Origin of the sequence: Streptomyces sp. NPDC017202, from assembly GCF_044331705.1 — a bacterium.
In the GTDB taxonomy this organism is placed as follows: Bacteria; Actinomycetota; Actinomycetes; order Streptomycetales; family Streptomycetaceae; genus Streptomyces.
This window is the reverse complement of sequence record NZ_JBIRNP010000005.1, coordinates 285,400-341,179: the sequence shown is the minus strand read 5'-3', so window position 1 is coordinate 341,179 and position 55,780 is coordinate 285,400. Positions and strand designations below refer to the sequence as shown.

Annotated in this window: 51 protein-coding genes (2 of these 51 running past the window's edge); 28 read left to right on the top strand and 23 right to left on the bottom strand. The window is 73.5% G+C overall.

Annotated elements, in window-relative coordinates:
- The 3 genes in view from ACH4N1_RS14060 to ACH4N1_RS14050 are tightly spaced (at most 37 nt apart) and all read right to left on the bottom strand, a layout consistent with a single transcriptional unit that may run on beyond the window.
- Window positions 1-31 carry the 5' portion of a DUF1876 domain-containing protein gene (locus ACH4N1_RS14060; RefSeq protein ID WP_398097091.1) on the bottom strand. The gene continues 260 nt to the left of window position 1, outside the view, so only the first 31 of its 291 coding nucleotides appear in the window; it begins with the start codon at window positions 29-31; its stop codon lies beyond the left edge, outside the window.
- 33 nt (window positions 32-64) lie between these two features.
- Window positions 65-1,417 carry a nicotinate phosphoribosyltransferase gene (locus ACH4N1_RS14055; RefSeq protein ID WP_398097090.1) on the bottom strand — a complete coding sequence of 451 codons (1,353 nt, stop codon included), beginning with the start codon at window positions 1,415-1,417 and terminating at the stop codon, window positions 65-67.
- Window positions 1,418-1,454: 37 nt separating this feature from the next.
- Entirely contained in the window at window positions 1,455-1,931 is a 477-nt protein-coding gene (locus tag ACH4N1_RS14050) for a hypothetical protein (RefSeq protein WP_398097088.1), read from the bottom strand.
- Window positions 1,932-2,568: 637 nt separating this feature from the next.
- Between ACH4N1_RS14050 and ACH4N1_RS14045 the strand changes: the two genes are divergently transcribed.
- The 14 genes from ACH4N1_RS14045 (at window position 2,569) to ACH4N1_RS13980 (ending at window position 17,180) form a co-directional block, all read left to right on the top strand.
- Window positions 2,569-3,030 (top strand): hypothetical protein, encoded by a 462-nt coding sequence (locus ACH4N1_RS14045; protein WP_398097086.1) that lies wholly within the window; start codon window positions 2,569-2,571, stop codon window positions 3,028-3,030.
- 104 nt (window positions 3,031-3,134) lie between these two features.
- Window positions 3,135-4,610 (top strand): AAA family ATPase, encoded by a 1,476-nt coding sequence (locus ACH4N1_RS14040; RefSeq protein ID WP_398097130.1) that lies wholly within the window; start codon window positions 3,135-3,137, stop codon window positions 4,608-4,610.
- Window positions 4,611-4,695: 85 nt separating this feature from the next.
- Window positions 4,696-5,340: an alcohol dehydrogenase catalytic domain-containing protein gene (locus ACH4N1_RS14035; protein ID WP_398097084.1), complete on the top strand. Its 645-nt coding sequence runs from the start codon at window positions 4,696-4,698 to the stop codon at window positions 5,338-5,340.
- Window positions 5,237-7,027: an acetate--CoA ligase gene (gene acsA / locus ACH4N1_RS14030; protein ID WP_398097082.1), complete on the top strand. Its 1,791-nt coding sequence runs from the start codon at window positions 5,237-5,239 to the stop codon at window positions 7,025-7,027. Before ACH4N1_RS14035 ends, acsA begins: the two co-directional genes overlap by 104 nt.
- A 158-nt stretch (window positions 7,028-7,185) precedes the next feature.
- Window positions 7,186-8,121: a pyruvate dehydrogenase (acetyl-transferring) E1 component subunit alpha gene (gene pdhA, locus ACH4N1_RS14025; RefSeq protein WP_398097129.1), complete on the top strand. Its 936-nt coding sequence runs from the start codon at window positions 7,186-7,188 to the stop codon at window positions 8,119-8,121.
- 2 nt (window positions 8,122-8,123) lie between these two features.
- The gene (locus ACH4N1_RS14020) at window positions 8,124-9,686 is read left to right on the top strand and encodes an alpha-ketoacid dehydrogenase subunit beta (protein ID WP_398097080.1); all 1,563 of its coding nucleotides are present in this window, start codon (window positions 8,124-8,126) and stop codon (window positions 9,684-9,686) included.
- 23 nt (window positions 9,687-9,709) lie between these two features.
- Entirely contained in the window at window positions 9,710-10,645 is a 936-nt protein-coding gene (locus ACH4N1_RS14015; protein WP_398097078.1) for a hypothetical protein, read from the top strand.
- Between the two features lie 37 nt (window positions 10,646-10,682).
- The gene (locus ACH4N1_RS14010) at window positions 10,683-12,122 is read left to right on the top strand and encodes a V-type ATPase 116kDa subunit family protein (RefSeq protein ID WP_398097076.1); all 1,440 of its coding nucleotides are present in this window, start codon (window positions 10,683-10,685) and stop codon (window positions 12,120-12,122) included.
- Window positions 12,119-12,535, top strand: coding sequence for an ATP synthase subunit C (locus ACH4N1_RS14005; RefSeq protein WP_398097074.1), 417 nt, complete (start codon window positions 12,119-12,121; stop codon window positions 12,533-12,535). Before ACH4N1_RS14010 ends, ACH4N1_RS14005 begins: the two co-directional genes overlap by 4 nt.
- Window positions 12,532-12,771, top strand: coding sequence for a hypothetical protein (locus ACH4N1_RS14000; RefSeq protein ID WP_398097072.1), 240 nt, complete (start codon window positions 12,532-12,534; stop codon window positions 12,769-12,771). Before ACH4N1_RS14005 ends, ACH4N1_RS14000 begins: the two co-directional genes overlap by 4 nt.
- On the top strand, window positions 12,768-13,319 hold the full coding sequence (locus ACH4N1_RS13995; RefSeq protein ID WP_398097071.1) for a hypothetical protein: 552 nt from the start codon (window positions 12,768-12,770) through the stop codon (window positions 13,317-13,319). Before ACH4N1_RS14000 ends, ACH4N1_RS13995 begins: the two co-directional genes overlap by 4 nt.
- Window positions 13,316-15,076 carry a V-type ATP synthase subunit A gene (locus ACH4N1_RS13990; RefSeq protein WP_398097069.1) on the top strand — a complete coding sequence of 587 codons (1,761 nt, stop codon included), beginning with the start codon at window positions 13,316-13,318 and terminating at the stop codon, window positions 15,074-15,076. Before ACH4N1_RS13995 ends, ACH4N1_RS13990 begins: the two co-directional genes overlap by 4 nt.
- Window positions 15,073-16,560: a V-type ATP synthase subunit B gene (locus ACH4N1_RS13985; RefSeq protein ID WP_398097068.1), complete on the top strand. Its 1,488-nt coding sequence runs from the start codon at window positions 15,073-15,075 to the stop codon at window positions 16,558-16,560. Before ACH4N1_RS13990 ends, ACH4N1_RS13985 begins: the two co-directional genes overlap by 4 nt.
- Window positions 16,560-17,180, top strand: a complete 621-nt coding sequence (locus ACH4N1_RS13980) for a V-type ATP synthase subunit D (RefSeq protein ID WP_398097067.1) — start codon at window positions 16,560-16,562, stop codon at window positions 17,178-17,180. The genes ACH4N1_RS13985 and ACH4N1_RS13980 overlap by 1 nt, the downstream gene beginning before the upstream one ends.
- A gap of 4 nt (window positions 17,181-17,184) precedes the next feature.
- Here ACH4N1_RS13980 and ACH4N1_RS13975 read toward each other — a convergent pair whose 3' ends face one another.
- The 6 genes from ACH4N1_RS13975 to ACH4N1_RS13950 form a co-directional block, all read right to left on the bottom strand.
- Complete coding sequence (locus ACH4N1_RS13975; protein ID WP_398097066.1) at window positions 17,185-18,093, bottom strand: universal stress protein; 909 nt, start codon at window positions 18,091-18,093, stop codon at window positions 17,185-17,187.
- A gap of 112 nt (window positions 18,094-18,205) precedes the next feature.
- Window positions 18,206-18,892, bottom strand: coding sequence for a CBS domain-containing protein (locus ACH4N1_RS13970; protein ID WP_398097064.1), 687 nt, complete (start codon window positions 18,890-18,892; stop codon window positions 18,206-18,208).
- A 24-nt stretch (window positions 18,893-18,916) separates the two neighbouring features.
- A complete protein-coding gene (locus ACH4N1_RS13965; protein WP_398097127.1) occupies window positions 18,917-19,372 on the bottom strand; it encodes a cyclic nucleotide-binding domain-containing protein in 456 nt (151 codons plus the stop codon).
- Between the two features lie 264 nt (window positions 19,373-19,636).
- Window positions 19,637-20,560 (bottom strand): ABC transporter permease, encoded by a 924-nt coding sequence (locus ACH4N1_RS13960; RefSeq protein ID WP_398097062.1) that lies wholly within the window; start codon window positions 20,558-20,560, stop codon window positions 19,637-19,639.
- A 596-nt stretch (window positions 20,561-21,156) separates the two neighbouring features.
- Complete coding sequence (locus ACH4N1_RS13955) at window positions 21,157-21,465, bottom strand: hypothetical protein (RefSeq protein WP_398097061.1); 309 nt, start codon at window positions 21,463-21,465, stop codon at window positions 21,157-21,159.
- Window positions 21,453-21,746: a hypothetical protein gene (locus ACH4N1_RS13950; RefSeq protein ID WP_398097060.1), complete on the bottom strand. Its 294-nt coding sequence runs from the start codon at window positions 21,744-21,746 to the stop codon at window positions 21,453-21,455. Before ACH4N1_RS13950 ends, ACH4N1_RS13955 begins: the two co-directional genes overlap by 13 nt.
- A gap of 238 nt (window positions 21,747-21,984) precedes the next feature.
- Between ACH4N1_RS13950 and ACH4N1_RS13945 the strand changes: the two genes are divergently transcribed.
- Window positions 21,985-22,353, top strand: coding sequence for a hypothetical protein (locus ACH4N1_RS13945; RefSeq protein ID WP_398097058.1), 369 nt, complete (start codon window positions 21,985-21,987; stop codon window positions 22,351-22,353).
- Between the two features lie 180 nt (window positions 22,354-22,533).
- Here ACH4N1_RS13945 and ACH4N1_RS13940 read toward each other — a convergent pair whose 3' ends face one another.
- The gene (locus tag ACH4N1_RS13940) at window positions 22,534-24,705 is read right to left on the bottom strand and encodes a hypothetical protein (RefSeq protein ID WP_398097056.1); all 2,172 of its coding nucleotides are present in this window, start codon (window positions 24,703-24,705) and stop codon (window positions 22,534-22,536) included.
- A gap of 585 nt (window positions 24,706-25,290) precedes the next feature.
- Between ACH4N1_RS13940 and ACH4N1_RS13935 the strand changes: the two genes are divergently transcribed.
- Window positions 25,291-25,653: a hypothetical protein gene (locus ACH4N1_RS13935; RefSeq protein ID WP_398097055.1), complete on the top strand. Its 363-nt coding sequence runs from the start codon at window positions 25,291-25,293 to the stop codon at window positions 25,651-25,653.
- Between the two features lie 123 nt (window positions 25,654-25,776).
- Here the strand turns inward: ACH4N1_RS13935 and ACH4N1_RS13930 are convergent, their stop codons facing one another.
- The 3 genes from ACH4N1_RS13930 to ACH4N1_RS13920 all read right to left on the bottom strand — a co-directional run bounded on the left by ACH4N1_RS13930 (window position 25,777) and on the right by ACH4N1_RS13920 (window position 29,623).
- A complete protein-coding gene (locus ACH4N1_RS13930) occupies window positions 25,777-26,985 on the bottom strand; it encodes a DUF2235 domain-containing protein (RefSeq protein WP_398097054.1) in 1,209 nt (402 codons plus the stop codon).
- 577 nt (window positions 26,986-27,562) lie between these two features.
- Complete coding sequence (locus tag ACH4N1_RS13925; RefSeq protein ID WP_398097053.1) at window positions 27,563-28,552, bottom strand: aldo/keto reductase; 990 nt, start codon at window positions 28,550-28,552, stop codon at window positions 27,563-27,565.
- A 222-nt stretch (window positions 28,553-28,774) separates the two neighbouring features.
- Window positions 28,775-29,623 carry a LysR family transcriptional regulator gene (locus tag ACH4N1_RS13920; RefSeq protein WP_398097052.1) on the bottom strand — a complete coding sequence of 283 codons (849 nt, stop codon included), beginning with the start codon at window positions 29,621-29,623 and terminating at the stop codon, window positions 28,775-28,777.
- 104 nt (window positions 29,624-29,727) lie between these two features.
- Between ACH4N1_RS13920 and ACH4N1_RS13915 the strand changes: the two genes are divergently transcribed.
- From ACH4N1_RS13915 to ACH4N1_RS13900, 4 genes are all read left to right on the top strand, one after another.
- Window positions 29,728-30,471 (top strand): SDR family oxidoreductase, encoded by a 744-nt coding sequence (locus ACH4N1_RS13915; protein WP_398097050.1) that lies wholly within the window; start codon window positions 29,728-29,730, stop codon window positions 30,469-30,471.
- 123 nt (window positions 30,472-30,594) lie between these two features.
- Window positions 30,595-31,668, top strand: a complete 1,074-nt coding sequence (locus tag ACH4N1_RS13910) for a YihY/virulence factor BrkB family protein (protein WP_398097049.1) — start codon at window positions 30,595-30,597, stop codon at window positions 31,666-31,668.
- 387 nt (window positions 31,669-32,055) lie between these two features.
- Window positions 32,056-32,259 carry a cold-shock protein gene (locus ACH4N1_RS13905; RefSeq protein WP_033176667.1) on the top strand — a complete coding sequence of 68 codons (204 nt, stop codon included), beginning with the start codon at window positions 32,056-32,058 and terminating at the stop codon, window positions 32,257-32,259.
- A 276-nt stretch (window positions 32,260-32,535) separates the two neighbouring features.
- The gene (locus ACH4N1_RS13900) at window positions 32,536-32,736 is read left to right on the top strand and encodes a cold-shock protein (RefSeq protein WP_398097047.1); all 201 of its coding nucleotides are present in this window, start codon (window positions 32,536-32,538) and stop codon (window positions 32,734-32,736) included.
- Window positions 32,737-32,912: 176 nt separating this feature from the next.
- On the opposite strand, the gene ACH4N1_RS13895 is transcribed toward ACH4N1_RS13900, so the two are convergent.
- Window positions 32,913-34,229: an MFS transporter gene (locus ACH4N1_RS13895; protein WP_398097046.1), complete on the bottom strand. Its 1,317-nt coding sequence runs from the start codon at window positions 34,227-34,229 to the stop codon at window positions 32,913-32,915.
- Between the two features lie 132 nt (window positions 34,230-34,361).
- On the opposite strand from ACH4N1_RS13895, the gene ACH4N1_RS13890 reads away from it, so the two are divergent.
- The gene (locus ACH4N1_RS13890) at window positions 34,362-35,297 is read left to right on the top strand and encodes a LysR family transcriptional regulator (RefSeq protein ID WP_398097045.1); all 936 of its coding nucleotides are present in this window, start codon (window positions 34,362-34,364) and stop codon (window positions 35,295-35,297) included.
- A 37-nt stretch (window positions 35,298-35,334) separates the two neighbouring features.
- On the opposite strand, the gene ACH4N1_RS13885 is transcribed toward ACH4N1_RS13890, so the two are convergent.
- Both ACH4N1_RS13885 and ACH4N1_RS13880 read right to left on the bottom strand, forming a co-directional pair.
- Window positions 35,335-37,653 (bottom strand): FdhF/YdeP family oxidoreductase, encoded by a 2,319-nt coding sequence (locus ACH4N1_RS13885; RefSeq protein ID WP_398097044.1) that lies wholly within the window; start codon window positions 37,651-37,653, stop codon window positions 35,335-35,337.
- Between the two features lie 38 nt (window positions 37,654-37,691).
- Window positions 37,692-38,201 (bottom strand): SRPBCC family protein, encoded by a 510-nt coding sequence (locus tag ACH4N1_RS13880; RefSeq protein ID WP_398097042.1) that lies wholly within the window; start codon window positions 38,199-38,201, stop codon window positions 37,692-37,694.
- A gap of 296 nt (window positions 38,202-38,497) precedes the next feature.
- Between ACH4N1_RS13880 and ACH4N1_RS13875 the strand changes: the two genes are divergently transcribed.
- Complete coding sequence (locus ACH4N1_RS13875; RefSeq protein ID WP_398097041.1) at window positions 38,498-39,811, top strand: cation:proton antiporter; 1,314 nt, start codon at window positions 38,498-38,500, stop codon at window positions 39,809-39,811.
- A 145-nt stretch (window positions 39,812-39,956) separates the two neighbouring features.
- Here the strand turns inward: ACH4N1_RS13875 and ACH4N1_RS13870 are convergent, their stop codons facing one another.
- Window positions 39,957-40,850: a phosphorothioated DNA-binding restriction endonuclease gene (locus ACH4N1_RS13870; protein WP_398097039.1), complete on the bottom strand. Its 894-nt coding sequence runs from the start codon at window positions 40,848-40,850 to the stop codon at window positions 39,957-39,959.
- A gap of 394 nt (window positions 40,851-41,244) precedes the next feature.
- A complete protein-coding gene (locus tag ACH4N1_RS13865; protein WP_398097038.1) occupies window positions 41,245-42,474 on the bottom strand; it encodes a PP2C family protein-serine/threonine phosphatase in 1,230 nt (409 codons plus the stop codon).
- A gap of 239 nt (window positions 42,475-42,713) precedes the next feature.
- On the opposite strand from ACH4N1_RS13865, the gene ACH4N1_RS13860 reads away from it, so the two are divergent.
- Together ACH4N1_RS13860 and ACH4N1_RS13855 are read left to right on the top strand one after the other, a co-directional pair.
- Window positions 42,714-43,133 (top strand): hypothetical protein, encoded by a 420-nt coding sequence (locus tag ACH4N1_RS13860; RefSeq protein ID WP_398097037.1) that lies wholly within the window; start codon window positions 42,714-42,716, stop codon window positions 43,131-43,133.
- Window positions 43,134-43,256: 123 nt separating this feature from the next.
- Window positions 43,257-43,787: a hypothetical protein gene (locus ACH4N1_RS13855; RefSeq protein WP_398097036.1), complete on the top strand. Its 531-nt coding sequence runs from the start codon at window positions 43,257-43,259 to the stop codon at window positions 43,785-43,787.
- Between the two features lie 53 nt (window positions 43,788-43,840).
- Here the strand turns inward: ACH4N1_RS13855 and ACH4N1_RS13850 are convergent, their stop codons facing one another.
- Together ACH4N1_RS13850 and ACH4N1_RS13845 are read right to left on the bottom strand one after the other, a co-directional pair.
- Window positions 43,841-45,859 (bottom strand): non-reducing end alpha-L-arabinofuranosidase family hydrolase, encoded by a 2,019-nt coding sequence (locus ACH4N1_RS13850; protein ID WP_398097035.1) that lies wholly within the window; start codon window positions 45,857-45,859, stop codon window positions 43,841-43,843.
- Window positions 45,860-45,914: 55 nt separating this feature from the next.
- Window positions 45,915-47,567: a glycoside hydrolase 43 family protein gene (locus ACH4N1_RS13845; RefSeq protein WP_398097125.1), complete on the bottom strand. Its 1,653-nt coding sequence runs from the start codon at window positions 47,565-47,567 to the stop codon at window positions 45,915-45,917.
- A 498-nt stretch (window positions 47,568-48,065) separates the two neighbouring features.
- On the opposite strand from ACH4N1_RS13845, the gene ACH4N1_RS13840 reads away from it, so the two are divergent.
- Entirely contained in the window at window positions 48,066-49,712 is a 1,647-nt protein-coding gene (locus tag ACH4N1_RS13840; protein ID WP_398097034.1) for a glycoside hydrolase family 27 protein, read from the top strand.
- A gap of 576 nt (window positions 49,713-50,288) precedes the next feature.
- On the opposite strand, the gene ACH4N1_RS13835 is transcribed toward ACH4N1_RS13840, so the two are convergent.
- Window positions 50,289-51,842: a glycoside hydrolase family 43 protein gene (locus ACH4N1_RS13835; protein WP_398097033.1), complete on the bottom strand. Its 1,554-nt coding sequence runs from the start codon at window positions 51,840-51,842 to the stop codon at window positions 50,289-50,291.
- Between the two features lie 205 nt (window positions 51,843-52,047).
- Window positions 52,048-52,380 (bottom strand): helix-turn-helix transcriptional regulator, encoded by a 333-nt coding sequence (locus tag ACH4N1_RS13830; RefSeq protein WP_398097032.1) that lies wholly within the window; start codon window positions 52,378-52,380, stop codon window positions 52,048-52,050.
- A gap of 155 nt (window positions 52,381-52,535) precedes the next feature.
- Here ACH4N1_RS13830 and ACH4N1_RS13825 point away from each other — a divergent pair, with 155 nt between their 5' ends.
- On the top strand, window positions 52,536-53,567 hold the full coding sequence (locus ACH4N1_RS13825) for a TerC family protein (RefSeq protein WP_398097031.1): 1,032 nt from the start codon (window positions 52,536-52,538) through the stop codon (window positions 53,565-53,567).
- Window positions 53,568-53,878: 311 nt separating this feature from the next.
- Window positions 53,879-54,355 carry a RidA family protein gene (locus tag ACH4N1_RS13820; protein ID WP_398097030.1) on the top strand — a complete coding sequence of 159 codons (477 nt, stop codon included), beginning with the start codon at window positions 53,879-53,881 and terminating at the stop codon, window positions 54,353-54,355.
- A 190-nt stretch (window positions 54,356-54,545) separates the two neighbouring features.
- On the opposite strand, the gene ACH4N1_RS13815 is transcribed toward ACH4N1_RS13820, so the two are convergent.
- Window positions 54,546-55,271 (bottom strand): TetR/AcrR family transcriptional regulator, encoded by a 726-nt coding sequence (locus ACH4N1_RS13815; RefSeq protein ID WP_398097028.1) that lies wholly within the window; start codon window positions 55,269-55,271, stop codon window positions 54,546-54,548.
- 125 nt (window positions 55,272-55,396) lie between these two features.
- Between ACH4N1_RS13815 and ACH4N1_RS13810 the strand changes: the two genes are divergently transcribed.
- Window positions 55,397-55,780: the 5' portion of a saccharopine dehydrogenase family protein gene (locus tag ACH4N1_RS13810; RefSeq protein ID WP_398097027.1), read on the top strand. It continues 840 nt past the right edge of the window; 384 of the gene's 1,224 nt are visible here — the first part of the coding sequence; it begins with the start codon at window positions 55,397-55,399; its stop codon lies off the right edge, out of view.

Sequence of the window (55,780 nt, the reverse complement as noted above, 5' to 3'; positions counted from 1 at the left end):
GACGGACCGTCCATTCCGACGTGTGCGACATCGTTCTCCTCCTTGATCCGGATGGTGGGGCGCGTCATAGGGTGCGGGGCCGTGCGGAGACGGCCCGCATCCTGTCCTCGATGCGGCGCCGGACGTCGGCCGTGAGGTCGCCCAGCCGCTCCGAGACCGTCGCCCGGGGCGCGACCGGCGCTCGGATCCGGCGGGCGGCCGAGGGCAGTGCGTCCAGGTCCGCGGCGAGCCTCTCCCCGCTCTCGTCGAGCGTGGGCCGCCCGCCGGTGCGCCGCCCGTTCAGCATCACCGTCTCCAGCAGCGGCACGCCGTCGTCGGGGGGCCGCTCGTCGGCGAGGCCGATCACGTCGGCGCAGCCGGGACGGCGGAACACCTGCTTGCGGCCGGGGGCCGTCACCTTCGCCGACGAGAGCTTCATCACCGGTCGGCCGTCGAACTCGACCAGCTTGTAGGCGGAGTCCAGGTACGGCGCGTCGGCCGACACGCCGACGCGGGTGCCCACGGCGTACGTGTCGATCGGTGCCCCGGAGCGGACGAGGTCGTCCACGGCGTACTCGTCGAGACCGCCGCTGGCCGCGATCCGCACATCCGGCAGGCCCGCCTCGTCGAGGAGGGCGCGGGTCCGGACGGCCAGGTTCCCCAGGTCCCCGCTGTCCAGCCGGACCGCGGAGCCGGGGCCGCGGTCCAGGTCCCGCAGGACGCGTGCCGCGACACGGACGCCCTCCTCGGTGTCGTAGGTGTCCACCAGCAGGGTCACCGGACCGGGGTGGGCGCGGGCGAAGGCGCGGAAGGCGTCCTCCTCGGAGGCGAAGGCCTCCACGAAGGAGTGCGCCATGGTGCCGACGGCGGGTATGCCCCACGCGGTGGCCGCCGCCACGTTGCTGGTCCCCGCGAAGCCGACCATCGCGCCCAGGCGCGCGGCCTGGAAGCCCGCCTCGGGACCGTGGGTGCGCCGCAAGGAGAAGTCGACGACCGGACGGCCGGCCGCCGCGAGCGTGCAGCGCACGGCCTTCGAGGCGATCGTCGTCTGGTGGTTGAGCCGGTTGAGCACGTACGTCTCGACCAACTGCGCCTGCGGAAGAGGTGCGGTCACCTCCAGCAGCGGCTCGTCCGCGAGTACGATCCGCCCCTCCGGGATCGCCCGCACCCGGCCGGTGAACGTCAGCCCGAGCAGGGGTTCCAGGTCCTCCGGCGGCCGGTGCAGCGCCGAGGCGAAGGCGGCGACGTCCTCGGGGCCGACGTGGAAGCCGGCCAGGTAGTCGAGTGCCGACTCGAGGCCCGCCGCCACCAGGAAGCCGCGCCCGGGCGGCAGGGAGCGCGCGAAGAGGCTGAACGTCGCCGGGCCGGTCGTTCCCTCCCGCAGGTAGGACATGGCCATCGTGACTTCGTACAGATCGGTGGTCGTCGCATCCGACATCGCTGTCATCTCCCGGGCTCGGCCGGAGTCGTGTGCGTCACGGGTGGAAGCGCGCGGACCACCGGGGCTCCACGACGTCCCACTCGGCGTCCCACTGCGCGTACCTCCTCCGATCCAGGACCAGACGCACGCCCGCCCAGGCCGCGCCGGACCCGGCGGCCATGCCGAACGCCGCCATGCCGCCCACCAGCCAGCCACTGGTCGTCGCGTTGAGTTCGCTCGCGGGCGGACCGGTGGGGGTCCCGTCCCGGTTCACCCACACGCGCACGGCGGCGCCCTTGGGGGTTCCCGGCTCGACGAGGGCCGCTCCCGTCCGCACCACCCCGTGGGTGTCGGTCCAGCGGACCTGCGCCGACCGCCTCGCCCAGTCGTCACCCTTGACGTCCGACGTCAGGCGGGCGGTGACCTGGTGCCGTTCCGCCGCCTGGGCGCGCACGGTGTCCATCGAGGCCTCGTACGCCGTCATGCCCGTGCTCACCGCGGCCGCCGGCAGCCCGAGGACGAGAACGACCATGAGGACGCGGCGGCACCAGCACTCGAACCTGTCGGACGGGCGCCTCAGGGGGTTCGCGCCCCCGGACGTGTGATCGCCGTGCCCCGACGGCGGACCGGATGTGTCCGGTGAACCTCGTGCGTTCATGAGTCGGCCTCCCACAGCTCGTCGGCCGTCCCCACCACCCGCTCCCACCGTCGGACGGCGGTGGGGCTCGGGAACAGGGCCGGAGGTCCCTGCCGGACCGGTTTCCGGCCCAGTCCGTCCCCCCGGACCGCGGGCGTGCCGGTCAGGTCCGGGGTACGACCGTGCCGGGACCGGAACCGGGACCGGGACCGGGACTCGGCACGTGATGCGGGTCCACTCGGACCCGCCGCGGGCCCGGCGACACCGACCGCCGGGGGTCGGGCCGGACCGGCCGCCAGGGGAACCGCCATCGCACCCGTCTCCTCTCGCGGTGGGTGCCACGCTCCCGGCCTCCCGCGTCACCGCTCCACATGCGCCGGGAAGGGGATTGGGGTACTCCTCGAAGGAGGGGCGCCCCGCGCCGGTGCGTCGGCGGCATCCGGCGCCCCGCACGCCGCCGGAGTCGTCCCCCGCCGTACCGCCGCCGAACCCACCGTCGTATCCAGCTTCGTACGAGACGGAGACCGCCGCCATGCAGCCAGTCGTCACCGTGGGCCCCGACGGCTCACCCGGACGTCTCGCCGCCGCCCGCCGGGCCGCCGACGGGGCCGACGGCCGCGGACTCACGCCAGGCCCGCCGTACGCACGGCCCCTGCCGGCGCCCGGACCGGCCCGCGTGCCCCAGCGGGCCGGCCGGAACCGCCCGGCGCGGCGTTCCGCCCGCACCGCGCGGGCGGTGTTCCGGGCCCGCCGCCCCCACCGGGACACCGTCGGCAGCCCGGTGGCCGACGCCGCCCGGACCCCCCGGCTCCGGGTGGCATCCGATCCCGGTGCGATCGCGCCCGGCGTGCGGGGGCCGGAACCCGTCGGGAGCCGCGGCCCGGCCGGCATCGGCATGCCGGCCGCGGCCCGGGAGGAGCGGCCCGTGCCCCTCCGCGCCGTCGCCCCGGCCGCCGTCCCCCACGGGCCCTGTGCCGCCGTGGTCCCCCAATGACTGAGCCCGGACGTGGCGGGCGCGCGGCACGCCCGGTGACCGGGACCGACGGACCCGTGCCCCGGACCGGCGCACCCCAGGACGCCGAGCAGCCGCGCGCCGAGGTGTGCGAGACCCACACCGCGATCGTGTTCTTCGCCGGCGACCGCGCCTACAAGGTCAAGAAGCCGGTGGACCTGGGATTCCTGGACTACACCACGCGGGAGGCACGCCGGACCGCGTGCGAGCGCGAAGTCGCTCTCAACCGCCGTTTCGCCCCCGACGTCTACCTGGGCCTCGGCGAGTTCCGCGGCCCCGGCGCGGAGACCCCCGAGCCGCTCGTGGTGATGCGGCGCATGCCCGCCGACCGGCGCCTCTCCCGCCTGGTACGGGAAGGGGCCGCCCTCGACGAGGTCCTGCGGGCCGTCGCCCGGCACCTCGCCGCGTGGCACGCGGAGGCGCCCCGCGGTCCGGACGTGGCCGAGCAGGGCACCCGGGACGCCCTGTCGTCGCGCTGGGAGGCCAGCTTCGCGCAGGTCCACGCGCTGGCCGACGACGGCTCCGTGCCCGACGGGGTCACCGAGGCGGAACGACTGGTGCGGCGCTACCTCGCCGGCCGGGAACCGCTGTTCGCCTCCCGCATCGAACAGGGCCGGGTGGTCGACGGCCACGGCGACCTGCTCGCCGAGGACGTCTTCTGCCTCGACGACGGCCCACGCGTCCTGGACTGCCTGGAGTTCGACGACCGGCTCCGCCACGTCGACGGCCTGGACGACGCCGCGTTCCTCGCCATGGACCTGGAACAGCTCGGCGCCCCGGAGGCCGCCGCCTACTTCCTCGCGCAGTACGGCGAGTACTCCGGCGACCCCGCCCCCGCGTCCCTGTGGCACCACTACGTCGCCTACCGCGCGTTCGTCCGCGCCAAGGTGTCCCTGATCCAGGCCCGCCAGGGCGCGCCCGGCGCGCGGACGGCGGCACGCCGGCTGGTGTCGACGACGCTGCGCCACCTGCGCACCTCCGCCGTCTCCCTGACCCTCGTGGGCGGGCTGCCCGGCAGTGGCAAGTCGACCCTGTCCGGGGCGCTGGCCGACCGGCTGGGGGTCACCCTGCTCAGCAGCGACCGCGTCCGCAAGGAACTGGCGGGCATTCCGGCGGAGCGGTCCGCGGCGGCCGGCTACGGCGAGGGGCTCTACACACCCGAGTGGACCACCAGGACCTACGCCGCCCTCCTCGACCGGGCGGCCGCCCTGCTGTCCGCCGGCGAATCCGTCGTCCTGGACGCCACCTGGTCCGACACGGCCCGGCGCGAAGCGGCACGGCGCGTCGCCGAACGCACCAGCGCCGACCTCGTAGCCCTGCGCTGCCGGGCTCCGGACGAGGTGTCCGCGGCCCGCCTGAGCACGCGCGCCCCCGGCCCGTCCGACGCCGGCCCGGACATCGCCGCCGCCATGGCGGCCCGCGAACCCGCCTGGCCCGAGGCCGTCACCGTCGACACCGGGGGTCCGCTGGATTCCGCCGTCGCCCGGGCGACGGCGGCCGTACGCCCCTGGGGCACCGGACAGGCCCCGGTCTTCCGCCGTCCCTACATGGAGCCGGACTGACGGACCGACGGCACGTCCGACCGCGTGCGGGCCGTGTTGCCGGAGTGTCGCGCCGGGGCGACCGTGGAGGTGGGGGAGCGAGGAAGTGAGTACCGTGCGTGCGCTCGTCCACCACGGTCCGGGGCGCATCTCCTGGGACACCGTCCCGGACCCCACGAGGCAGGAGCCGACCGACGCCGTCGTGCGCGTCGACGCCACCAGCGTCCGCGGCGGTGACCCGCGCATCCTGCGGGGCGACCTACCCGAGGCGAAGCCGGGGACGGTCCTCGGCCACGAGGCCGTGGGCGAGGTCGTGGAGGCCGGGCGTGACGTCCACGGCCTGCTCCCCGGTCACCAGATGATCGTGTCGTCCGTCTCCGTCTCCGTGTGCGGCCGCTGCCCGGCGTGCCGGGACCGCAGGTACGGCCGGTGCCACGGAGGTGCCGCCCGGCCGGTCACCCACACCCCCGGCCTCGACCGGAGGGGAAACCCCCACGGGATCTTCTCGCGGGACGCCGGCACCGGAGCCCTCGAGGCCGTGCTGCGACGGGAGTGGCAGGGGCCGGGATCCGGAGCCCGCACGGGCCGGCCGGCCCCGGGACGCAGTGCCGGGAGGAGTGCCGGGAGGAGTGCCGGGAGGCGCACCGATGCACCGGGAAACCATCCGCAAGGACACCACATCGGCCGTCCCGCCCCTGCTCGCCGACTACGAGCGGGCCCGCTCGGACTTCACCTGGGCGCAGGCCCGTGACCGGCTGGCCGGACTGCCCGGCGGCGGCCTCAACATGGCCCACGAGGCGGTCGACCGGCACGCCGCGTCCGACCACGCGGACCGCATCGCCCTGCGCTGCGTCGCCCGGGACGACTCCGTCACCACCGTCACGTACGCGGAACTCGCCCGCCGCACCGCCCGCTTCGCGCACGTCCTGCGCTCCCTGGGGGTCGGCCGGGGCGACCGGGTGTTCACCCTGCTCGGCCGGTGCCCCGAGCTGTACACCACGGTGCTGGGCACGCTGAAGAACACCGGCGTGCTCTGCCCGCTCTTCTCCGCCTTCGGCCCCGACCCGGTCGAACAGCGGCTGCGCCTCGGCGACGCGCGGGTCCTGGTCACCACCGCGGCCCTCTACCGGCGCAAGGTCGCCGAACGCCGGGCCTCGCTGCCCGCGCTGGAACACGTCCTGATCGTCGGGCCCGGCGCCGCCGACCTGCCCGGCGCCTCCTCCTTCGACGAGCTGACGTCCGCCGCCCCCGACACCTTCACCATCCCGCCCACCGCGCCCGACGACATGGCCCTGCTGCACTTCACCAGCGGCACCACCGGCACCCCCAAGGGCGCGGTCCACGTCCACGAGGCCGTCGTCGCCCACTACGCCACCGCCGCCCACGCGCTCGACCTGCACCCCGGGGACGTGTACTGGTGCACCGCCGACCCCGGCTGGGTCACCGGCATGTCGTACGGGATCATCGCCCCGCTCGTCCACGGCGCGACGGTGGTCGTCGACGAGGGCGACTACGACGCCCGGCGCTGGTACCGGATCCTCGGCGAACAGCGGGTCGGCGTCTGGTACACCGCTCCGACGGCCCTGCGCATGCTCATGCGCGCCACACCGCGCCACGGCCCCTACGACCTGCCGCGCTCCCACGACCTGTCGGCCCTGCGCTTCGTCGCCTCCGTCGGCGAGCCCCTCAACCCGGAGGCCGTCCTGTGGGGCCGGGACGTCCTGGGCCTGCCGGTGCACGACAACTGGTGGCAGACCGAGACCGGCAGCATCATGATCGCGAACTTCGCCGCCTGCGAGATCCGGCCCGGCTCGATGGGGCGGCCGCTGCCCGGCGTCGAGGCGACCGTGCTGGAGCAGGGCGAGGACGGCCGGGCCCTGGTCACCGGCGGCCGGGTCACCGAGGTGCGCGGCGCCGACATCGAGGGCGAACTGGCGCTGCGGCCGGGCTGGCCGTCCATGTTCCGCGGCTACCTGCACGACCAGGAGCGCTACGACGCCGCGTTCGCCGACGGCTGGTACCTGACCGGTGACCTGGTCCGCCGGGACGCCGACGGCTGGTACTGGTTCGTGGGACGCGCCGACGACGTCATCAAGTCGGCCGGCCACCTCATCGGCCCGTTCGAGGTCGAGAGCGCGCTGATGGAGCACCCGTCGGTGGCCGAGGCGGGCGTGATCGGACGGCCCGACCCGGTCGCCGGGAACGTCGTCAAGGCGTTCGTGTCGCTGCGCCCCGGCATCCGGCCGACCCCGGACCTGGAACGGGAGCTGCTGGCCTTCGGCCGCCGCAAGCTGGGGCCCGCCGTCGCCCCCAGGGAGATCGCGTTCGACCAGAACCTGCCCAGGACCCGCAGCGGGAAGGTGATGCGCCGTCTGCTGCGCGCACACGAACTCGGCCTGCCCGAGGGCGACCTGTCCACCCTGGAGGGATCCGCATGAGCCCGCCCCGAACCACCCGCCCGCGGAAGACCCCGGCGGCCCGGAAGGACCCGGCGGCCCGGAAGGCCGAGGACCCGTCCCCGACGGCCGCGCGCACGAGCACCCGGTCCGCGGCCGGCCGCCCCGGCGCCGCGCACCGCACGGACCTGCTGGAGGCCATGGTGCGCATCCGGCGCTTCGAGGAACGGTGCGTCGAGCTGTACAGCGCCACCAGGATCCGCGGCTTCGTCCACCTGTACATCGGCGAGGAGGCCGTCGCCGTCGGCGTCAACGAGGCGCTGACCCCCGAGGACGCGGTCGTCGCCACCTACCGCGAACACGGCCACGCCCTGGCCCGCGGCATCCCGTCCGAGGCCGTCATGGCCGAGATGTACGGGAGGACGACCGGGTGCAGCGGCGGCCGGGGCGGCTCCATGCACCTGTTCGACGCCGGCCGGCGCTTCTACGGCGGCAATGCGATCGTCGCCGGTGGCCTCCCCCTGGCCGCCGGCCTCGCGCTCGCCGACCGCATGCGCGCGGACAGCCGCGTCACCTGCTGCTTCTTCGGCGACGGCGCCTTCGCCGAGGGCGAGTTCCACGAAACGGCGAACCTCGCGGCCCTGTGGCGGCTGCCTCTGCTGCTCGTCTGCGAGAACAACCTCTACGCCATGGGCACGGCCCTGGACCGGCACGAGGCGCAGACCGACCTGGCCATGCGGGCCGCCTCGTACGGCATGGTCGCCTGGGCCGTCGACGGCATGGACGTCGAGGCCGTGGAACAGGCCGCCCGCCGGGCCGCCGAGGCCGTCAGGGCCGGCGCCGGGCCGCATTTCCTGGAACTGCGCACCTACCGCTTCCGCGCCCACTCCATGTACGACCCGGACCGCTACCGCGGCAAGGCGGAGGTCGAGCGGTGGAAGGAACGGGACCCGATCAACCGGCTCCTCGACCGCATGCGCGAGGACGGTGAGCCGGTCGACGAGACGCTCGCCGGCATCGAACACCGGGTCGCCGCCGAGGTCGACCACGCCGTGGAGGCGGCCGAGCAGGCACCCGAGGAGCCGGTGGAGCATCTCCTGCACCACGTCACCAGTGCCGCGACGGAATCGAGTTGACCATGGGTGACAGCGGGCCGCCGGAGGCGGCGAGGACGACCTACCGGGAAGCGATGCGCGAGGCGCTGAGGGACGCCCTGCGCTCCGACGACCGTGTCTTCCTGATGGGCGAGGACGTGGGCCGCTACGGCGGATGCTTCGGCGTCAGCCTCGGTCTGCTGGAGGAGTTCGGCCCCGCGCGCGTCCGCGACACCCCGCTGTCGGAGTCCGGGTTCGTGGGTGCCGGCATCGGCGCCGCCCTGGCCGGGCTGCGGCCGATCGTCGAGATCATGACCGTCAACTTCAGTCTGCTCGCCCTCGACCAGATCCTCAACAACGCCGCCACCCTGCTGCACATGTCGGGCGGCCAGCTGCCCGTACCGCTGGTCATCCGCATGACCACGGGCGCCGGCCGGCAGCTCGCGGCCCAGCACTCGCACAGCCTGGAGGGCTGGTACGCGCACATCCCCGGAATCCGCGTCCTGGCCCTCGCCACCGTCGACGACGCGCGCCACATGCTCGCTCCGGCGCTCGCCGACCCCGACCCGGTCCTGATCTTCGAACACGGAACCCTCTACAACGTCTCCGGCGAACTCCTCCCCGACACCGCGCCCGTGGACCTCGATCACGCCGCGATCCGCAGGCCCGGCACCGACATCTCCCTGATCACCTACGGCGGTTCGCTGCCCAAGACCCTCGCGGCGGCGGACGAACTCGCCACCGCGGGCATCAGCGCCGAGGTGATCGACCTGCGCACACTCCGGCCCCTCGACGCCGGGGCCGTCGCCGCTTCCGTGGCCCGCACCCACCGTGCGGTGGTCGTCGACGAGGCCTGGCGAACGGGAAGCCGTTCACCCTGGGCCCGGTCTCGCACCGATCAACCGCCGTGGCCCGTGGGCCGGCGCCCCTCGCGGGACGGGCCGCCGGGGACGACGCGACAGGTCACCGCCCACCGGGGAGACTGGGGAGCGGGACCTGGCCCACTTGGAGGAGAGCGTGTGACGGGTTTCCGGGACTTCCTGACGCGGTTCCGGCCGGCGGCCTCGCCGGGCCGGGCCGCACCGGGTGGTGTCCCCGCGGACCGTTCCGCCGAACTCCGTGCCGAACTCGTACCGCCCCTGGCTCTGCTCGAACGGACGGAGGCGGAAGCCCGGCGCGTCCGCGAACGGGCCGAGGCCGCCGCGGCCTCGCGACGCCGTGCGGCCGAACAGCGGGCCGAGGCCGTCGTGGCCGCGGCACGGGAGGAGGCCCGCCAGGTGCGGGCGCGCACCGCCGAGCAGGTGCTGCGCGTGGCCGACGGCGAGGCCGCGGCACTGCTCGCCGAGGCGGAACGCGAGGCGGCCGCCGTGCGCGACCGTGCCGGGAACCGGATGCCCCTGCTCGTCGACCGGGTGCTCGCCCTGGTGCTCGAGGACCTCGCGGCGGACGGGGCGTCGGCCGTCCCGCCGGAAGGCGACCGGGTCGAGGACCCGTCGGCCGTCCCGCCGGAAGGCGACCGGGCCCAGGACCCGTCGGCCCTGCCGCCGGAAGGCCGCCGGGCCCGGGAGCCGGGGAGCCCGCGCCGACCACGGGCAGGAGGCCCCTGATGGGGGCGGGCCGGGTGGCGGGTGTGACCCGGGCACGGGCGCTGCGGACCAGGTGCCTGGGCGCCGAGGGCGTCGGGCAGGTGGCGTCCGCACGCGAACTCGACGACGCGCTGCGCTACCTGGCGGCCACCCCGTACCGCCGCGACATCACCCCGGGCACCACGCCGGCCGAAGCCCAGCGGGCCGTCTCGGCGACCCTGCTGTGGCATCTGCGGGTCCTCGCCGGCTGGCAGCCGGCCGACGGGGCGCACGCCGTCCGGGCACTCGCCGCCGGATTCGAGATCTCCAACACCGAGCACCGTCTGCGCGCGCTCACGGCCGACCCGGAACCCTCGGGCGGACAGCGCCTCCAGCCCCCGCCCTACCGTCTGGGTGCGCTGGCGATCGCCTGGAAACGGGTCGCCGCCACGCGCTCGCCCCCGGAACTGCGCGCCGCGCTGGCGGCCTCCGCCTGGGGCGACCCCGGGGGCGACTCGCCGGCCGCGATCGCCACCGGCATGCGGGTCGCGGCCGCCCTGCGCCTCGCCGCCGCCGTCCCCGACGCGCGACGCTGGGCGGCGGCCCGGCTCGCCCTGCTCCTCGGGCGCGAGACGTTCGTCGTCGGCCGCCGCGTGCCGGACGTCCCCGCCCACCGGGCGGCCCGCCTGCTCGGCCCCCGAGCGGTGGCCGCCGGGTCGTACGCGGAGTTCCGGCAGGCGCTGCCGGCCACCGCCGGGTGGCTGCTGGAGGACGTCGAGGACGCGGCGGACCTCTGGCGGGCGGAGGCCCGCTGGTGGGACGCGGTCGAACAGGACGGCCGTGAACTGCTGCGCCGGGCCCGCTTCGGTCCCCGGCCGGTCGTGGGAGCCGCCGCGCTGCTGTCGGCCGACGCATGGCGGACCCGCGGCGCGCTGGAACTGGCCGCACGGGGCGGCGGGCCGGGGGACCGGGCCGGGGAGGTGCTCGATGGTCCGGGCTGAGCCGGTGGTTCCGGTCAGGATGCGCAGGGTGGCCGTCGTGGCCCCCGAGAGGGCGCTGCGGGAGAGCCTGGTCCGGATCGCCGAGGCGGGCCGCGTCGAGATCGACGTCACCGGGGAAGGCGGGCCGCGAGCATCCGGGCCCGCGGCGACGCGCCTGCGACGGCTGCGCACCGAGCCGGCCCGACCGGTCCTCAGCGAGGCGCCCCCCGACCTGGACGCCCTGGAACGCGCGGGCCGGACCGACCTCCTGGCGGGCGAGGCGCAACTGGAGGAACGCCTCGGCAGCGCCGTCCGGCACGGCGAGGCCGCCGCACTCGCCGGCTGGTGCCCCGCGGCGGAGGTCGACGCCACGGCCGCCCGCATCGCCGGTGCCGGGGGCGCGCTGCTGGTGCTGAAGCGCCCGCGCGGCGTCGACCCGCCGACCCTGCTGACCGGAGCGGACGGCGCGCACCCGGCAAGGGCCGTGCGCCGCTCCTTCACTCCGCTGGTCAGCACGTACGGCACCGTGCCCTACGCCGACCTCGACCCCACCCTGCCGGCCGGGATCGCCTACGCGGTGATGTTCGGCGTGATGTTCGGCGATGCCGGCCACGGGCTGCTGCTCGTCGCCCTCGCCCTCGTGCTGCGCGCCGGCCGGCCGCGCCGGCTCGCCGCCCTGCGCCCGCTGTGGCCCTCCGTCGCCGCGGCCGGGCTCGCCGCCACGCTGGCGGGCGTGGCGTACGGCGAGTTCTTCGGCCCGACCGGAGTGCTTCCCGTGCTGTGGCTGGCGCCGCTGGAGGAGCCCGTGCGGCTGCTGGCCGCCGCCGTCGTGCTCGGCGCCGTGCTGCTGGCCCTCGCCCACGCCGCGGGCATCGTGAACCGGTGGCGGGAGAGCGGGCCGGCCGCGGCCACGTACTCGCCGACCGGCATCGCCGGAGCCGCGCTCCACCTCGGTCTCGCCGCCGTCGCCGGATGCGTGTGGCTCGGCCGGCCGGCGTTCGCCGCCGCCGGAGCCGTCATCGCCCTCACCGGCCTGGCCCTGGCCGGGGCGGGACTGTACGCCGCCACGGCGGGCGGCCCCGGCGGAGCCGTGCAGACCGCCGTCCAGCTCCTCGACACGACGGTCCGCACCGCCTCCAACGTCGTGTCCTTCACGCGGCTGGCGGCCTTCGGGCTCACCCACGCGGCGCTCGGCGCGATCGTCTGGGACGGCACGAGGGCCCTGGCGGGCCGGGGCCCGGCCGGAGTCGCCGCCGCGCTGCTGGTCCTCCTCGCGGGCAACGCCCTGGCCTTCTCGCTGGAGGCACTGGTGGCAGGCGTCCAGGCGCTGCGCCTGGAGTACTACGAACTCTTCTCCCGGCTCTTCGAGGGAGAGGGACGTCCCTTCAGACCCTGGCGGCTGCCCGTCGAGCACGTCCCGGGCCCGGCCGGCGACCCCGGGCCGCCCGCGGCGGCGGAGGCCGCCCGCCCCGGCCCGCCGAGGGAGGAGCACCCGTGACCACCTGGTTCCTGGCACTGCCCGTCATCGCGGCGGGCTTCGTCGCCGCACGCCTGGCGCTGCGGCGCTCGGGCCGGACGGCCCTGTGGTGGATGGTCGCCGCCGACGCCGTGCTCCTGGTCGCCGCCACCGTGGTCCTCACCCTGGCACTGGGCGGCGGACCCGCCCGGGCCGCGACCACGGCGGCCCAGGACTCGGGCTCCGGCTCCGCCGCCCTGATCGGCGCCGCGATCGCGGTGGCCGCGTCCACCATCGGCGCGGGCATCGCCGTCGCCTACACCGGCGCGGCCGCCCTCGCCGCGCTCAGCGAACGGCCCGAACTGTTCGGCCGGGCCATGGTCATCGTCGGCCTGGCCGAGGGCATCGCCATCTACGGGCTGGTCGTCGCGGTCATCCTCATCGGGAAGGCGTGACCGTGGGACGCGTCGCCGCTCTCGGCGAGCGGTCGCGGGTGGCCGGTCTCGCGCTGGCCGGCGCGCTCGTCCTGGCGGCCGACGACCCCGAGGCCGTACGGCGGGCCTGGCGGAGCCTGCCGGACGGCGTCGACCTGGTGATCCTCACCCCTGCCGCGGCCGAGGCCCTGGGCCGTGACCTGGACCCCACGGTGTCCGCGGGCCGCCGCCGGCTGACCACCGTGATGCCGCCATGACGTCCCGGGCCGCCGACCGCGCGCCGCACGCCCCGGACCCGGGACGGGCCGACGCCCTCGACCCCGTCCGGGCGGAACTGCTGCGGGCCGCTCACGCCGACGCGGAGGCGCTCTCCGCCCGCGCCGCGCGGGAGGCCGCCGCCCGGCTCGGCCGGGCCGAGGACCGGGCCCGGTCGATCCTCGAGGAGGCCCGGCGGCAGGGCGAGGCCGACGGCGCCGACGCCGCCCGGGCCCGCCTCGTCGGAGCCCGCCGGGCGGCCAGGTCCCGCACGCTGTCCGCCCGGCGCGAACCGTACGAGGAACTGCGCCGCCGGGCCGCCGAACGAGTCCGCGGGCTGCGCCGGGCCGACGGCTACGCCGCTCTCCGCGAGCGGCTGGAACAGCGCGCCCGCACGCTCCTCGGCCCGGACGCCGAGATCACCGAGCCCGCCGACGGGGGAGTGGTGGCCCAAGTCCCCGGAAAGCGGGTCGACCTGTCGCTGACCGCCCTGGCCGACCGAGCCCTGGACAGCATGGCGGCGGAGGTGCGGACCCTGTGGGAGGAGTGAGCGAGCCCACCGGGACGGATGCGCCGGCCGCCGGGCAGCCGGTCTCCCGGATCCTGCGCGTCACCGGACCCCTGGTCGAGATCGCCTACGCGGGCGGCACCGCGATGTACGACCTGGTCTCGATCGGCCCCGCCGGACTGCCCGGCGAGGTCGTGGCCATCAGCGGCGACGTGGTCACCGTCCAGGCGTACGAGTACACCGGCGGGCTCGCTCCGGGACAGCCGGCACTGCCCCGCGGCCGGCCGCTGTCGGTGCGGCTCGGACCGCACCTGCTCGGCGGGATCTTCGACGGACTGCTGCGCCCCCTGGACGCCGCCGGCGACTGGCTGCTGCCGGGGACGCGGCGGACCGCTGCGGCAGAACGCGCCTGGGCCTTCTCCCCCCTCGCGGTGGAGGGCGAGGAACTGGCCGAGGGGCAGCCGCTCGCGGAGGTCGCCGGCGCGGGACCGGCACGGCTGAAGGTCCTCGTGCCACCCGGCCGCGGGGGCACGGTGACACGGATCGCCGCTCCCGGGAACCAGCCGCGGGACGCCGTCGTGGCCGTGGTGGGCGGCACCGACGTGGGACTGGACACCCTGTGGCCGGTGCGCAGGCCCCGCCCCGTGCGGGAGCGCGTCGACACCCACGAGCCGCTCGACACCGGTCAGCGGGTGATCGACCTGCTCTTCCCGGTGGCCCGGGGCAGCACCGTCGCGGTGCCCGGCGGCTTCGGCACCGGCAAGACGATGCTGCTCCAGCAGATCGCCAAGTGGTGCGACGCGGACGTCATCGTCTACGTCGGCTGCGGAGAGCGCGGCAACGAGATGGCCGACGTCATCACCGAACTGTCGGAGCTGCGGGACCCGCGCACGGGCGGCCGCCTGGCGGACCGCACGGTGACGATCGCGAACACCTCCAACATGCCGATGATGGCGCGCGAGGCCAGTGTCCACACGGGGATGACGGTCGCCGAGTACTTCCGCGACATGGGCCTGGACGTGGTGGTCATCGCCGACTCGACGTCCCGCTGGGCCGAGGCGCTGCGCGAGTTCGCCTCCCGTACCGGCGCCCTGCCCGCGGAGGAGGGCTACCCGGCCGGACTGGCCTCGGCGATCGCGGCCTTCTACGAGCGGGCCGCCGCGGTGACCACGCTCGGCGGGGACCGGGGCTCGGTGACCGTGATCGGCGCGGTGTCCCCGCCCGGCGGCGACCTGACCGAACCGGTCACGGCCCACACCGAACGCTTCGTCCGCTGCCTGTGGACCCTGGACCGCGACCTCGCCTACGCCCGCCACTACCCGGCGGTCTCCTGGGCGGGCTCCTTCTCCCGGGACGTCCCCGTGCTGGCCGCGGGACACCGGGCGGCCGGAGACCCGCAGTGGTCCCGGCACCGCGACCGGGTGGGAGCGGCACTGGCGGAGGCCGACCGGCTGGCCGACCTGGTGGACCTCATCGGGATCGCCGCCCTCCCGGCGCGCGAGCGCGTCAGCGTGCTGGCGGGCCGGCTGGTGCGGGAGGGCGTGCTCCAGCAGAACGCGCTGTCGGAGCGGGACGCCTACTGCGGGCCGGAGAAGACGGCCGCCCTGGCCGACGCCGTCCTGGCGGTCGTCGACCGCTGCCGGGAACTGGTGGACTCCGGTGTTCCAGCGGCGTCGGTCGAGGAGGCCGACTTCGGCCCGCTGCTGCGCGCGCGGGAGGACACCGGACCGCACGACGCCGCCGGTGTGACGGCGCGGCGTGACGCCATGCTCGCCGGGCTGGGAGAAGTGCGGTCATGAGCGGCTCCGGCGGAATCGAGTACACGACGGTGCGCGAACTCCGGGGTCCGCTCGCGGTCGTCGAGGGCGTCTCGGGGGTCGGCTGGGACGAGTACGCGCACCTCACCCTCGCCTCGGGCGAACGGCGCCACGGCGTGGTCCTGGACGCCGACCGCGGACTGGCGGTCGTCCAGGTGCTGGAGGGCACCGCCGGCATGGACCCGCGGGGCGTCCGCGCGGCCTTCACGGGCAGCCCGCTGCGCGTCCCGGTCGGCACGGACTGGCTCGGCCGGGTCTGCAACGGCCGCGGGGCCCCCGTCGACGACGGGCCGCCCGTGTTCGGCTCCCACCGGGCCGAGGTGGGCGGCGCCCCCGTCAACCCGGTGCGGCGCGAGCCGCCGTCCGAACCGGTGCTCACCGGCGTCGGCGCCATCGACGCCCTGACCACGCTGGTCCGCGGGCAGAAACTGCCGGTGTTCTCGGTGGCCGGGCTGCCGCACCTGGAACTGGCCGCCCAGATCGCCGCGCAGGCCACGGTCGGCGGCGAGGCGTTCAGCGTCGTCTTCGCGGGCATGGGGCTGACGCACACCGACGCCTCCTTCGTCCGCGACGTCCTGGAGGAACGGTCCGCGGCCGGGGAACTGGTCCTGCTGCTGAACACCGCCGACGACCCGGTGATCGAACGGATCCTGACCCCCCGCATCGCGCTCACCGTCGCCGAACACCTCGCCTTCACCGAGGGACGGCACGTCCTGGTCGTCATGACCGACATGACGACGTACGCCGAGGCCCTGCGCGAGGTCTCCGCCGCCCGCGGGGAGGTCCCCGCCCGCCGCGCCTACCCCGGCTACCTCTACAGCGACCTGGCCTCCCTGTACGAACGCTGCGGGCGCATCCGCGGGCGTCCCGGCTCGGTCACCGTGCTGCCGGTGCTCACCATGCCCGCCGGCGACATCACCCATCCGGTCCCCGACCTGACCGGCTACATCACCGAGGGCCAGATCGTGCTCTCGCCCCGGACCCACGCGCGGGGCGTGTACCCGCCGCTGGACGCCCTGTCCTCCCTCTCCCGGCTGATGCGCAAGGGCGCGGGCCCGGGCCGTACCCGCGACGACCACCTCGACGTCGCCGCCCAGCTGCTGGCCGCCCTGGCCCGCGCCCGGCAGGTCCGTGACCTCGCGGACCTGGTCGGCCACGCGGCGCTGAGCCCCACCGACCGCCGCCACCTCGACTTCGACGAGGCGTTCCTGCGCGACTTCGTCGACCAGCGCGGCGACGAGTCGCGAAGCCTCGACGACGCACTGGAACGCGGCTGGCGGGCCCTGCTCACGCTGCCCCGCAGCCAGCTCTCCATGCTTCCCGCCGCCCTCCTCGACGCCCACGGCGCGAAGGACCTCGACCGTCTCGACGACCGTGACGCCCTCGACGACCGTGACGCCTTCGACGACCGTGACGCCTTCGACGACCGTGCCGCCGTCGACGACCGTGACGGGGAGGCGTCCTGATGACCGGCGCCGGTCGTACGCCGCCCGGCCGTGCCGGACGGCTGCGGCTGCGTCGCAGCCTCGACGTGGCCGAACGCGGCGCCGGCCTCCTGGAGCGGAAGCTCCGTGTCCTGCGCACCGAGCACCAACGGCTGCTGCGGGCGGAGGAGGCGGCCGCCCGTGCGTGGAGCGACCTGCTGTCCGAGGCCGAGACCTGGCTGCTGCGGGGCCTGCTCCTCAGCGGGGAGCAGGCCCTCGACGCGGCCGCGGCCGGCATCGGCCCCGCCGAGGTCGCGGTGGACTGGACCGCTTCCCTGGGAGTGCGCCGCCCGGTCGCGGCCACCGTGACGGTGCCCGCCCGCCCGCCCACGTCCGCCGCGCCCGCCAACACGGCGCTCGTCCACGCCGAGGCGGTCTACGGCCGTGCCCTGCGCGCCGCCGCGGAGTACGCCGTCGCCCACGACGCCGCCGAACTGATGGGCGCGGAGGTCGTCAGCACCCGGCACCGGGTCCGTGCCCTGCGGCGCCACTGGATCCCACGCCTGCGGGAGGCGCTCGACCGGACCGAGCTCGCCCTGGAGCAGGCCGAGCACGAGGACGGTGTCCGGCGGCGCTGGGCGGCTCGCACCTTCGAGCGGTGACCGCTCAGGTCCGGCGCTCGCGCTCGCCGGGTTCGGCGTCCCGCACCGGGACCGTGATGACGGGGCAGTGGGCGTGGTGCAGCACGCCCTGGCTCACCGAGCCGAGGAGCATGCCGCTGAAACCCCCGTGCCCGCGGGTGCCGACGACCAGGCCCAGCGCGTGTTCCGAGGCCTCCGTCAGGACCCGCACGGGATGGCCGTGGACGACCTCGTGGTGCAGTTCCACTCCCGGGTACCTCGCGGTCCGGCCCGCGACCGTCTCGGACAGCACCCGGCGGCACTTCTGCAGGGCCGCGTCCTCGTCCAGCACGCCGAGGAGCGGCGGGTGCCACACGTACAGGGCCCTGAGGACCGCTCCGCGCAGGGCCGCCTCCTCGAACGCCACGTCCACCGCGGCCGCCGCGTGCGGACTGCCGTCGACGCCGACGACGAGGTACGGGGGCTCCTCGGTGACGTGCTCCGGCTCGGGAACGACGACGACGGGGCAGGGAGCGTGGGCGGAGACCGGGAGCGCGACGGAGGCGGAGGTGAACAGTTCGCGCCGGGTACTCAGCTGCCAGGAGCCCACCACGACCAGGGAGGCGTTCCCCGCCTCCTCGCGCAGCACCCACGCCGGCTCTCCCTCCGCCAGCACCGTCGACACCTCCACGGTCGGCCGCCGGGACTCGACGAAGGCGACCGCCTCCTCGAGGGTCCGGGCCCCCGCCTCGTGCAGCGCGCGGTTCCACTCCTCCCAGGACGGCCGCGCCTCGCCCGTGCGGTACCCGCTCGTCGGTACCCCCTGGGCGTGGACGAGCCGCACCGGCAGGCCACGGCGTTCGGCCTCGTCGGCGGCCCAGGCGAGGGCCAGCCGCTTCGACGGATCGGGGTCGACGCCCACGACGATCGGCTCACGCCCGTGCGCACCACTCATGGCACCTCCAGCAGATTCCCGTGCCGCCGTCCGTTCCCCGTCCTTCCCAGCGTGACCGCACTCGTCGGGAGCCGCCACGGCATCGCCCCGCGGCGCGCGCCGTCGCGGCGGCTCACCGCGCCTCCTCCGCACCGGTGCCGTCCGGGCCGGTGCCGTCCGGGCCGGTGAGGTGGGGCTCGACGTCCACGACGCCCTCCACGGCGCGTACGAGACGCACGGCGACCGGGACGAGCGAGGTGTCGCGGATGGGCCCGCGGAGGGTGACGACCCCCTCGCGCACGTTCACGTGGAGGGCGTGGCTGATGCCCGGGAAGAGGTACGACACCACGGTGCGCCGGACCTCCTCCTCGATGTCCTCGTCCGGCCGCAGGAAGACCTTCAGCAGATCGGCCCGGCTGACGATGCCCTGGAGCATGCCGATGCCGTCGACCACGGGCAGACGCTTGACGTGCCGGACGGCCATGATCCGGGCAGCTTGGGCCAGCGTGACGTCGCCGTGGACCGTGATCGCGGGGCTGCTCATGAGCTCCGCCGCCGTGGCCGCTCCCGCCTTCGCCACGTCGGACGGCCGTCGGCGTTCCGCGACGAGGCCCCGGTCCCCGTCGCGGAACTCCTCCTTCGGCAGCAGGTCGGCCTCGGAGACGACGCCGACCACCCGGTCCTCGCCCTCGAGGACCGGCAGGGCACTCACCTTCCACTGCTCCATGGTCCGGACGATCTCCTTGAAGGGCGCGTCACGGCCGACGGCCACGACCGTCCGGGTCATCACGTCGCTCACGATGTGCGGGGTCTGCGGCATTGCCGGGCACCTCGTTCCGCCCGGTCAGGGGACCTCGCCCGCGCCGTGCGGCGCGTACAGGTCGAGCAGCCGCATCCGTGAGGACCTGAGCCGGCGCGCGAGCACACCGGAGACGTAGGTGCACAGCTCGTGATCCAGCCCCGGATCCTTCGCGCACATCTCACGCACCGCCGCCGCGTCGAACTCGTAGGCACGCACCGGGCTGTCGGCCTCCGCCCCCAGATGCCACCGATGGGGAGGGACCAGCCAGGACCAGCCCAGCAGCTTCCCGGCACCGAGGGTCTCGATGACCGCCGGCCGCTGCCCCGGCACGCGCAGGTCGAGTGCCACCGTGCCCGTGTGGATGATCCAGAAGCGGTCTGCCTCGCCGCCCTCGTCGAAGAGGCGCTCGCCCGCCTCGAACGACACCTCGTGCGCGAGCGCCATGAGCTGCTCGCGATGCTCTTTGCTCAGGGCGCCGAAAACGCCGGTCCTCGCCACCACGACGGACTCCCTTCTCCGTGACCTCGGCGTGGGAACGGACTCCGGTCCGCTCACCGACGTCTCAGCACGAGGCCGACGCGCGGCCGGGGAGGGGACCGGGACCCGGTGGCCTCCCGCTCCCGGCCGCATGACTCCACCATCGCCGCAAACAGGCCCGGCGCAACCCGGGCGGGCGACGGCCGCGCACCACCCCCGGCGACGCGGGTGCCCCACCGCCGGTGCGGTGGGCCCGTCCGCGGCCGCCCGGCTGACGGGTCCCCGCTACTCGGTGACGTGGACCGCGAGCGCCGGGCGGATGGCGGCGGCACGTCGTGCCGGTCCGATCGTGGCCAGCAGCGACGCGGCGAAGGTGGCCGCCGCCAGGCCGCCGATGCCGGCCCACTCGACCGGGAAACCCCCTTCGAGGCCTTCGAGGGCCGCGCTGTCGCGGTACATCAGCCAGGTGGTGAGGACACCCAGGAGCGAGCCGAGGACGATCCCCTCCAGGGCGATGAAGCCGCTCTCCCACAGGAAGGACCGCTGGACGGTCCGGGCCCGGAAGCCGAGGGCCCGCAGGATGCCTATGGTGCGGCGGCGTTCGCGTACGGACCGGACCATGACGACGCCGAGGCCGGTGATGCCCACGCCGAGACCCAGGGCGAGGAAGCCCTGCATGAGGCGGAAGAAGGCGGTACTGGAGTCGAACTGGCGGCGGATGTCCGACTCGACGGGGGTGGCCACCAGGCTGGACGCGAGCTGCCCGCCCTGGAGCCGGGTCGCCAACACGTCCCGGTTCAGCCTGCCGCCCAGGCCCACACCGGCCAGGCCCTCCTCCGGCACCACCCGCTCCACCCGATACGTCCGCGGCGTTCCGAACAGGTACAGCGTGACCGGATCCCCGGCGGACACGCTCAGCGACCGGGCCAGCGGCTCGTTGACCACGACCCGGCCCGGCCCCGGGGCCGGGCCGCCGAGGCCGGAGTCCCCGCCCGCGGAGCCGAAGCGCGACGCCTCGTCGAAGTCCAGCTGCCACGCCAGGACCCGCGGTTCGGCCACCGTCCGCCCGGCGGCACCGCTGACGGCCGACGCCTGGGCGGTCCGGGCGCTCAGCACCCCGTCGACGTCGGGATCGTCCGCGAGGACGGCCAGCCGTCGGGTGGCGGCGAGCCCGGTCGGCCCCGGGGGCGCCACGACGCGCTCGTCCACCGGCCCCAGGGTGCGGTACGCCTCCTGCCGCACGGAGAAGTTCAGGGTGGGTCGGTGTCCATGGTGTCCATACCAACCTCCGGAGGGAACGGGAGGCCGGGGCCGTCCGGTCCCCGCGGGAGGGGCCGGCAGGCCCGGTCGCCGGCTCACCGGGAGACCCGCTCCAGCGGCTGCACCGCCGCGTCGGGCGTCCCCGGTCGAGCGTCCGCGTTCAGGTGTCCCCGGTCGCCCGGGTGCGTCGCCGGGCAGCGGTGGCGGCCGGGGGTCCCGCGCCCCGTGGCGGTGCGGGCGAGGTGTACGGATCCCGCTCAGCGAGGCGTTCGGCGGGGTTCCCGGCGAGCGGTGCGCGGGGCCGGCCGTTCAGCTCGGCGGCGACGGCCGCGGCGTCCGCCGGCTTCCACGGCCACAGCGCGTCCACCGGCCCGCCACGGACACCACCGGTGGCCCCCGTCAGCCCCGGAGGAGACAGCAGGGACGGTCCGCCGGATCGGCGAAGAGCCTCCCACCCCGGGTGCCGACGCGGAGCGGTGCGGCGCCGGGGCCGAGCACCCGCTCCCGGTGGAGTCTGCCGGGCCTGCGCGGAGCGAGGGGGCTGATCAGGGCACCCGGCACTCCGAGTCGTCCACGATCACCGCGTGGGCCGGGAGGATCACGACATCGTCCTCGTCCTCCTGCCGGACGGACTTCGTGGTGGCGTAACCCCGTCTGCCGTCCCCCACGCACTTGGTGGCGACGTTCCCGAACCCGTCGGGGAAGTCGTACACCTCGGCCGGGGAGTCCTCCCCGGCCCGGCCCGCCACCGGCGCATCGGCCTTGCCCCGCTCGTCGTAGTGCCTCTCGGAGCACCCCGAGACGGCGAGGACCACCAGCACCGCCCCGAGGGCTCCCCGGATCAGCCGGCGCACGTCTCGTCCTGCACGATCTGCAGGTTGGACGGCGCGTCGGCGTTGGTGGTCACGTACGCCCGGAACCCGTGCCCCACACACTTGGTGGCCAGGTTCCCGAACCCGTCGGGCATGTTGAACACCTCGGCCGGAGTGTCGTCACCCGCCCTGCCCCGCACGGGGGCGTCCCCCTTGCCGCGCTCGTCGGCGTAGCCGTCGGAGCACCCTGCGACCAGGCACCCCACGACCACCACCAGTGCGGCGGCCCATGTCCCCGCATGCCTGCGCGTACGTCTCGTCACCTGTTCCTCCCTCACCTCGAGTCGGCGAGGAGGGAGACAACCCGTGGGATCCTCGCGGTTCCGGACCGGCGGCGGGGGTTTCACCCGGGCGCGGGACCGAGTCCGGGCCGGGGCCCGGGTTCGAGCCTGAATCGGCATGCGCGTTCGACCGGAAAGTCCCTGTCCGAACGGATCGGCGGCCCGTAGAAATGCCTTCTCGGCCTGACCGGCCGCCCGCGATCAGAAGGAGTCACCACAGATGCGTCGCCTTCGTTCCGCCTGCCTCGCCCTCGTCGGCACAGCAGCGATGTTCGCCCTGTCCGCCGCGCCCGCCCAGGCCGCCCCCGGTGACGTCTCCACCTCCTGCGCGAGCGTCCTCACACCGGCCGGTTTCGTCGACGTCAGCTGGGGCTACAGCAGCAGCTGCGGCACGCAGAGCTTCAGCCCGAACATCAAGCAGATAAAGCAGCTCACCGGTCTGCCGGTCGGCACGGTGGTCAACGCCTGCGCCTCCACCTACCAGCCCGCCGGCTGGGTCCAGACCAGCTCGTACTACACCAGCAGCTGCGTCTATTCGTCGACCCCCAGCTTCAGCAACAACGCCTGGCAGCTGAAGCGCGTCTCCTGATGTCCCGGCCCGCGGCCGGCCGATCCCACACGTCCTGAACGTGCCGCGGGCGGCGCTCGCGCGGTGAGCGCGGGCGCCGCCCGGAGCGACGTCGACGGCGAGGAAAGCGAAAGAACTCGTTTCAGGAAAGGAGTTGAGAAGGAAGTCCCTTCATGGCCTCGCCGCGGTCAACGCTAGCACTCAGGCCGGGATCAGGTCGCGGAGATTTTCCAGCGTGACGACCCGGGAGTCCGGGTGCAGGCCCTCGGGGCGTTCGAGACCGATGTACAGCACCGGCTCGTCCGGGACCTGCTCGCCGTTCCACACGTCCACGGCCGTGGTGTCGCCGGACATGAGGCCGACCAGGTGACGGACCGTCAGGTAGTCGCGCTCGACCACGGCGCGCACCACCTTGGACACCGAGATCCGGTTCTCCTCCACCCGGTTGGCCGACGCGATGCCCCTCAGGTACAGGTGCAGCCACTTCGCGTGCCACCGGCCGTCGTCCTCGCGCCGGAACACCAGCGGCAGCGCCACCCGACCCGCCCCGCGAAGATCCGACTTCATCCGCACCGTGCGCGGCTCGAACGGGCGGCCCTTCTGCTCGCCGTCGCGCAGCATGAAACCGAAGAACGACTCCTCGACCTCCTCGAAGCTCTCGCCGGCGTAGATGTTGACCTGCGGGACGACGAAGGTGCTGCGCACCCGGTCCAGGGACAGGTCGATGAATTCCGAGGCCCCGTCGGGCGCCTCGGTGACATCGCCCGAGTGCTTGCCCCCGACGGCCGTGAGGGACGTGTAGGACAGCCAGGAGTCGGTGCTGTAGTCCGTGTGGAGGAGCAGCGCCGAGAGGTCGTAGTCGGTCCGCTGCCCGGCCTCCTTCCAGTACACGAAGAAGCGCAGCCGTTCGCCCTCGACGGCCGAGACCGAACCGCGGGGCAGGACACCGAGCCCGGCCGCGGTCGCCCTGCCGCTGAGCGGGAGCGCCACGTCGAGGATGTCGGGTCCGAGCAGCAGCCGGCCCGGCGCGGGGAGCCGGCGCCGTGTCTCGGCGTCGAGGGCGGCGATCAGACGCTCACGGTCGGCCGCGGGCACGGGCGGCCGTACGTCCGGGGCGACCCAGCCGCGGCCCCGGCGGTTGACGAAGATCCGGGGCTCGGCCGTCTCCCGCTCCCGGTTCTGGAAGTGCTCGCGGACCGAGAGCACGACCCGGCCGGAGACCCGGGGGGCGACCTCCACCGCGGCGGCCACCACCGCGTCCCGTTCCCCCTGGTCGGCGGCGATGCGCAGCAAGAGGTCCAGAGCGCGGAACAGCTTGCCGGGAGCGGACTTCAGCAGCCGCGTCGCGCCGAGGACGTCGTAGTCGTCGAGCAGCTTCTCGACACGGCTGTCGAAGGACCGGGCCTCCTTCTCGCCCCGCGCCACGGCGAACACGTCGGCGGCGTGCGGCCAGCGGGGGTACTCGTGCGGGTGGAGACGCTCACCGAGCCGTTTGAAGGGCTCGCGGTGCGCGTGCACGTCGGCCAGCTTGGCGGGGTTCGCCGCGACCACGGCGTCGAGGCCCGCGAGCAGCGCGCGGCGGACCGGCCGCGACAGGGCCCGGAACCGGGTCGGTTCCCGCAGCGTCACGTCGCCGCCCGACAGGGCGCACGCCAGCCGCAGCACATCGGTGACGGTGTCCAGCAGGAGGTCCGCGCCGACGGCGAGACGGGCTTCGTTGACCACCGCCCGGTTCTCCCGCACCGGGATCGACTCCGGCTGAGGGCCGAGGGCGCACCGCCCGGCGAGGATCCCGAGGTCACCCAGGTGCTCCTCGCCCAGCGGCGTCGTGCTGCCCGCCAGGGCCAGGTACAGGTCCGTGAGTTCGTCGTCCAGGTCCCGCCCGAGGTGCAGGACGGTCACCCGGTCGCCGGCCGAGGCGATCAGTTCGTCCTGCGCCGCGAGCATCTCCTCGTAGGTGTGCTGGTAGCGGCCGTACGAAGGAAGGCTGAGCAGGTCCAGCACTCCGTGTGCCAGCTGGGTCAGCACGTTCTCACGCGAGGTGTCGTCGGTGAGCGCCCTCGTCACGCACCGCATCCAGAACTCCTCGGTGTCCGGCACGTTCGCCGGGAAGTCGATGAAGTACGTGTTGTGCCGGACGTGGTCGCCCACCATCTCGCTCACGGCACGCAGCGTCCGCCGGGCCGTGTGCACGACCGCGGCCTCGGACAGCCCCGACAGCCGCTCCAGCGACTCCGACGACAGCTTGAAGCCCACGGACGTCAGCGCCGCGTCGAACTGCCGCGCTGCGGTTGCTCCTTCGCCGGCGGAGCCCTGGGGGAGGGGAAGGCGGTGCATGTGCCGGATGACCAGCGATTCGAGACGGTGCGCCATCCGGGGATGATCGCAGAGGCGTGCGAGCCGACGCACGGGAGTTTTCCGCACGCCCCGTCCGGACGTCACGCCCCGTCCGGACGCCCTGGAACCGAACCGCTCACGGATCCCGTTCGCCGCCGGGCGGGGCACCGTGCGATCCGCGCCCGGACAGCCGCATGCCTCCCGTGGGGAGCCGGGAGGTGCGGCGGGCCCGACCGTCCGCACAGACCGGCACGGCCCAGTAGGGAGATCCTCGCCCGGGGGCGTGACCCGCACCCCCACCATGCATCACGAACCGGTCGGCGGAACAGATCGCGGCCGAAAGTAGTCGGTGCGAGTCCTGAGGGATGCCCAGGACGGCGCACCCGCCCCGCCGCCCCGCCGTGTCTCGGCGCGGGCGGCGCCGGCCGTCCTCCGCACGCGGGAAGGACCACGCGGCAGCGGCGTCCTCCGACTCCGACCGCTCCTCGGGTTCCGATGGCGCGCTGATCCGACGAGATGGGTTTGGGTGCGTTCGGGTGGTCCGCCGCCGGGACTGCAACTGCCGGCCGCCCGGGCGGCCTCCTGGACACCGAGCGAACGCCGATGTTGGAGGTTGGTTGTATGCAGGAGTGGAACTACTCACCGACCGCCGTGACGGTGCCTCAGCTGATCCTGGACCCCTACCGCTGCGGTGTCGACGCGAACCCGACTCTCGACGGAGCGGAGACGGGCGGGCAGTGGGGTGACGAGGACTGGCGGGTACCGCCCCGGACGCGGGCCGAGGAGGAGGCACCGCGGCACGCCCCCGAACCGGGCCGGCGGCCCGCCCTGTCTCCGGCCGACGGCCGTCGTCTGGAGCTGCACGCGGCACTCGTCCGGGCGGGCGTCGCGCCCGCGCCCGGAGATCTGCACGCCGTGGAGGCGTTGAGCACCCTGGACGACACCGTCAACGACGCCGTCCGACGCTGGATCGCGGGGCACTGAACCCGGTCGCCCTCCCCGGCGGCCCCGCTGCCGGCGGACGGTCCGTGCCGTGGGGCATACGCGCACGGCGGGCCGGCCCGCGGTCCTCCTCGCGGCGGGTGCGTCGCCGCCGCGTCGAGGGCCTCAGGTGCTGCGGTCGCGCCCGCCCGGCGCGCGGGCCGTCGCGCCGGGGCCGGGCGCCGCGGGAGGCATGGGCGGCAGGCCCGCGGCGAGGTCCGGCAGCAGCACGGGCTCCAGCCGGACGGACTCCTGACCGCTCAGATACCGCTCCAGCTCCGGCGGACGGTAGCGCGCGTCACGGTCGTGGCGCTCCTTGGCGGGCACCGCGAGGAACTCGTTGCCGTCCGGCACGCCGTCGTCGCCGACCGCCTTGCCGAGCGGCCGGTGCAGGGGCTTGGACAGTCGGTACGCGCCCGTCCACGAGTCGTGCACCGCGCCCGCACCGTCCGGCCGCACGCGGAAGTCGACGCTCCGCTCCGGCGTCATCACCTGCGGCCCGGTCGCGCCGAGCACCTCCGGGTCGAACGCCAGCCCGTGTCTGCGGGCCTGGCCGACCATCCACAGCAGGGTGATGTCGGACAGTCCCGCCTCCTGGTAGCCGCCGCCGGCATCGCAGTGCACCCCGGCGAACCACACCTGCTTCAGCTCCTGGCCCTGCTCGGCGGCGCCGGGCTGCTGGTGCCACAGGGTCGGCCGGAACGCCGAGCGCTGTTCGTCGATGGCCAGCGCGTGGAAGGCCGCCCCCACCCAGCTGCTCAGCTCGGTGTCGTGGAACGCCCAGCGGTGGTTGAACCGCTGTACGGCCGGCTGCAGCCAGGTGGCGTCGGGAGCGGGGATGCCCAGGGCGCCGACCGTGTCCCACACCCCGATGAAGTGGATCCGCGTCTCGCGCGCGTACGAGCGGCGGAACAGCGTCGCGGCCGCGCCGGTCGGCCGCTCGATCCGGTCGCGGTACAGAGCCCAGGCTTCCGGAATCCGGTCGACGTGGTCCCGGCGCAGGACGCCGCAGTTCCGCAGCAGCCCCGCCAGGCTCCGCGCGGTGAACGCCCCTCGGCTGAAACCGAAGAGGAACAGTTCGTCGTCGGGCTCGTACATCTCGACGAGGAACCGGTAGGCGTCGAGGACGTTCCGGGACAGTCCCACGCCGAACGCGCCGCCGCGCAGCCGCTCCCGCCGGTGGGTGCCCACGCCGCGGTGGTAGTAGACGCGCTGTTCCCTGCCCGCTTCGTGTCCCGGGCGCACGGACAGGGCGACCTTGGCGACGTTGGTCTTGCTTCGTTGGTCGGCGAAGTTCCACGTGCCGTCGCAGCAGACGACCAGACGCTTGGCCATGACGATCCCTCCTCGCACGAGCGTGGAGCGGCGCCAAGCACACCGTCCATGTTTCCACCACTCGGCGGGCCACGCCATGCGAACGCCGTCCACGCACGGCACGCACGGCAGGCACGTCGGGCGGACGGTGCGGGGCGACAGGGCGACCAAACCGGTGAGTCGGTACACCTCACATCCAGCCGGACGTCGCCGCCGCGGCGGACGCGGTCCGCGCGAACCGCACGCGGTGTCCGCCGCGAAGTGACCGGTTCCGGCTCCATCACTCAGGAGAAGGCGGCGCCGACGCCACGCCTGACGCACTGTGGGGTGCTCACCGACCCGGAGGCCCACGAGTTCCGCGTCCTCGCCCCGCCCCGCCGCGGCTCCTCGACGAGTCGCCGGCGCCGAAGGCGCGGTGAAGGTCCTCGCGGCACCGGAGCCGGTCAGCGCGCGCGATCCCCTGGGGACGGCCCGGTACGCCACCCCGGCCGCCTCGTCGATCCCGGCCGGCACCGCGGCATCCCCGCACGAGGCCGCCACCCACCGTCCGGGTTCGACGAGGCCCGGGAAGCCGTTCCGTCACGTCGACGGAGTCCCGCTAGCGATTGACGGTCTTCATCCCCGCCTCGTCGTACCGCTCGCCCGCCGCCTCGGGCAGCTCCGCATCGATGCGGGCCAGGTCGTCCTCGCTCAGCACGATGTCGACAGCGGCCGCGTTCTGCTCCAGGTAGGTGCGGCGCTTGGTGCCCGGGATGGGCACCAGGTCCTCGCCCCGGGCCAGTACCCAGGCGATGGCCAGCTGGGCCGGGGTCACCTCCTTCTCGGCGGCGATCTCCTTCACCTTCGCCGCCAGCCGGAGGTTCGCCTCCAGGTTGGCGTCCTGGAAGCGCGGGTTCTCGCGGCGCCAGTCGTTCGCGTCCAGCTCGTCCGGTGAGGTGAACCGCCCGGCCAGGAAACCGCGGCCGAGCGGCGAGTACGGCACGAAGCCGATGCCCAGCTCACGGCAGGTGGGCAGCACCTCGGCCTCCACGTCCCGCGACCACAGCGAGTACTCGCTCTGCACCGCGGTGACCGGGTGCACGGCGTGTGCGCGCCGGATGGTCTCCGCGCTCGCCTCGCTCAGGCCGATGCACCGCACCTTGCCCTCGGCGACCAGCTCGCCCAGCGCGCCGGCCGTCTCCTCGATCGGTACGTTCGGGTCGACCCGGTGCTGGTAGTACAGGTCGATGTGGTCGGTCCCCAGGCGCTCCAGGGAACCGTGGACCGAGCTCCGCACGTGCTCGGCCGAGCCGTCCTGCGGGCCGACCGTGCTGATGTCGCCGGGTACCGCGCCGTCCATCCGGTAGTTGAACTTCGTTGCGATCACGTACTCGTCGCGATGTCCCCGGATCGCCTCGCCGACGAGCGACTCGTTGGTGAGCGGCCCGTACATCTGGGCGGTGTCGAGGAAGTTCACCCCGAGGTCGAGGGCACGCCGGATGGTCGCGATCCCCTCCTCCCGGTCGGTGGATCCGTAGAAGGCGGACATGCCCATGCACCCCAGGCCGATGGCCGATACCCGGAGGTCCCGCAGACTGCGCTTCCGCATGCCGTGTTCCAGCCTTTCCCTGCGCACTGGTTCGTGGTTCGTTGTCTCGTCGTCGCGGCGGCACGAAGCCCCGCATCCATCTAGCGACGGATTCCACCGTCCGGCATCCCGTGAGGGGCTCCGGCCGGAACGGGCTTCGCGCGCCGCGGTGTCTGCGACGCTACGACCTGGAGCACACTCCAGCGCAAGTCGGCTGTCCGGGCGGACCGGGTCCCCCGTCGGTCACAGGGCGGTGGCGGCGCGGACCAGCCCCGCGACCGCCGTCGAGCGGCTGTGCGGGGGCCAGGCGATGACCGTGGTGACGCGGGGCGCGTCGAGGACGGGTACGGCGGTGAGGCCCTCGGGCAGCCCGGTGCGGCCCGACTCCGGGACGACGGCGCAGGCCCGGCCGAGGGCGATGAGCTGGGTGAGCTGGGTGTGGTCGCGCACCTGCGGGCCGGGGCCGTCCGGGAAGGTGCCGTCGGGACGCGGCCAACGGGGGAGGGGCAGGTCGGGAAGACCGGTGACCTCGGCGAGCCGCAGGTGGGGACGGACGCCGAGGGGGTGGCCCGCCGGGAGGATCACGACCTGCTCCTCGGTGTGCAGGTCCTCGGTGTCGAAACCGGCCGTGTCGTCGAACGGCCGGTGCAGCAGGGCCACGTCGGCCCGGCCGTCGCGCAGCACCCGTGCCTGCTCGCCCGGCCCGCACAGCACGATGTCCACGGCGACGGCGCCGGGTTCGGCGGCGTAGGCGTCCAGGAGTTTCGCCAGCAGCCCGCCGGAGGCGCCCGCCTTCGCGGCGAGGACCACGGCGGGCAGGCCGTCCGCGGCGCGGGCGGCCCGGCGGGTGCGCCGCTCGGCGGCCTCCACGGCGTCCAGCGCCGCCCGCGCCTCCCGCAGCAGCACCGCCCCGGCCTCGGTCAGGGTGACGCCCCGGCTGCCGCGCTCCAGGAGGGCGGTGGCCAGGCGCCGTTCGAGCCCTCCGATCGCCCGCGACAGCGGGGGCTGGGCGATCCCGAGCCGCCGCGCGGCCCGGCCGAAGTGCAGCTCCTCGGCGACCGCGACGAAGTACCGCAGCTCACGTGTTTCCACCTCGCCAGCGTAACCGGGCCGGCCAGGGGCGATACCCGGGCGGTATCGCCCCCCACCCGATCGGTCTTGGACGCCCTGCCGGGTGCGGGAGAAGGATCGCTGTCATGAGTGAGACGAACATCGTGAACCGACAGAAGGTCGCGCTGGTGACCGGTGCCAACAAGGGCATCGGGTACGAGATCGCCGCCGGGCTCGGCGCCCTCGGCTGGTCCGTCGGGGTCGGCGCGCGGAACGAGGAGCGGCGCGAGGCCGCTGTGGAGAAGCTGCGCGCGGCCGGGGCCGACGCGTTCGGCGTGCCGCTGGACGTGACCGACGACGAGAGCGTGACGGCGGCGGCCCGCCTGCTGGAGGAGCGGTTCGGGCGGCTCGACGCGCTCGTCAACAACGCGGGGATCACCGGCGGCGGGCCGCAGGAGCCCACCACGGTCGACGTGGACCGGGTACGGGCGGCCGTGGAGACCAACGTGATCGGCGTCGTCCGCGTCACCAACGCCCTGCTGCCGCTGCTGCGCCGCTCGTCGTCGCCGCGGATCGTGAACGTCTCCAGCAGCGTCGGCTCCCTGACGCTCCAGAGCACGCCCGGCGCCGAGACGGGTCCCCTCTCCGTCGCCTACGCGCCGTCGAAGACGTTCCTCAACGCCGTCACCGTGCAGTACGCCAAGGAGCTGGCCGGCACGGACATCCTGGTCAACGCCGTCTGCCCCGGCTTCACGGCGACCGACCTCAACGGGTTCCGGGGAGTGCGCACCCCGCAGCAGGGCGCGGCCTCCGCGATCCGGCTGGCGACCGTGCCGGACGACGGGCCGACGGGCCGCTTCTTCGACGACGAGGGCGAGGTGCCCTGGTGACGGGCCTGCGGCCTGCACACCCGGCGGAGGTGGCCTGGTCGCTTCCTCCACCCGAAGACTCCTTTTGTCGCGATGTAGACCGATATAAGGCTTAATCGATATTCGCCCGGATACTCGGCGGGCATGGTACGGACGCTGAGAAGACACGGCAGGCACGGCACGCACACCGAGGCCGACCGCGAGGCCGGTGCCGAGACCGAGGCCGGGCGGGGGCCGGGTGCCGGGACGGACGAGCGGGCGGAACGGAGGGCGCCGGACACTCCGACGGACATGCCCAAGCGCTCCTGGAAGGCGGTGCTCAAGGGCACCCTCAAGGAGTTCAAGAAGGACGAGCTGACGGACCGGGCCGCGGCGCTCACCTACTACGGGATCCTGGCGCTGTTCCCCGCGCTGCTGGCCCTGGTCTCCCTGCTCGGGATCGTCGGGCAGTCGGTGACGCAGCAGGTGCTGGACAACATCCAGAAACTCGCCCCGGGTGCGGCCAGGGACGTGCTGCGCAACGCGGTACGGCAGATGCAGGGCAACAGCGGCCTCGGCTCCCTCGTGGCGATCGTCGGCCTGGCGCTCGCGATCTGGGCGGCGTCCGGCTACGTCGCCGCCTTCATCCGGTGCGCGAACGCGGTCTACGACGTCCCCGAGGGCCGTCCGGTGTGGAAGGTGCTGCCGGTCCGGGTCGGGGTGACCGTCGTGCTGATGGTCATCGCCGTCGTCAGTGCGGTGATCGTGGTCCTCACCGGCAGCCTGGCGCGACAGGTGGGCACCACGCTGGGTGTCGGGGACACCTTCCTGACGGTGTGGTCGATCGCGAAGTGGCCGGTGCTCGTGCTCCTGGTCACGGTCATGATCGCGATTCTGTACTGGGCGACCCCCAACGCCAGGGTGCGCGGCTTCCGCTGGGTCACGCCCGGCAGCTTCCTGGCCCTGCTGATCTGGATGATCGCCTCGGCGGGGTTCGCGTTCTACGTGGCGAATTTCGGCTCGTACAACAAGACCTACGGCGCTCTCGCCGGCGTGATCATCTTCCTGGTGTGGCTGTGGATCACGAATCTGGCGATCCTGCTGGGGCTGGAGTTCGACGCGGAGATGAACCGCCAGCGCGCCGTCGCGGCAGGCCGTCCGGCCGGACAGGAGCCCTATGTGGAGCCGCGCGACACCAGCAAGTGGGACGAGGAGGACCGCCGACGTCTGGACTCCTGAGCCGGTCGGCCTGCGCGGGGGAGTCCCGGCGGGGCCGACGGGGAGTCGGCCGCCGCCGGTCCCGCCGCCGGTCCGCGTCACGGGCGTCGCGGCACAAATTCTGTCGCCGCCGACGCAGAAATCCGATTCATGTGCGGTGAGGGTATGTCGGGGCACGGCTCGAGGAATAGTGGCGGCTTTGCCGGGGATCGCCCGGGCGGTTATTCCGTGCTATGGTTCTTCCAGTTGCAGTTGTGGTTCCCGAAAACTTCAAGTGCCCCTGCTGTCCTCCGGACGGGCGGGTGCACTTTTTAATGCCGGTTTGTATTCCGGACGGGGTCATCATCACGGCGACGCGGGACGTGCACAGTGCGGGTCCCACGGGTAATGCCCCAAAGGAGATATGACATGGCTACTGGCACCGTGAAGTGGTTCAACGCGGAAAAGGGCTTCGGCTTCATCGAGCAGGACGGCGGCGGCGCCGACGTCTTCGCCCACTACTCGAACATCGCCGCCTCCGGTTTCCGCGAGCTGCAGGAGGGCCAGAAGGTGAGCTTCGACGTCACGCAGGGCCAGAAGGGCCCGCAGGCGGAGAACATCGTTCCCGCCTGATCGCGGCACGCACGTAACGGCTGGGCCCGCACCGATCGGTGCGGGCCCAGCCGTTTGCCGCCTGTTCACCGGATCCCCGGAACGGTCACTTCATCCGTACCGGGGGAAATCCAGTTCCGGGAAAATGTGAATCCGGATCTCGTGTTATCGTCCCACTGAATTCACTCGGTGTTCCGCAAGTGTCGGGCGCGATTCAGCGCCTGTGTCCCCGGTGTGTCGGCGTGCGGTGTGAGACATCCGCCGCGCACCTGACCGATTGCGACAGGGAGGGAAGAAATGGCGACCGGCACGGTGAAGTGGTTCAACACGGCACGGGGTTTCGGTTTCATCGAGCAGGACGGCGGTGGCACGGACGTGTACGCCCACTACTCCTACATCACCGATCACGGGCTCGTGGGCCTCCTGGCGGGCCAGAGGGTGACGTTCGACGCCGTGTACGGACGGAAGTGCCCGTACGCGGAGAACATCGTCACCTGAGTGCCGCGCGGCGACGCGCGTGCCGCGGCCCCGGCGCCCGACGTCCCCGTGGCCGCGGATTCCCGGCGCATGCACAGGCTCTCGCCCTGGCCAACATCCGGTCCGCGCTCGCGGAAGCGGGCCGGCTGCCGCCCTCGCCACGGAAGAGGGCCGCTCGACAGGGGTGGCGCGGCCCGTCAGATGCCGTTCGGTGCCGGTGCCGGTGCCGGTGCCGGTGCCGGTGTCGGCTCGGTGAGCTGGGCTGTCGCGCGGCGGGGGAGCAGCAGCGGGGTCACCAGCAGCAGTACGCCGGCCAGGCCGATGGCCGTCCGCGGGCCCAGCAGGCTGCCCAGGGCACCCCAGACCGCCGTCAGCAGTGCGGCCGAGGCCTTGGCCGTCACCGCCCAGGCCGACAGCGTGCGGGCGGCCCGGTCGGCCGCGGTGCGCTCCAGGCGGTAGGCCGCGTGGACCGGGTTGAAGACGCCGCAGCAGAAGATGAGCCCGAGTTCGACGCCCATCACCAGCAGCAGCCCTCCGGTGCCCGGCCCCACGAAGGCCAGGCCGACGGGCCACACCGCACGCAGCGTCCCGAACACGAGCAGGACCTGCCGCTGCCCGAACCGCGTGACCAGCGGTGGTGCCAGCCGCGAACCGAGCAGCCCGCCGATCGACGGCGCGGCGAAGGCCAGCCCGTACTGCCACGGTGCGAACCCGAGCCGGCCGAGCATCAGGACGGCCAGCAAGGGCGAGGCGGCCATCACCAGGCCGTTGAACAGGGTGGTGTTGAGGAACAGTGGACGCAGGGTCGCGTCGGCGAGGACGTACCGCCAGCCGTCGAGCAGGTCCCCGGCCCGCATGCGCCCGCTCTCCCGGCGCTCCGGCCGAATCTCGTGCCCGCCCATCGCGCGGAGGCCGAGGGCCGACAGCAGGTAGCTGACCGCGTCGGCCACCACCGTCGCCACCGGGCCGAGGAGCCCGATCGCCGCGCCGCCCAGCGGCGGTCCGACGATCGTGGTCGTCCAGGCCGTGGACTCGAAACGGGCCTGGGCGACGAGCAGGTCCCCGGCCGGCAGCAGCGCCTTGAGGTATGCGCCGGAGGCGGCGCGGAAGGTGATGTCGGCCGCCGCGACGACGACCGAGACCAGCAGGAGCTGGAGGAAGGTGAGCACGCCGAGCGCGAACGCCGCGGGGATCGTCAGCAGCGCCGCGAACCGCACCAGGTCCGTCGCGATCAGCACCGGCCGCTTGCGCCGGAACTCCACCCACGGACCGAGCGGCACCGCCACCGCCGCGCCCACCGCCGCCCCCGCGGAGGCGAGCGCCGCGACCTCGGCCGGTCCGGCGTGCAGCACCTGGACGGCGATCAGCGGGAACGCGCCGAAGGCGAGCCAGGTGCCGAGCGCGCTCGTCGCGTACGCCCCCCAGAGCCACCCGAACCGCCGCCCCAGTCGGTGCCCCGGTCGATGTCCCCGCCGATGCCCGGGCAACTGTCCCGACCGGTGCCCGCTCTCCATGCCTGACGCTCCCCGCCCTCATCCGCACAACCGACAAGCGATCGGACGCATCAAAGCGAAGGCTCCGGCCAGGAATCAAACAACGGGCGGACCCCCGGCCACAACCAGGCGTTGTGGCTCTAGGGTGTCGGCATGGATCTCGACACCGTCCGGACGTTCGTCGCCGCCGCCGACGCGGGACGGTTCCAGGAGGCCGCCGCCGAGCTGGCGGTCACCCAGCAGGCCGTCTCCAAGCGCATCGCCGCGCTGGAGCGCACCCTCGGAGTGCGCCTGTTCACCCGGACCGCGCGCGGGGCCGAGCTCACCATCGACGGGCAGGCGTTCCTGCCCCACGCGCGCGAACTGCTGCGCGTCGCCGAGCGCGCGGTCACGTCCGTGCGCACCGGCCGCCGTCCCCTGCGCGTCGACATCATCGCCTCACGCGGCGCGGCGTCGGGACTCATGCGCGGCTTCCACCGCGCGTACCCCGAGATCGATCTCGACGTGGTGATGCTCCTCGACATCGAGACCGCCGTCGCCGCCGTCCGCTCCGGCACGATCGACGCGTCCTTCCGCGCGGTCGCCGCGCCCGGCAGGCCCCTGCCGGAGGACATCGAGTCGGTCCGCGTGCTCGACGAGCCGCTCCAGCTCCTCACCGGCCCCGCCCACGCGCTGGCGGGCGCCCGGTCGGTGACCGTCGAACAGCTCGCCGGACACCGTATCTGGATGCCCGGCATCGTCCCCGGCACCGAGTGGGCCGCCTACTACGACGACCTCGTGGCCGAGTTCGGCCTCACCATCGAGGCCACCGGCCCCAACTTCGGTTCCGACGCGCTCCTCGACACCGTCGCCGACACCCCGGCCCTGGCCACCTTCATGGGCGGACACACGCGCCTGGTCTGGCCCGCGGGCCACGGTCTGCGCCGCATCCCGGTGACCGACCCGACACCGGTCTATCCACACTCGCTCCTCCGGCACCGCGACAACCCCCACCCGGCGCTGGGCACCCTCCGCGCCCACCTCGCCGCCACGGCGGCAGGCCGTGCCGCCACCGGGACCTGGACGCCCGGCTGGGTGCTTCCGCACTGACCGCCGCCGCGACCTCGCGCACACCGCCGGACGGACCTCAGCTCCCGGACGCCTCCGGCCGGGGCGCGGCGGCGGGCTCCAGCCGGACCACGATCCCCTTCGACGTCGGCTGGTTGCTCCCGTCGGCCACGCTCTCCAGCGGCACCAGGACGTTGGTCTCCGGGTAGTAGGCGGCGGCACAGCCGCGCGTGGTCGGGTACGGCACCACGCGGAAGCCCGCGGCGCGCCGCTCGGCGTTGTCCCGCCACACACCGACCAGGTCGACGTACTGCCCCTCGGCGAGACCGAGACCGGTGATGTCCTCCGGGTTGACGAGCACCACCCGCCGGCTGCCGTGGATGCCCCGGTAGCGGTCGTTCGACGTGTAGGGCACGGTGTTCCACTGATCGTGCGAGCGCATGGTCTGCAGCAGCAGGTGCCCCTCGGGGGCGTGCAGCATCTCCCAGGCGTTCCGGGTGAACAGGGCCTTGCCCACGGCGTTGTGGTAGACGCCCTCGTTGACCGGGTTCGGCAGCTGGATGCCGCCGGGACGCGTCACACGCCGGTTGAAGTCGTGCAGCCCGGGGATGACGCGGGAGATGCGGTCGCGGATCGTGCCGTAGTCGGCCTCGAACTCCTCCCACGGGATGTCGGCCCCCGCCCCGTCGAGGGTGCGGCGGGCGAGCCGGCACAGAATGGCGACCTCGCTGAGCAGCAGGGGAGAGGCGGGCTGGAGACGGCCGCGGGAGGTGTGCACCTCGCTCATCGAGTTCTCCACGGTGACGAACTGCTCCCCGTCGGTCTGGACGTCCCGTTCGGTGCGACCGAGGGTCGGCAGGATGAGCGCGGTCTCGCCGCAGACGGTGTGCGACCGGTTGAGCTTGGTGGAGATGTGGACGGTCGTACGGCAGCCGCGCATGGCCTCCTCGGTGATCTCGCTGTCCGGAGCGGCGCGGACGAAATTGCCCGCCAGCGCCAGGAAGAACCTGATGCGGCCCTCGCGCATCGCCTTGATCGAGTTGACGGAGTCCAGTCCGTGGGCGCGCGGCGGATCGAAGCCGAACTCCTCCTGGAGCGCGTCGAGGAAGGTGTCCGGCATCTGCTCCCAGATGCCCATCGTGCGGTCGCCCTGCACATTGCTGTGCCCGCGCACCGGGCAGGCGCCGGTGCCGGCCCGGCCGACGTTGCCGCGCAGCAGCAGGAAGTTCACCATCTCCCGGATGGTGGGGACGGCGTGCTTGTGCTGCGTGATCCCCATCGCCCAGCAGACGACGACGCGGTCGCTGCGCAGCACCTCGTCCCGGACCTGCTCGATCTCCTCGCGCGTCAGTCCGGTCGCGGCGAGGATGTCCTTCCACCCGACGGTGCGGGCGTGCTCGGCGAACTCCTCGAAGCCCTCGGTGTCGGATGCGATGAAGTCGTGGGCGAGCACCTGGCCCGGCCGGGCGTCCTCGGCCTCCAGCAGCAGCCGGTTGATCCCCTGGAACAGGGCGAGGTCGCCACCGTTGCGGATGTGGAGGAAGCGGTCGGCGATCTCGACGCCCCGCCCGATCACCCCGCGGGGCTTCTGCGGGTTCTTGAACCTCAGCAGGCCGGCTTCCGGCAGCGGGTTCACCGCGATGACACGGGCGCCGTTGCGCTTGGCCTCCTCGAGCGCGGACAGCTGCCGGGGGTGGTTGCTTCCGGGGTTCTGCCCCACCAGGAAGATCAGGTCGGCGTGGTGGAGGTCGTCGAGGCTGACCGTCCCCTTGCCGGTGCCCAGCGTCTCGTGCAGGGCGAACCCGCTGGACTCGTGGCACATGTTGCTGCAGTCGGGCAGGTTGTTGGTGCCCAGGGCCCTGGCGAACAGCTGGAGGACGAACGCGGCCTCGTTACTGGCCCGGCCGGAGGTGTAGAACACGGCCTCGTCGGGGGAGTCGAGCGACGTCAGCTCCGAGGCGAGCAGGCCGAACGCGTCGTTCCAGCTGATGGGCTCGTAGTGGTCGGACCCCGGCCGCTTGACCACCGGTCCGGTGAGCCGCCCCTGCTGGTTCAGCCACGCGTCGGAGCGCCGGCCCAGCTCGGAGACCGAGTACGTGCGGAAGAAGTCGGCGGTGACGCGCCGCGTCGTCGCCTCGTCGTTGATGTGCTTGGCGCCGTTCTCGCAGTACTCGTTGCGGTGCCGGTGGCCCGGCGCGGGGTCCGCCCAGGCACAGCCGGGACAGTCGACGCCGCCCACCTGGTTCATGGTCAGCAGCGTGTGCCCGGCGGTGCGGGGCGAGGTCTCCTCCAGGGAGTACTCCATCGCATGGACCACCGCGGGCACACCCGCGGCCCACTTCTTGGGCGGGGTCACGGTCAGGGCCTCGGTCGGCTCGTCGCCGGGCGCCTTCTTCATCGGGTTGCCTCTCCCTCACGCTGCTGCCGGGTCGTGGATCAGCCGGTCGGCCAATGGGCCACCCGGCTCCTGTGCGGCTTGGACTCCTGGGGCCGCACCCGCCCGTCGCGGATGACCCCCCGCCAGGCCCCGGTCTCTTCTCCCAGGCCCTCGACGTACCCCTTGAAGTGCCGCAACTCGTCCCGTACGACACGGTCGGCCAGCCCGGCGAGCACGCCGGTGACACCGCGCCGTTCGATGTCGATCCGCACGGTCATCTCCGTGCCGCCCGCCGCACCGGGCCGGAACGTCACCTCGCCCCGGTGGGCGGGACGCCGCCCGAGACCTCGCCACACCACGTGCGAGTCGGGTTCCTGCTCCACGATCTCGGCCTGGAACTCACGGCGCACCGGCCCGGCCGCGACGGTCCACGTGGTCAGGGCCGGCCTGACCTGTTCGACCCTCTTCACCACCCTCATGAACCGGGGGAAGCCCGTGTACTGCGTCCACTGGTTGTACGCGGTGCTCACCGGAACCGCGATCCCGATCGTTTCCTCAACGCTGTGCATGGTCCACCCATCGTCAGCCGCCGCTCGCCCCAGTCTCCCCGCACGTCCGGCCGGTCGCCACACGTCGGCCCGCACGCGGCCGGTCACCGGGCCCGCGCGGCCGGCCCGCTCCGCCGGGCGTCCGACTACCCCGCACGCAGGGCGTCTAACGCGGGGCGAGTCGTGGCCGGGCGACAAGGCCGCCTTCGCGAACGGCGCCGGGGCCACCGCCCGACGCGGCACGCCGGCCACTCCCGTCCGCCGGGCACCTCCGGCCGGCCTGCGTATCCTCGGGCGACGGCGGGCACCCGTCAGCGATGACCTCGGCTGATTTCCTGTTCGCCCTGCTCGGAGCGGGGGCACTGGGGGCGGCGATACTGCCCCGTCTCGTGGCCGGCCGGCCGCTGTCGGCGCCGCTCGTGTTCCTGCTCTGCGGCGCCGTCCTGCCCCTTCTGCCCGTGCCCCTGCCGGAGATCGACCCCGTCGGCGACCGGACATGGGTGGAGCACCTCACCGAGATCTGCGTCATCGTCTCGCTGATGGGGGCGGGACTCGCCCTGAACCGGCCCTTCGGCCGCCGCCGGTGGAGCGCCACCTGGCGGCTGCTCGGCATCACGATGCCCCTGACCGTCGCGGCGACGGCACTCCTGGCCCGGGGACTGCTGGACTGGCCGCCGGCCGCCGCACTGCTCCTCGCCGCCGTGCTCGTGCCCACCGACCCGGTGCTCGCCTCGGAGGTCCGGGTCGGCGCGCCCACCGACTCCGAGCACGACGAGGACGAGGTGCGGTTCGCGCTGACCAGCGAGGCCGGACTCAACGACGGCCTGGCCTTCCCCCTGGTCGCGGCGGCGATGGCGCTGGCCGCCGCAGCCGGTACGGGGGTGTCCGGGAGCTGGGTCGGACACTGGCTGCTGGTCGACCTCCTGTACAAGTGCGTCGTGGGCGTGGTCGGCGGCCTGGCCGTGGGGGCGCTGCTGGGCTGGCTGTTCTTCCGCGTCGGCCGGCGGACCATGCGGTTGTCCGAGCACGGCGAGGGCTTCGTGGCCCTGGGAGCCACGTTCCTGGCCTACGGTCTGACCGAGGTCGCCCACGGCTACGGCTTCCTGGCCGTGTTCGTCACCGCCTGCCGCCTGCGGTCCGCCGAACGCGCCCACGGCTACCACACGGTGATGCACGACTTCGTGGAACAGGTCGAGCGTCTTCTGACCGCCGGCCTGCTCCTGCTGCTCGGCGCCTTCCTCGGGCAGGGGATCCTGTCCGAGCTGACCTGGCAAGGGGCCCTCGTCACTCTGTCGCTGCTGTTCGTCATCCGCCCCCTGACCGGCTGGCTCGCCCAGCTCGGCTCGGCCGCGGGACCCCGTGAACGCCTGGTGACCGCGTTCTTCGGCATCCGCGGCATCGGTTCGCTCTTCTACCTCTCCTACGCGCTCGGCCCGCAGACCTTCCACGTCCCGGCCGAGGAACTGTGGGCGGTGGTGGCCTTCACCGTCCTCGTCTCCGTCGTCCTGCACGGGGTCACGGCCTCGCCCGTCATCTCCCGGCTGGACCGGCTGCGCCTGCTCCGGGCGAAGCGGGACCCCGCCACGGGACCTGAACCGGACGAGGTCGAGATCGCCAACCAGCGCCTGTGAGCGAGCGGGAGCACCGGTTCGGTCGGTCCGGGTCCGTGCAGGTCGGGCGGTCTCCTCCGGGTGGGCGTCGGTGACCGTCGTCCGCCACGGAGCCGGCCCGGTCCGGGAACCCGTCGCCCTCGCCCGTGTTCCCGGCGCGGACCCCTCAGTGTGGTGCCGCGGGGCGGGGCGGGCCCTGGAAGACCTGGCCGGTGTGCCAGGCGAGGTGCTCGGCGGCGACACGGCGTGCTCCCGGCTGCGGCCCGACGAGCGGTCGGCCGGCGAGCGCGGTGACCTGCTCGCGGGCGGCGGGACTGTGGCCGACGAAACGCTGGGAGACCAGGACGCGGTGATGGTCGTCGAGGCCGAGGACGCCCTTGTCGAAGAGCTTGTGGTGCAGTGAGCACAGGCACAGTGCGTTGTCGACGTCGTCGGGGCCGTGGAAGGCCCACCAGCGCACGTGAGCGGCCTCCAGCCCGACCGGCACGGCGCCGATCCGGCCGTCGTAGCCGCAGAAGGCGCACCGGTACTCGTAAGCGGTCAGCACCGACTCACGCATCCGGCGGTCCCGGCGCCCGCGCGCGACGGAGAGCCGGTCCGCGGCCGCCGGCTCCAGGTCCAGGCCGACGGCTTCGCACAGGTCCCCGTGGAGCGAGGGAGGGAAGTGCAGGTCGAGCAGTGACCGCGCCATGCGGTGGAGCAGTTCCGGTTCGCGCCGCAGGGCGGTCGTGAGTGCGTGCGGGAGCCGCCCGGTGGCACCCGACTCCCGGAGATCCCGCACACCGGTGCCCGGACTGCCGGGACCGCTGTCGGTGCGCACCTCCCACACGCCGTCGCTGACCAGGTGGTGGAACGGGTAGGCAGGTGTCGTCCTGTGGGGCGGGCCGTACTCCGTCAGCAGCCGCTGCAGGTCCGCCTCCACCGCGCTGTAGCGCAGCTCGCCGTCGGCGTCCCGCTGGAACCGGCCGAGGGCGTACAGGAGCAGCAGGGGTTTGTGGGGTGCGCGCGTCCCGCCCCTGGTCCACTGCCTCAGCTTCGCGGTGCGCTCGAGCCAGTCCATGACCGGTGATCCTAACGAGGCCCGCCGACACGGGAGTCCGCCGACGACGGACGCGGGCGCGGCGCACGCGCGGACGGGCCCGCCGACGCCGCGCGGTGCGGGGTGCCGGCGGTCGCCACCAGGCGCCCGCGCCGAGGAGGACGGCAACTGTCCTCCAGGGCAAGGAGACTTCCGCCATCCGCGGTCACCAGGACCGTTCCCGCGCAAGGAGTCCGTGCGTGTTCTCCGTTCTCACCGACATCGACCGGCTCGCGACGCGCTGTTCGTCGTCGGGCTGCATCACAGGGGCTCCCCGCGGCAGGCGTCCGGTTTCCTCCTCGTCCTCCTCGTCCTCCTCGCGCCGGCCTCCTGCCGGGCCGCGGGCCGGGGCGTCCGGGCGCGGCAGACGGGAGGGTCAGAGGCGGATGACCACCAGTGCGGTGTCGTCGGTGTTCCCGCCGGAGGGGAGGAGGTCGGCCAGGAGGCCGTCCGCCAGGGCCTCGGGGTCGGTCTGTCCGTGGCGGGCCAGGGAGTCGGCGAGACGGGCGAGACCGGTGTAGATGTCCTCGGTCCGGCGTTCGACGAGGCCGTCGGTGTACAGGACGAGCGTGGCGCCCTCGGTGAAGGGGACGGTCGCCTCGGAGCGCAGGACGTGCTCGGGGCTCACGCCCAGCGGGGGGTCGGTGGCCCGGTCGAGGAAGGTCACGGTCCCGTCGGGGCGGAGCAGGGCGGGCGGCGGGTGGCCCGCGCAGCTGTAGGTGAGGGTGTGGCCGTCCCAGTCGATGAACGCCTTCGCCACGGTGGTCGATTCGGCGCCGTCCACGGAGCGGGCGTAGAGGCCGAGCGCCTCCAGGGCCCGGGCCGGACCGTCGGCGACCCGGGCGGCCGCGCTCAGCGCGCTGCGCAGCTGGCCCATGACGCAGGCGGCGGCGAGCCCGTGGCCCACGACGTCCCCGACGGCCACCGCGATGCGGTCCCCGGGCAGGTCGACCAGGTCGTACCAGTCGCCGCAGACGTTCAGGCCACCGATCGCGGGACGGTAGCGCACGGCCGCCCGGTGATGTCCGACCGGACCCGGAGTGGGCAGCATCGCCCCTTGCAGGGTCAGGGCCACCTCCCGTTCCCGGGCGTGCGCCCTGCGCAGGCGCTCATTGACTTCCTGCAGTTCACGGGCGCGGGTGTAGAGCTCGGCCTCGAGCACCCGGGTCCGGTCGCTGTCGCCCCGGCCGCCCCGGGCGCGGATGAGTTCGGTGACCTCCTCCACCCGGTGGACGATCAGGGCCACTTCTCCGTCGGGGCCGAGGACCGGCGCGTTGACCGGGCTCCAGAAGTGTTCTTCCCAGTGGCCGGACCGCCACGGATCCTCGATGTCGTAACGGAGCAGCGCCATGGTGTCGCGCTCGCCCGTCTCCAGCACGCGCACCATCGACGTCCGCGTCTCCCGCATGCCGGCGGCCGCCGGTTCACCGGGGTTCTCCGGGAACACGTCGAAGATGTGGCGGCCGAGCAACTGCTCGCGGGAGCGTCCGGTCAGCTGGGCGAAGTCCTCGTTGACGTCGGCGTACACCAGATCGGGGGTGAGCAGCGCCATCATGCCGGGAAGGGCCCGGAACACCGCCGCGTAGTCGATCCGCGGTCCATTCATGCGCTGCCGCCTCGACGCCGCCCGTCACCACATGTGCGGTTCCACGATAGTTCGCGCCTGCCGTCCGAGCTCAGGCATTGCTCCGTCCGGGGGCGGCCGACGCCCGGGCGGACACCCGGTGGCGCCAGAATGTGACGCCATCGGCGCCATCAGTGGCGCCAATACGGTTCCATGTGGCGCCATGAGTGTGCCATGATGGTGCCACGGGAAAGAAGAACCACCAGAAGGAGCGCGCCACCATGTCTCTCACCCTCCCCCTCACCCTCAGCGCCCGGGACAAGGCCACGGTGCGGACCGCCGCGTACGGCGCCGTCTCGCTGCTGGCCGCCGCCGACGCGACCGGCTCGCCCCACAGGGCGGCCACCCACGGCAGCGTCGTCCTGGCCTCGGCGACCGGCCCGGTCGGCCACGTCCTCGCCGAGAGGACCCCGGACATCGAACTGCACGGCTCGTCCGTGGCGGCACTCGCCGACCAGGTGTTCCCGGCCCTGACGGCCGCCATGACCCTGCTCGGCGAGGAGGACCCGGCGCAGGCCGGCGCCTTCCGCGACACGGTCCTCCTCGCCGTCGAAGCGGCCGCCCGCACCCGCAAGGGCGGACCCGGGCCCGCCGTGGCGGAGATGGCCCGCAAAATCACCCGGGCTCTCGACGCCGCCTGACCGGTCGGGCGGGGGGTGCGCCGGCAGTGCGCACCCCGGGCCTCGCAGGCCGGCGGTGCAGGCGTCGCCGAACGGGCCGTCCGACATGAGTCGTCAAGTCAGGAAGTCGAAGGGGGACCGATCATGCGGACAGCACCGAGCCGGCACGACACGGCGCCCGGCGCCTGCACCGCCTTCGCCCGCTTCGTGCTCTGCGGCGGCGGGGTGGGGCTCGCCTCCGCCTTCGCGGTCGCCGCCCTGGCCTCCGCCGTCCCCTGGATCCTGGCCAACGCCCTGATCACCGCGGCCTCCACACTCCTGGCCACCGAACTGCACGCCCGCTTCACCTTCGGCGCGGGCAGGCGCGCGACCCGGCGTCAGCACGCGCAGTCGGCCGGCTCCGCGGCCGCCGCCTACGCGCTGACCTGCGCGGCGATGCTCACCCTGGAGCAACTGGTGACGGCCCCCGGTGCGGTGCTCGAGCAGGTGGTCTACCTGTCGGCCTCCGCCCTCGCGGGAATCGCACGCTTCGCGGTGCTGCGCCTCGTCGTCTTCGCCCGGAGCCGTTCGCGGGCCGCGGCCACCACCGCCGTCCGCACCGCCCCTGCCGCGCACCCGGTCGTGACCGGCACCGCCGCCCCGGGCGGCCCCGCAGCGCTCTGCCACGCCGCCTGACCGCCGCGGCTCACCCGGGTGCGGGCCCCGCACGAGCGGCGGGGCCCACTCCGTCAGCAGGTGGAGTTGGTCTGGGTGAGCAGACCCAGCCGCCACGGCAGGCTGTTGTAGTCACCGCTCGCGTTGGGGTTCAGGCCCTGGTACAGGTACTGGAGCCGGCAGGAGTTGATGCTGAGCGTCTGGTCGTAGCCCGCGCGGATCATCTCGCCGTGGCTGACGTCCCGGGTCCAGGATCCGGCGGGGAAGGTCACGTTGCCCGCCCTGGCGAAGGGGTTGCTCTCGGACGCGGCCAGGGGCGTCCACGAGCCGGCGAGGCTGCTCGCGGTCCAGGAGCGGAAGTAGCGCCTGCCGTCCGAGCCGATGGCCTCGACGAGGAGCAGGTACTGGTTGGTGTCCTGCACCCGGTAGACGTTGCTCGCCTCGAACAGGGCGTACTTGGAGTCCTGGGCCGCGATGACGGTGTTGGTGAAGCCGTTCGGGAACTGGCCGACGCTCGTCTGGGAGCGGTACAGGTGCCCGTTGTCGTCTGAGGAGAACAGGTGGCAGTTGGCGCTGTCGCAGATCACCCACATGTCGACCCAGTAGCCGTTGCCGATGTTCTGCCTGATGATGTCGGGCATCGACGAGTAGAAGTTGCGCGGTGCGCTCCACCCGTTGGGGTTGTTGATGTCGGGGTTGGTGGAGTACGACGCGTTGCCGGTCTGGTAGACGAGGTACCACAGGCGCTGCGGCGCGTAGTAGAAGACCTGCGGCGCGGCCCGGTAGCCGGCGCCGACGGCGGTGCGGTCCAGGTAGTGGTGCGTGGCCGAACCCGCCTGGGACCAGTCGGAGAAGCTCAGGTACACCAGGTTGTACCCGGAGGCGCTCGCGGTGCTGGCGAACACGTGGTACTTGCCGTTGTACTGGACGACCGTCGGGTCCTTGATGCCGGCGATGTTGTGGGTCGAGTCCGGCTTGGGGGACACCAGCGGGCCGCTCGAGCTCCAGGAGAAGCGGGAGGGCAGCGCCGCGGCGGACCGGGCGGACCGGGTGTCGGCCCGCCGCGTCGCGGCCGTGCCGCCCAGCGCGGTGAGCACCGACTGGTAGGCCGCCTTCTTGTTGCCGCCGCGGTCGAACAGCAGCGGGTTCTCCCCGGAGCGCCAGGAGTCGCTGTCGCGGATGCCCCAGACCGTGATGCCGGTGCAGCGCGCCACGTTCATGCAGGCCCGCACCGTGCCCGCGTACGCGGACTGCGGCGCCTGCGCGATGTCGAGTTCGGTGATCTGTACGTCGACGCCGAGGGCGGCGAAGCTCGACAGCGTGGTCTGGAAGTTCGCCGGCGGGCCGCCGGTGCCGAAGTGGGCCTGGAAGCCGACGCAGTCGATGGGCACGCCGCGGGACTTGAAGTCGCGCACCATGCGGTAGACGCCCTGGGTCTTGGCGGCGCTCCAGTTCTCGATGTTGTAGTCGTTGTAGCAGAGCTTGGCCGCGGGGTCGGCGGTCCGCGCGGTGCGGAACGCCTGCTCGATGAAGCCGTCGCCCAGCAGGTTCTGGAACACCGAGGGCCGGTGCGCGCCGCTGCCGCCGTCGGCGAAGGCCTCGTTGACCACGTCCCAGGAGTGGATCTTGCCCTTGTAGTGGTTCGCCACGGTGGTGATGTGGTTGTTCATCACGCTGCGCAGGGTGTTCGCGTCGGTGATGGAGCTGACCCAGCCGGGCAGTTGGGAGTGCCACACCAGGGTGTGGCCGCGCACGCGCTGACCGCGGGCCGTCGCGCGGTTGACGATCTGGTCGGCGGGGCCGAAGGTGAACGAGCCGCGGGACCGCTCGGTGGTGTCCCACTTCATCTCGTTCTCGGGCGTGACCGAGTTGAACTCGCGGTCCAGGATCGAGGTGTAGGTGCCGTCACCGAGCTTGCCGGCGGCCACGGTGGTTCCGAAGTACCGCCCGGACTGCGCCGCCTGGGCGCCCAGCGTGGTGGCCCGCTCGGCGCCGGACGCGCCGGTCACGCCGGCGGGCGTCACCATGGCGGCCACGGCCAGCAGGCCCAGTACGGAGGCTCGGCGTCGGCCGGGCCGTTTCAGCGGGTTCATCGTTCTCCTCGTACGGTCGGGGGTGCGGGTGGGTGGTGCCGGTGAGGGGATCGGCTCAGGGCACGGACAGCTCGAACCGTGTGACACGGACCGCGCCGCCGAGTGCCTGTGTGGCGTGGTTGAAGAGGGCGAACCGGTAGCCCATGAAGAACCGCCAGTCGTTGCCCAGGGAGAAGGCGGGACCGAGGCGGGTGAAGTTGGTGCCGTCGGTGCTGTAGGAGAAGGTTCCGGGGCGTGCCGCGCCGGGGCGGATGTCCGCGCCGGCACGCAGCCAGACGCGGCTTCCCGGGACGGCCGCGCTCGCGACCTCGGTGCCGGTGCCGGTGGTGTTCCAGTTGCCGTCCATCGTCAGGCCGTTGACCATCACCACCCGCGTCGTGCCGCCGTCGCGCTTGACGCCGATCCAGGCGGAGGAGTCACGCAGCAACGCGAGTCCGGCACGGTCGCCGTCCCGCATCGCGGAGTGGTCGAGCTGGACCGTGGCGGTGGAGGTGGGGCCCTGGATGCGGTGGGTGAGGGTGTTGCGGGCCGCGTACAGGTCGTTGGTGACGGTCGCGGTCCGCAGGGTCAGGCCGTCGCCGACCGACCACTTGGTGGTGTCCGGGTTGTGGTTCCACTCCCACCTGGGCTTCAGGGACGTGCCGTCGAAGGTGTCGACGCCGATCATGGGGGTGACCTGGCGCGGCGGAGCGGGCACGGCCGGGCTGGGGTACGAGGTGCCCCAGGCGCCGTTCACGAGTTGTACGACGGGCCAGCCGTCCGGCGTCCAGGTGACCGGCGCCAGGGCGGGCATCCGGCCGCCGGGGTAGGCGTCGACGAAGGCCAGGTAGTACCAGGCGCCGCTCTGCGTCTGCACCAGCCCGCCCTGGTGCGGGACACCACCGCCGGCGATCGGCCCGCGCAGGTCGAGCAGGACCTGCCGCATCGTGTACGGGCCGAAGGGTCCGCTCGACGACTTCAGGATGTACTGGCCGTTCGCGGGGCGGGTGAGGAAGATGTAGTACTGCCCGTTGATCTTGTAGAAGCGGGCGCCCTCGAGGGTTCCGACACTCGACGGTGTGGTGAACACCTGTTGGGTGCGCACCTGGTTGCGGCCGTCGGGCGAGAGCTGGGCGACGCTGATGGTGGTGTTCCCGTAGGCCACGTACAGGGTGTCGTCGCTGTCGACGAGCAGCCCCGCGTCGTAGTAGGGGGTGCTGATGGTCGTCAGCCTGTTCCACGGCCCCTCGACGGCGGTGGCGGTGTAGACGTACGTCCGGGCGAAGTCGATCTGGCCCAGCCAGTAGAAGGTCCGGTTGCTCGGACGGTAGGCCAGCGACGACGCCCAGACACCGCGGACGTAGCCACGGCCCCCGTTCAGGTCGTACTTGGCGCCGAAGTCGAGGACGGGCACCGAGTGGCCGGCGATCTCCCAGTTCACCAGGTCGTAGGAGCGCAGGACGGGGGCGCCCGGGGAGTAGTGCATCGTCGAGGCCGAGGCGTAGTACGTGTCGCCGACGCGCAGGACGTCGAGGTCGGCGAAGTCCTGCCAGATCACCGGGTTCGTGTACTGCGCGGCGGCCGCGGGAGCCGTACCGGGGACGGGAGGGGGAGCGGAGCCGGTGGCGGTCTCGGAGGCCGCGGCCGGGGGCAGGAGGGCACCGGTGGCCAGGCCGGTGGCGGCGGCCAGGATCCGGCGGCGGCCCAGCGGTTGTTGGGGGCATGACATGTCCACGTTTCGTTCTCCTTGTGCGGCCCGGGAACGCGCGGTGGTCCCGCCCGCCGCGAGCTGGGCGGCGGGGCGGGCCCGTCTCGGTTCGTCATGTCGAACGTCGATCGACTAACCGAGCAATTGGGATAGTAGAGAGCTTGACGATCCCGTCAATCCTTCTCGCATGATTCGCCGTTCACATCGAAACATTTCGAAGGGTGGTTGTGTGATTGCGGGTTGACGGCTCGTCGGGTGCCGCGGGGTCGGCGTTTCGCGCGGTGTTGACATGCTCAGTGTCATCCCTGATGATCCGTCAAGGTCCTCGGTTTCGAATGGCGTTCGCCATGTCGAACGAATCTTTCGCTGCTCAGGTGCTCAGGTGCTCAGGTGCTCCGGAGCGGCAGGTCCGGCGTGGCGGCGTCAGGGGTTCCTGATGCGACCGTGTGCCGCGCGGGGCCCGCGCCCGCCCTTGTGCGCAGGCAGTTCACGGCTTCCCCTTCCGGTAAAGGAGCCCCGGTGTTCAGACGATCGGGCAGGACACTGCTCCACCTCTTCACGGCCGCCGCGCTGACGGTCGCCGCGTCCGTCACGGCCGCCGTCCAGTCGACCGCTTCGGCCGCCCCCGGTAGTCCGGCGCTCACCCCGCCGCTGGGGTGGAACAGCTGGAACAGCTTCGGGTGCGGGGTCACCGAGGCGCAGGTCCGCGAGGCCGCCGACGCGATGGTGTCCTCGGGGATGCGGGACGCCGGTTACCGGTACGTGGTGGTCGACGACTGCTGGTTCGACCCGCAGCGCGACGCGGCGGGCAGCCTGCGGGCCAACCCCACCAAGTTCCCGAGCGGGATGAAGGCGCTCGGGGACTACATCCACGGCAAGGGCCTGAAGTTCGGCATCTACCAGGTGCCGGGCGAGCGCACCTGTGCGCAGGCCACGGGCGGCTACCCGGGATCCACGGGCAGCAGGGGGCACGAGGCCCAGGACGCCGCCACCTTCGCCTCGTGGGGCGTCGACTACCTCAAGTACGACTGGTGCTCCTCCAGCGGCACCCGCGACGAACAGGTCGCCCGGTTCACGCTCATGCGCGACGCCCTGCGCGCCACCGGGCGGCCGATCGTCTACAGCATCAACCCCAACAGCCTGCACGCCATCACCGGCGCCGGCTACGACTGGGGCGGGGTCGCCGACCTCTGGCGCACGACCGAGGACCTCCTCGACATCTGGCAGAACGGCAACACCAACAGCTACCCGATGGGCGTCGGCAACGTCCTGGACGTCACCGCCCCGCTCGCGGCGCAGTCCGGCCCGCGGCACTGGAACGACCCCGACATGCTGGTCGTCGGCCGTCCCGGCCTGTCACTGACCGAGTCCCGCTCCCACTTCGCCCTGTGGGCCCTCATGGCCGCCCCGCTCATGGCCGGCAACGACATCCGCACCATGTCCGCCGACGTGAGCGCGATCCTGCGCAACCCCCGGCTGCTGGCGGTGAACCAGGACCCGCTGGGCGCGGGCGGACGCAGGGTGCGCGACGACGGCACCACCGAGGTGTTCGCCAAGCCCCTGTCCGACGGATCGGTCGCGGTGGGCCTGTTCAACCGGGGCGGCGGCACCGCCACGGTCACCACCGACGCCGCGCAAGTCGGCCTGTCCGGGGGGCCGTTCACCCTCACGGACCTGTGGACCGGCGGCACGTCGAGCACATCCGGACAGATCTCGGCGAGCGTCCCCGCGCACGGCGTGGCCGTGTTCCGGGTGAGCGGCGGCAGCCCGTCGCCCGCCACCACCTCGCGGCTGCGCGGCAACGCGTCCGGCCGCTGCCTGGACGTGGACAACGCCTCCACCGCGGCCGGGGCGACGGTACTGATCTGGGACTGCCACACGGCCGCCAACCAGTTGTGGACCACCTGGGCCGGCGGCGAGATCAGGGTCTTCGGCGACAAGTGCCTGGACGCCTACGACCAGGGCACCGCCGACGGCACCCGCGTCATCACCTGGCCCTGCAACGGCCAGGACAACCAGAAGTGGACCGTCGGTTCCGACGGAACGATCCGCAACGTGCACGCCGGGCGGTGCCTCGACGTCGACCGGTCCGGCACCGCAAACGGGACCCGCCTGGTCCTGTGGACCTGCGACGGCCGGGCCGGCCAGAAGTGGACCCGCACGTGAGGCACGCCCCGCGCCGCCCGGCCCCCTCCCCGGCGTCGGCCCGACGCCGGGGAGGGAGGCGACCGGGAGGAGGGGCGACCGGGACGAGGGGCCGGGCGGTCGGGACGCCGTACCGCTGACCGGGCGCCGGGCCGTGGCGGGCGGCGACCAGGGCCTGTCGTTTGGATCAGGTCGCAGGAAACCGGCGGCGCCTTGCAGCCCAGGTGAGTGGGGGTCGGTGCGTGCGGCTGCAAGGCGGAGGAGGGCGTCGACGCGGTGGGGGCACCTCCCGGCCGAAGGCTGGGGGACGTCGGCAACCGACGACAACGCCGCAGGGGGTACCCCCTCCGGGGGAGCGCGTGCCGACCCCCACATCTGCGGCGTGATCCAAACGACAGGCCCTAGGCCCTGTCGTCAAATTCCCGCCTGCCCCGCGGCGCCATGCACGCACTCTCGCCGCACCGGGCCCTGACCCGAGTACGTCCAGTACGAGGATCAGGGCCCGGCACGCCGAGAGCACGCACCTGACGCCGCAGAGCCCGCCCTCCAGGCGGACGGCAGGAATTTGACGACAGGACCTAGGTGCCGCCGAACCTCCTAGCGATCGAGGGGCTCGTAGTCGAACCAGTCGAAGCGGACGGTGCCGGCCGCGGCGTACATTCCGAGGACCCGGCCGCTGAAGCCGCCCGCGACCTCGGTCGACAGGTAGCGGCCGTCGAGCGCCGCGAGCACCGTGAAGGTGCCGTCGGGCTCCTCGACACCGAGGGAGACCACGTCGGGTCCGGTGACCGGCCCGTGCGGAGGCGGCGGGTCCGTGATCGTCAGGCCGAGAACCACCGGCCCGGCGGGCACGGGGCGCGCGGCCACGACCGTGCGCAGGGAGCCGACGCGCGCGATCACCCGGACCTCGGTGCCGGACGCCTCGATCGCGTAGTGGTGCCGCTCGTCCAGCCGGACGGCGAGCCCGCCGCGCCCCTCGGCGGGGTCGACGAGGGTGCGCGCCCGGCACGACAGGTGCTGCTGGCGCCGGCCGGTGAACACCACGTCGGGCTCGTCCAGGGAGCCGCCGCGCGCGCGGAGCGTCAGCCATCCGGGGCGCTCCGCGGTGGTGCAGTGCTCGACGGGCCGGTCCCGCACGGAGATCCAGGACGGCCGCAGTTCGCTCAGCTCGAAGTCGTCCCGGTGCTCCTCGGCGGGCCCGGGGGAGAGGGGCCACGGGAGCGTGGCGGGGTCCGGTCCGACCTCGCCGACGACCGGCCAGCCGTCCACCCACGTCACGGGCGCCAGGAAGGTCTCGCGGCCGAGCACGTGCCAGCCGGGGGTGCCGCCGCGCGGTCGTACGCCGAGCAGGACCATCCACCACGAGCCGTCGGGGCCCTGCACCAGGTCGGCGTGGCCGGTGTTCTGCACGGGGTGGTCGGTGCCGCGGTGGGTGAGGACCGGGTTGGCCGGGCACGGCTCGAACGGGCCGCCGGGCGCGGGGCCCCGGGCGATCGACACGCCGTGGCCGCGCTCGGTGCCGCCCTCGGCGATGAGCAGGTACCAGTGGTCGCCGATCCGGTACAGGTGCGGTGCCTCCGGGGCCTTCGCGCCGGGCGTGCCGGACCACACCCCGTGCGGTGTCCCGTACGTCCGTCCGGTGGACGGGTCGATACGGACCTGGGCGACCCCGGCGACCGTGCACCAGCAGGTGCCGTCCTCCTCCCAGGCCAGGTCGGGATCGATGCCGGGTACGCCCGGCGCGGGTACGGGATCCGACCAGGGGCCGGCGGGATCGGTGGCCGTGACGATCAGGTTGCCGCCGCCCTCGCTCACGTTGGTGACGATCAGCCAGAAGCGGCCGTCGTGGTGGCGCAGGGTGGGGGCGTAGATCCCGCCCGAGGACGGCATGCCGGCCGGCAGGCGCAGTTGTTCCGGCCGGTCCAGGGCGTTGCCGAGCTGCGTCCAGTGCACCAGGTCGCGGCTGTGGAAGACGGGTACGCCGGGGAAGTACTCGAAGCTGGAACAGGCGAGGTAGTAGTCGTCGCCGACGCGGCAGACGCTGGGGTCGGGATGGAAGCCGGGGATCACGGGGTCGCCCGGTCGGGCGGTCCGGTGCCGGAGGGACACCTCCGCGTCGTCGTGGCTTCCACGGTTCAACTGGTGGCTCATGGCGGCGGCCCTGCCTCGGGTGGTTGTCGAAGCGCTTCACTTGGTGGCAGGCGAAGGTAACGGATCTTTTTCCCGTGCGACAAGAGCCGTGACGGCGAGAAAGTCCCACTGATCGGAACATGGGCCGTCCGTCAGGCGGGGGCCGCGTCGATGCGCTTCGACGAGTGCGGCCCGATGGCCCGGCGGCACGTCACGAGGCGGTGCGTCACAAGGTGTCGAGCTCCTGCCCGGCGGGGGTGTCCTCGCGGTGCAGGAAGGTGGCCAGCAGGTCGCCGACGGGATGGCCGGCCTCGGCGGGATGGCGCAGGGCGACGCCGGGGTCGATGGTGTAGCGGTTGCGGCGGCCGACTCGGGTGCGGGTGAGATACCCGGCCGCTTCGAGGTCGGCGACGATGAACTGCACGGCGCGTTCGGTGATGCCGATGGCCTCGGCGACGTCCCGCAGGCGGGACTCGGGATCACGGGCGAGGGTGATCAGGACGCGGGCGTGATTGGTCAGGAACGTCCACTGGTCACCGCGCGCGGGGGTTTGGGTCATGACCTCCATCATACGAAGCGGACTTCGTCTGACCAATATTTTTTCGCGAAAAAAGATTGACGAAAAACTTTTCGCGTAAATGTTGACGGGTTTCGGGTGGCCGGGTGACGCTGGAAGCACCCCACACTGCTCCGGCCAGTCGAAGGGAGCCTTCGATGAATGACCTGTCGTTCACCGTTCCGCTGTGGATGTGGGCAGCGGTCACCCTCGTCATCGCCGTCATGCTCGCCGTCGATCTCGTCGCCCACCGCGACGACCACGTGATCGGCTTCAGGGAAGCGGCGATCTGGTCCGGGGTGTGGATCGCCATCGGTCTCGCCTTCGGGCTGGTCCTCCTGGTCTGGCAGGGCGGCGAGGTCTCCTCCACCTACTACGCCGGCTACCTGATCGAGAAGGCGCTGTCCGTCGACAACGTCTTCGTCTTCGCGCTGGTCTTCTCCTTCTTCGCGGTCCCCGACGCCTACCAGCACAAAGTCCTGTTCTGGGGCGTCATCAGCGCCCTGATCCTCCGGCTGGCGTTCATCTTCGTCGGCGCCGAGCTGCTGCAGCTGTTCTTCTGGACCGCCTACCTGTTCGGCGCGTTCCTGATCTGGACCGGCTACAAGATGGCCGTGTCCAAGGACGCCGAGATCCACCCCGACCGCAACGTCGTCGTCCGCCTGGTCAAGAAGATCGTCCCCACCGACACCCGCTACCACGGCAGCCGGTTCTTCACCAGGACCGGCGGGCGGCGGGTGGCCACCCTGCTGTTCGTGGCGCTGGTCGCGATCGAGGCCACCGACCTGATCTTCGCCGTCGACTCCGTCGCCGCCATCCTCGCGATCACCACCAACACCTTCCTGGTGTGGACCGCCAACGCGTTCGCCGTGCTCGGCCTGCGCAGCCTGTACTTCTGCCTGGCAGGACTGCTGCGCCGCTTCACCCACCTCCACTACGGGCTCGCCGTGCTGCTCGCCTTCGCCGGCGTCAAACTCATCCTGTCCGAGACCCCCGTCGGCAAGCTGCCCATCCCCCTCACCCTGGGCGTCATCGCGGTGACCATCACCGTGTCCATCGCCTGGTCCCTCATCGCCACCCGGGGCGACCACGGTGACTCCGACGGCGGCACCACGGCCGGAACCGCGGGTGCCGAACCCGCACCCGCCGCCGGCGCCGCCGGCCCGCACCGCCCGGACGCCGCGTCATGAGCGTCCCGATCCCGTGCGCCGTCGGAGGAGCACTTCCGTGCGACACGGCTCCGCCCCGTCACGCGCGGCGTCCCCGGCCGCCGTGCGTCATGACGACCGGTCCTTCTTCCCCTCCCTGCCGGCTTCCGCCAGCAGGTGGGCGGGTGGACAGGTGGGCGGCCGCACGGCCGAAGGGGATTTCCTCCGCGAGCACGACGAGGGCGTGCAGTGGGGGCAGGGGAGTTCGGGGCGCTCCCCGTACGCCCAGGGACACCAGACCGTGCGTGCGGCCCTGTTCGACGTATCAGTGCCGGCCGTTTAGCGTTCGGCGCATGACAGAGAGACGCGCGGTCCTCAGCGGCTCGACCTTCGAGGAGCAGATCGGCTACGCCCGTGCCGTGGTCGACGGCGACCAGGTGCACGTGTCCGGGACGACCGGGTTCGACTACGCGACCATGACGATCTCCGACGACGTGGTGGAGCAGGCCGAGCAGTGCCTGCGCAATGTCGAGGCCGCGCTGACCGAGGCGAAGTGCACCTTCGCCGACGTGGTGCGCGTGCGCTACCTGCTGCCCGACCGCGAGGACTTCGAACCCTGCTGGCCGGCCCTGCGCCGCTGCTTCGGCGATGTACGGCCGGCCGCCACGATGCTCGTGTGCGGTCTCGCCGACCCGCGGATGAAGATCGAGATGGAGGTGTACGCGCGGCGGCGCACCCCGCCTCCGGCGGGCGACCGGGCCGGAGCTTCCTGGCGACGTGCGGCACGGCGGTTGTTCCGCGGCCGGGCCGTGCGATGTCGTCGACGGTGAGAAACGGCCCGCCGGTCGCGGTCACCGGGGGTGCCCCGCCGACCGTGACCGAGGCACCCCCTTGGCCGGGCTGAAGAGGCGCGCGACGGCCCGGGCGCCGGCGGCGGACCCGGGTGAGGAACGGGAGCACCCGATGCACCCGGCCGAACCGGCCTCGCCGTATGCGGACCGCTTTCCGCGGCCCCCGGTCTCACCCGGTGCCGCCGGCCCGGTGTCGCGCGGCGGCCAGCCGCTCCTCCGCCTGGTTCAGGAGCGTGTCCAGGACGACCGGATAGGCGCTGAGGTTCATCCGGTCCGCCAGCAGGTGTGCGGTGGCGGCGATGTGCGGGTGGGTCTCGGAGGGCAGCCGGGCGTAGGTGGAGGTCCACATGCCCTCGTCCGCCCCTCTCACCTCGTCCTTCACCGCCAGCGCGCCCGCGTCCAGGGCGGCGAAGGCCAGGGTCAGGTCGATGAAGGCGTGGTAGACGCCGACGGCGTCCCCGTCGCCGAAGCCGGCGCCGCGCAGGATGCCGAGGATCGTCTCGTCCACCTCGATCTCCCGGGGCCGGCCGGTGACACGGCTGGCGGTCAGCAGGGCGGCCTGGGGGTGGGCAAGGTAGGAGGTGTGGATGGCCAGGCCCAGGGCGCGCAGGTCCGGGCGCCATCTCCCGGTGGCCGTCCAGCTGTCGAGGGCGCGCCCCATCAGCTCCTCGCCGATGGCACGGGTCAGGTCGTCCAGGCCGGCGAAGTAGCGGTAGAGGGTGCTCGGGTCGGCACCGAGCGCGGCGCCGAGCCGGCGCGCGGTCAGTCCGGCGCTGCCGTGCTCGCGCAGCATCCGCAGCGCCGTCCGCACGATCTGCTTCTCCGACAGCACGGTGCCTTGGCGGGTCGGCCGTCGCCTGCGCCGTTCCGCCTCCGGAACCACCTTCTTGGGCATCGCGCGCTCCCTCGGAACCCCTTATGCCAACGCCGTAGACCTTAACCGTCGCGGTCGTGTTGCATCGAGGCGTCCCCGGGCGTTCGCCGGGACTGTCCCGACCCTCGACGAGAACGGTGTGTGACATGCGTGTGCTCCTCGTAGGTGCGGGCGGCGTCGGAACCGCCGCCACCCGTATCGCCGCCCGCCGCGATTTCCTGACCCACATGGTCGTCGCCGACTACGACCTCGCCCGTGCCGAGGCGGCCGTGGCCGCGCTCGACGACCAGGGGGGACGGTTCAGCGCGCACCGCCTGGACGCCTCCGACGAGGCGGCCGTCAGCCGGCTCCTCGTCGCGGAAGACTGCGACGTCCTGCTGAACGCGACCGACCCGCGGTTCGTGATGCCGCTGTTCCACGCGGCACTCGCCGCGGGTGCGCACTACGTCGACATGGCGATGTCGCTGTCCGTGCCGCACCCGACCGCCCCCTACGAACAGTGCGGGGTGAAGCTCGGCGACGAGCAGTTC

What these genes read in the sequence shown, in the direction of transcription:
- ACH4N1_RS14055 (WP_398097090.1), bottom strand. Translation starts at nt 1,417, where the DNA reads ATGTCGGATGCGACGACCACCGATCTGTACGAAGTCACGATGGCCATG.
- ACH4N1_RS14050 (WP_398097088.1), bottom strand. Translation starts at nt 1,931, where the DNA reads ATGGTCGTTCTCGTCCTCGGGCTGCCGGCGGCCGCGGTGAGCACGGGC.
- ACH4N1_RS14045 (WP_398097086.1), top strand. Translation starts at nt 2,569, where the DNA reads ATGCAGCCAGTCGTCACCGTGGGCCCCGACGGCTCACCCGGACGTCTC.
- acsA (WP_398097082.1), top strand. Translation starts at nt 5,237, where the DNA reads ATGCACCGGGAAACCATCCGCAAGGACACCACATCGGCCGTCCCGCCC.
- pdhA (WP_398097129.1), top strand. Translation starts at nt 7,186, where the DNA reads ATGGTGCGCATCCGGCGCTTCGAGGAACGGTGCGTCGAGCTGTACAGC.
- ACH4N1_RS14020 (WP_398097080.1), top strand. Translation starts at nt 8,124, where the DNA reads ATGGGTGACAGCGGGCCGCCGGAGGCGGCGAGGACGACCTACCGGGAA.
- ACH4N1_RS13995 (WP_398097071.1), top strand. Translation starts at nt 12,768, where the DNA reads ATGACGTCCCGGGCCGCCGACCGCGCGCCGCACGCCCCGGACCCGGGA.
- ACH4N1_RS13985 (WP_398097068.1), top strand. Translation starts at nt 15,073, where the DNA reads ATGAGCGGCTCCGGCGGAATCGAGTACACGACGGTGCGCGAACTCCGG.
- ACH4N1_RS13980 (WP_398097067.1), top strand. Translation starts at nt 16,560, where the DNA reads ATGACCGGCGCCGGTCGTACGCCGCCCGGCCGTGCCGGACGGCTGCGG.
- ACH4N1_RS13975 (WP_398097066.1), bottom strand. Translation starts at nt 18,093, where the DNA reads ATGAGTGGTGCGCACGGGCGTGAGCCGATCGTCGTGGGCGTCGACCCC.
- ACH4N1_RS13970 (WP_398097064.1), bottom strand. Translation starts at nt 18,892, where the DNA reads ATGCCGCAGACCCCGCACATCGTGAGCGACGTGATGACCCGGACGGTC.
- ACH4N1_RS13945 (WP_398097058.1), top strand. Translation starts at nt 21,985, where the DNA reads ATGCGTCGCCTTCGTTCCGCCTGCCTCGCCCTCGTCGGCACAGCAGCG.
- ACH4N1_RS13940 (WP_398097056.1), bottom strand. Translation starts at nt 24,705, where the DNA reads ATGGCGCACCGTCTCGAATCGCTGGTCATCCGGCACATGCACCGCCTT.
- ACH4N1_RS13935 (WP_398097055.1), top strand. Translation starts at nt 25,291, where the DNA reads ATGCAGGAGTGGAACTACTCACCGACCGCCGTGACGGTGCCTCAGCTG.
- ACH4N1_RS13930 (WP_398097054.1), bottom strand. Translation starts at nt 26,985, where the DNA reads ATGGCCAAGCGTCTGGTCGTCTGCTGCGACGGCACGTGGAACTTCGCC.
- ACH4N1_RS13925 (WP_398097053.1), bottom strand. Translation starts at nt 28,552, where the DNA reads ATGCGGAAGCGCAGTCTGCGGGACCTCCGGGTATCGGCCATCGGCCTG.
- ACH4N1_RS13915 (WP_398097050.1), top strand. Translation starts at nt 29,728, where the DNA reads ATGAGTGAGACGAACATCGTGAACCGACAGAAGGTCGCGCTGGTGACC.
- ACH4N1_RS13910 (WP_398097049.1), top strand. Translation starts at nt 30,595, where the DNA reads ATGGTACGGACGCTGAGAAGACACGGCAGGCACGGCACGCACACCGAG.
- ACH4N1_RS13905 (WP_033176667.1), top strand. Translation starts at nt 32,056, where the DNA reads ATGGCTACTGGCACCGTGAAGTGGTTCAACGCGGAAAAGGGCTTCGGC.
- ACH4N1_RS13900 (WP_398097047.1), top strand. Translation starts at nt 32,536, where the DNA reads ATGGCGACCGGCACGGTGAAGTGGTTCAACACGGCACGGGGTTTCGGT.
- ACH4N1_RS13895 (WP_398097046.1), bottom strand. Translation starts at nt 34,229, where the DNA reads ATGGAGAGCGGGCACCGGTCGGGACAGTTGCCCGGGCATCGGCGGGGA.
- ACH4N1_RS13890 (WP_398097045.1), top strand. Translation starts at nt 34,362, where the DNA reads ATGGATCTCGACACCGTCCGGACGTTCGTCGCCGCCGCCGACGCGGGA.
- ACH4N1_RS13885 (WP_398097044.1), bottom strand. Translation starts at nt 37,653, where the DNA reads ATGAAGAAGGCGCCCGGCGACGAGCCGACCGAGGCCCTGACCGTGACC.
- ACH4N1_RS13880 (WP_398097042.1), bottom strand. Translation starts at nt 38,201, where the DNA reads ATGCACAGCGTTGAGGAAACGATCGGGATCGCGGTTCCGGTGAGCACC.
- ACH4N1_RS13875 (WP_398097041.1), top strand. Translation starts at nt 38,498, where the DNA reads ATGACCTCGGCTGATTTCCTGTTCGCCCTGCTCGGAGCGGGGGCACTG.
- ACH4N1_RS13870 (WP_398097039.1), bottom strand. Translation starts at nt 40,850, where the DNA reads ATGGACTGGCTCGAGCGCACCGCGAAGCTGAGGCAGTGGACCAGGGGC.
- ACH4N1_RS13865 (WP_398097038.1), bottom strand. Translation starts at nt 42,474, where the DNA reads ATGAATGGACCGCGGATCGACTACGCGGCGGTGTTCCGGGCCCTTCCC.
- ACH4N1_RS13860 (WP_398097037.1), top strand. Translation starts at nt 42,714, where the DNA reads ATGTCTCTCACCCTCCCCCTCACCCTCAGCGCCCGGGACAAGGCCACG.
- ACH4N1_RS13855 (WP_398097036.1), top strand. Translation starts at nt 43,257, where the DNA reads ATGCGGACAGCACCGAGCCGGCACGACACGGCGCCCGGCGCCTGCACC.
- ACH4N1_RS13850 (WP_398097035.1), bottom strand. Translation starts at nt 45,859, where the DNA reads ATGAACCCGCTGAAACGGCCCGGCCGACGCCGAGCCTCCGTACTGGGC.
- ACH4N1_RS13845 (WP_398097125.1), bottom strand. Translation starts at nt 47,567, where the DNA reads ATGTCATGCCCCCAACAACCGCTGGGCCGCCGCCGGATCCTGGCCGCC.
- ACH4N1_RS13835 (WP_398097033.1), bottom strand. Translation starts at nt 51,842, where the DNA reads ATGAGCCACCAGTTGAACCGTGGAAGCCACGACGACGCGGAGGTGTCC.
- ACH4N1_RS13830 (WP_398097032.1), bottom strand. Translation starts at nt 52,380, where the DNA reads ATGACCCAAACCCCCGCGCGCGGTGACCAGTGGACGTTCCTGACCAAT.
- ACH4N1_RS13825 (WP_398097031.1), top strand. Translation starts at nt 52,536, where the DNA reads ATGAATGACCTGTCGTTCACCGTTCCGCTGTGGATGTGGGCAGCGGTC.
- ACH4N1_RS13820 (WP_398097030.1), top strand. Translation starts at nt 53,879, where the DNA reads ATGACAGAGAGACGCGCGGTCCTCAGCGGCTCGACCTTCGAGGAGCAG.
- ACH4N1_RS13815 (WP_398097028.1), bottom strand. Translation starts at nt 55,271, where the DNA reads ATGCCCAAGAAGGTGGTTCCGGAGGCGGAACGGCGCAGGCGACGGCCG.